The organism is Bifidobacterium sp. LH_743 (assembly GCF_056355775.1).
Genome location: NZ_JBKESZ010000012.1, coordinates 1 through 52,503, shown reverse-complemented (window position 1 = coordinate 52,503; position 52,503 = coordinate 1). Strand labels below are relative to the sequence as shown.

44 protein-coding genes, 2 tRNA genes and 1 rRNA gene are annotated in these 52,503 nt (G+C 55.4%); 21 read left to right on the top strand and 26 right to left on the bottom strand.

Annotation, left to right across the window (positions count from 1 at the left end; all coding sequences use genetic code 11):
• Positions 1-534: 534 nt before the first annotated feature.
• Entirely contained in the window at positions 535-1,749 is a 1,215-nt protein-coding gene (locus AC1ATL_RS10260) for a glutamyl-Q tRNA(Asp) synthetase (RefSeq protein ID WP_476570142.1), read from the top strand.
• A gap of 129 nt (positions 1,750-1,878) precedes the next feature.
• On the opposite strand, the gene AC1ATL_RS10255 is transcribed toward AC1ATL_RS10260, so the two are convergent.
• From AC1ATL_RS10255 to AC1ATL_RS10200, 12 genes are all read right to left on the bottom strand, one after another.
• The gene (locus tag AC1ATL_RS10255; protein WP_476570141.1) at positions 1,879-2,796 is read right to left on the bottom strand and encodes a DUF3152 domain-containing protein; all 918 of its coding nucleotides are present in this window, start codon (positions 2,794-2,796) and stop codon (positions 1,879-1,881) included.
• Between the two features lie 246 nt (positions 2,797-3,042).
• The gene (locus AC1ATL_RS10250) at positions 3,043-3,774 is read right to left on the bottom strand and encodes an MIP/aquaporin family protein (protein ID WP_432624720.1); all 732 of its coding nucleotides are present in this window, start codon (positions 3,772-3,774) and stop codon (positions 3,043-3,045) included.
• Between the two features lie 234 nt (positions 3,775-4,008).
• Positions 4,009-4,082, bottom strand: a tRNA-Lys gene (locus AC1ATL_RS10245).
• Between the two features lie 587 nt (positions 4,083-4,669).
• Positions 4,670-5,116: a 50S ribosomal protein L9 gene (rplI, locus tag AC1ATL_RS10240; RefSeq protein ID WP_026646899.1), complete on the bottom strand. Its 447-nt coding sequence runs from the start codon at positions 5,114-5,116 to the stop codon at positions 4,670-4,672.
• A 19-nt stretch (positions 5,117-5,135) separates the two neighbouring features.
• A complete protein-coding gene (gene rpsR / locus AC1ATL_RS10235; protein WP_003810112.1) occupies positions 5,136-5,384 on the bottom strand; it encodes a 30S ribosomal protein S18 in 249 nt (82 codons plus the stop codon).
• A 64-nt stretch (positions 5,385-5,448) separates the two neighbouring features.
• Entirely contained in the window at positions 5,449-6,114 is a 666-nt protein-coding gene (locus tag AC1ATL_RS10230) for a single-stranded DNA-binding protein (RefSeq protein WP_476570139.1), read from the bottom strand.
• A gap of 41 nt (positions 6,115-6,155) precedes the next feature.
• Positions 6,156-6,443: a 30S ribosomal protein S6 gene (gene rpsF / locus AC1ATL_RS10225; protein WP_003810120.1), complete on the bottom strand. Its 288-nt coding sequence runs from the start codon at positions 6,441-6,443 to the stop codon at positions 6,156-6,158.
• A 343-nt stretch (positions 6,444-6,786) separates the two neighbouring features.
• On the bottom strand, positions 6,787-7,800 hold the full coding sequence (locus AC1ATL_RS10220; RefSeq protein WP_026646897.1) for a ribose-phosphate diphosphokinase: 1,014 nt from the start codon (positions 7,798-7,800) through the stop codon (positions 6,787-6,789).
• A 78-nt stretch (positions 7,801-7,878) separates the two neighbouring features.
• The gene (locus AC1ATL_RS10215; protein WP_476570138.1) at positions 7,879-8,871 is read right to left on the bottom strand and encodes a ribokinase; all 993 of its coding nucleotides are present in this window, start codon (positions 8,869-8,871) and stop codon (positions 7,879-7,881) included.
• A gap of 265 nt (positions 8,872-9,136) precedes the next feature.
• A complete protein-coding gene (locus AC1ATL_RS10210; RefSeq protein WP_476570137.1) occupies positions 9,137-10,585 on the bottom strand; it encodes an MFS transporter in 1,449 nt (482 codons plus the stop codon).
• A 147-nt stretch (positions 10,586-10,732) separates the two neighbouring features.
• A complete protein-coding gene (locus tag AC1ATL_RS10205) occupies positions 10,733-11,689 on the bottom strand; it encodes a nucleoside hydrolase (RefSeq protein WP_476570136.1) in 957 nt (318 codons plus the stop codon).
• Positions 11,690-11,901: 212 nt separating this feature from the next.
• Positions 11,902-12,951, bottom strand: coding sequence for a LacI family DNA-binding transcriptional regulator (locus AC1ATL_RS10200; protein WP_476570135.1), 1,050 nt, complete (start codon positions 12,949-12,951; stop codon positions 11,902-11,904).
• Positions 12,952-13,149: 198 nt separating this feature from the next.
• On the opposite strand from AC1ATL_RS10200, the gene AC1ATL_RS10195 reads away from it, so the two are divergent.
• From AC1ATL_RS10195 to AC1ATL_RS10165, 7 genes are all read left to right on the top strand, one after another.
• Positions 13,150-13,470, top strand: coding sequence for a hypothetical protein (locus AC1ATL_RS10195; RefSeq protein ID WP_476570134.1), 321 nt, complete (start codon positions 13,150-13,152; stop codon positions 13,468-13,470).
• A gap of 146 nt (positions 13,471-13,616) precedes the next feature.
• Complete coding sequence (locus AC1ATL_RS10190) at positions 13,617-14,201, top strand: helix-turn-helix domain-containing protein (RefSeq protein ID WP_476570133.1); 585 nt, start codon at positions 13,617-13,619, stop codon at positions 14,199-14,201.
• The gene (locus AC1ATL_RS10185) at positions 14,198-14,569 is read left to right on the top strand and encodes a HepT-like ribonuclease domain-containing protein (protein WP_476570132.1); all 372 of its coding nucleotides are present in this window, start codon (positions 14,198-14,200) and stop codon (positions 14,567-14,569) included. Before AC1ATL_RS10190 ends, AC1ATL_RS10185 begins: the two co-directional genes overlap by 4 nt.
• A 160-nt stretch (positions 14,570-14,729) precedes the next feature.
• Entirely contained in the window at positions 14,730-14,984 is a 255-nt protein-coding gene (locus AC1ATL_RS10180; RefSeq protein ID WP_432624425.1) for a type II toxin-antitoxin system RelB/DinJ family antitoxin, read from the top strand.
• 5 nt (positions 14,985-14,989) lie between these two features.
• Positions 14,990-15,259 (top strand): Txe/YoeB family addiction module toxin, encoded by a 270-nt coding sequence (locus tag AC1ATL_RS10175; RefSeq protein ID WP_432624424.1) that lies wholly within the window; start codon positions 14,990-14,992, stop codon positions 15,257-15,259.
• A gap of 138 nt (positions 15,260-15,397) precedes the next feature.
• A complete protein-coding gene (locus AC1ATL_RS10170; protein ID WP_432624423.1) occupies positions 15,398-15,958 on the top strand; it encodes a Panacea domain-containing protein in 561 nt (186 codons plus the stop codon).
• Positions 15,955-16,278, top strand: coding sequence for a type II toxin-antitoxin system PemK/MazF family toxin (locus AC1ATL_RS10165; RefSeq protein WP_432624422.1), 324 nt, complete (start codon positions 15,955-15,957; stop codon positions 16,276-16,278). The genes AC1ATL_RS10170 and AC1ATL_RS10165 overlap by 4 nt, the downstream gene beginning before the upstream one ends.
• Before the next feature lie 11 nt (positions 16,279-16,289).
• On the opposite strand, the gene rfbB is transcribed toward AC1ATL_RS10165, so the two are convergent.
• Positions 16,290-17,312, bottom strand: a complete 1,023-nt coding sequence (gene rfbB, locus AC1ATL_RS10160; RefSeq protein ID WP_476570143.1) for a dTDP-glucose 4,6-dehydratase — start codon at positions 17,310-17,312, stop codon at positions 16,290-16,292.
• A gap of 232 nt (positions 17,313-17,544) precedes the next feature.
• Here rfbB and AC1ATL_RS10155 point away from each other — a divergent pair, with 232 nt between their 5' ends.
• Entirely contained in the window at positions 17,545-20,169 is a 2,625-nt protein-coding gene (locus tag AC1ATL_RS10155; protein ID WP_476570131.1) for an LTA synthase family protein, read from the top strand.
• 48 nt (positions 20,170-20,217) lie between these two features.
• Positions 20,218-21,462 carry a nucleotide sugar dehydrogenase gene (locus AC1ATL_RS10150; protein ID WP_476570130.1) on the top strand — a complete coding sequence of 415 codons (1,245 nt, stop codon included), beginning with the start codon at positions 20,218-20,220 and terminating at the stop codon, positions 21,460-21,462.
• A gap of 58 nt (positions 21,463-21,520) precedes the next feature.
• Here AC1ATL_RS10150 and AC1ATL_RS10145 read toward each other — a convergent pair whose 3' ends face one another.
• Positions 21,521-23,407, bottom strand: coding sequence for a DUF4422 domain-containing protein (locus AC1ATL_RS10145; protein WP_476570129.1), 1,887 nt, complete (start codon positions 23,405-23,407; stop codon positions 21,521-21,523).
• Positions 23,408-23,533: 126 nt separating this feature from the next.
• Here AC1ATL_RS10145 and AC1ATL_RS10140 point away from each other — a divergent pair, with 126 nt between their 5' ends.
• The 3 genes from AC1ATL_RS10140 (at position 23,534) to AC1ATL_RS10130 (ending at position 26,733) form a co-directional block, all read left to right on the top strand.
• The gene (locus AC1ATL_RS10140; protein WP_476570128.1) at positions 23,534-24,367 is read left to right on the top strand and encodes an ABC transporter permease; all 834 of its coding nucleotides are present in this window, start codon (positions 23,534-23,536) and stop codon (positions 24,365-24,367) included.
• A gap of 3 nt (positions 24,368-24,370) precedes the next feature.
• Positions 24,371-25,651, top strand: coding sequence for an ABC transporter ATP-binding protein (locus AC1ATL_RS10135; protein ID WP_476570127.1), 1,281 nt, complete (start codon positions 24,371-24,373; stop codon positions 25,649-25,651).
• 341 nt (positions 25,652-25,992) lie between these two features.
• Positions 25,993-26,733: a transposase gene (locus tag AC1ATL_RS10130; protein ID WP_476570126.1), complete on the top strand. Its 741-nt coding sequence runs from the start codon at positions 25,993-25,995 to the stop codon at positions 26,731-26,733.
• Here the strand turns inward: AC1ATL_RS10130 and AC1ATL_RS10125 are convergent.
• Complete coding sequence (locus AC1ATL_RS10125; protein WP_476570125.1) at positions 26,682-27,947, bottom strand: IS110 family RNA-guided transposase; 1,266 nt, start codon at positions 27,945-27,947, stop codon at positions 26,682-26,684. The genes AC1ATL_RS10130 and AC1ATL_RS10125 overlap by 52 nt on opposite strands.
• 406 nt (positions 27,948-28,353) lie before the next feature.
• Between AC1ATL_RS10125 and AC1ATL_RS10120 the strand changes: the two genes are divergently transcribed.
• Positions 28,354-29,286 carry a cell wall-binding repeat-containing protein gene (locus tag AC1ATL_RS10120; protein ID WP_476570124.1) on the top strand — a complete coding sequence of 311 codons (933 nt, stop codon included), beginning with the start codon at positions 28,354-28,356 and terminating at the stop codon, positions 29,284-29,286.
• 77 nt (positions 29,287-29,363) lie between these two features.
• On the opposite strand, the gene AC1ATL_RS10115 is transcribed toward AC1ATL_RS10120, so the two are convergent.
• A complete protein-coding gene (locus tag AC1ATL_RS10115; protein WP_476570123.1) occupies positions 29,364-31,082 on the bottom strand; it encodes a cell wall-binding repeat-containing protein in 1,719 nt (572 codons plus the stop codon).
• 102 nt (positions 31,083-31,184) lie between these two features.
• On the opposite strand from AC1ATL_RS10115, the gene AC1ATL_RS10110 reads away from it, so the two are divergent.
• Positions 31,185-32,414, top strand: coding sequence for a cell wall-binding repeat-containing protein (locus AC1ATL_RS10110; protein WP_476570122.1), 1,230 nt, complete (start codon positions 31,185-31,187; stop codon positions 32,412-32,414).
• A 36-nt stretch (positions 32,415-32,450) separates the two neighbouring features.
• On the opposite strand, the gene AC1ATL_RS10105 is transcribed toward AC1ATL_RS10110, so the two are convergent.
• The gene (locus tag AC1ATL_RS10105) at positions 32,451-33,356 is read right to left on the bottom strand and encodes a glycosyltransferase family A protein (RefSeq protein ID WP_476570121.1); all 906 of its coding nucleotides are present in this window, start codon (positions 33,354-33,356) and stop codon (positions 32,451-32,453) included.
• 120 nt (positions 33,357-33,476) lie between these two features.
• Between AC1ATL_RS10105 and AC1ATL_RS10100 the strand changes: the two genes are divergently transcribed.
• Positions 33,477-36,512 carry a DUF4422 domain-containing protein gene (locus AC1ATL_RS10100; RefSeq protein ID WP_476570120.1) on the top strand — a complete coding sequence of 1,012 codons (3,036 nt, stop codon included), beginning with the start codon at positions 33,477-33,479 and terminating at the stop codon, positions 36,510-36,512.
• Between the two features lie 82 nt (positions 36,513-36,594).
• On the opposite strand, the gene AC1ATL_RS10095 is transcribed toward AC1ATL_RS10100, so the two are convergent.
• The 3 genes from AC1ATL_RS10095 to AC1ATL_RS10085 all read right to left on the bottom strand — a co-directional run bounded on the left by AC1ATL_RS10095 (position 36,595) and on the right by AC1ATL_RS10085 (position 41,905).
• Positions 36,595-37,740, bottom strand: coding sequence for an acyltransferase (locus AC1ATL_RS10095; RefSeq protein ID WP_476570119.1), 1,146 nt, complete (start codon positions 37,738-37,740; stop codon positions 36,595-36,597).
• Positions 37,741-37,838: 98 nt separating this feature from the next.
• On the bottom strand, positions 37,839-39,608 hold the full coding sequence (locus tag AC1ATL_RS10090) for a DUF6020 family protein (protein ID WP_476570118.1): 1,770 nt from the start codon (positions 39,606-39,608) through the stop codon (positions 37,839-37,841).
• Between the two features lie 197 nt (positions 39,609-39,805).
• Positions 39,806-41,905, bottom strand: coding sequence for a cell wall-binding repeat-containing protein (locus tag AC1ATL_RS10085; protein WP_476570117.1), 2,100 nt, complete (start codon positions 41,903-41,905; stop codon positions 39,806-39,808).
• Positions 41,906-42,211: 306 nt separating this feature from the next.
• Between AC1ATL_RS10085 and AC1ATL_RS10080 the strand changes: the two genes are divergently transcribed.
• The 3 genes from AC1ATL_RS10080 to AC1ATL_RS10070 all read left to right on the top strand — a co-directional run bounded on the left by AC1ATL_RS10080 (position 42,212) and on the right by AC1ATL_RS10070 (position 45,807).
• The gene (locus AC1ATL_RS10080) at positions 42,212-42,853 is read left to right on the top strand and encodes a hydrolase (protein WP_476570116.1); all 642 of its coding nucleotides are present in this window, start codon (positions 42,212-42,214) and stop codon (positions 42,851-42,853) included.
• A 175-nt stretch (positions 42,854-43,028) separates the two neighbouring features.
• On the top strand, positions 43,029-44,699 hold the full coding sequence (locus tag AC1ATL_RS10075) for a sialate O-acetylesterase (protein ID WP_476570115.1): 1,671 nt from the start codon (positions 43,029-43,031) through the stop codon (positions 44,697-44,699).
• A gap of 223 nt (positions 44,700-44,922) precedes the next feature.
• A complete protein-coding gene (locus AC1ATL_RS10070; protein WP_476570114.1) occupies positions 44,923-45,807 on the top strand; it encodes a conjugal transfer protein in 885 nt (294 codons plus the stop codon).
• A 174-nt stretch (positions 45,808-45,981) separates the two neighbouring features.
• Here AC1ATL_RS10070 and AC1ATL_RS10065 read toward each other — a convergent pair whose 3' ends face one another.
• The gene (locus tag AC1ATL_RS10065) at positions 45,982-46,542 is read right to left on the bottom strand and encodes a hypothetical protein (protein WP_476570113.1); all 561 of its coding nucleotides are present in this window, start codon (positions 46,540-46,542) and stop codon (positions 45,982-45,984) included.
• 241 nt (positions 46,543-46,783) lie between these two features.
• Positions 46,784-46,933 (bottom strand): hypothetical protein, encoded by a 150-nt coding sequence (locus AC1ATL_RS10060; protein WP_476570112.1) that lies wholly within the window; start codon positions 46,931-46,933, stop codon positions 46,784-46,786.
• 323 nt (positions 46,934-47,256) lie between these two features.
• Between AC1ATL_RS10060 and AC1ATL_RS10055 the strand changes: the two genes are divergently transcribed.
• Positions 47,257-48,201, top strand: coding sequence for an isoaspartyl peptidase/L-asparaginase family protein (locus AC1ATL_RS10055; RefSeq protein ID WP_476570111.1), 945 nt, complete (start codon positions 47,257-47,259; stop codon positions 48,199-48,201).
• A 120-nt stretch (positions 48,202-48,321) separates the two neighbouring features.
• Here the strand turns inward: AC1ATL_RS10055 and AC1ATL_RS10050 are convergent, their stop codons facing one another.
• Positions 48,322-49,965: a peptide ABC transporter substrate-binding protein gene (locus AC1ATL_RS10050; protein ID WP_432624615.1), complete on the bottom strand. Its 1,644-nt coding sequence runs from the start codon at positions 49,963-49,965 to the stop codon at positions 48,322-48,324.
• 384 nt (positions 49,966-50,349) lie between these two features.
• Positions 50,350-50,437 (bottom strand) — tRNA-Ser (locus AC1ATL_RS10045).
• A gap of 183 nt (positions 50,438-50,620) precedes the next feature.
• On the opposite strand from AC1ATL_RS10045, the gene AC1ATL_RS10040 reads away from it, so the two are divergent.
• Complete coding sequence (locus AC1ATL_RS10040) at positions 50,621-51,046, top strand: GNAT family N-acetyltransferase (RefSeq protein WP_432624616.1); 426 nt, start codon at positions 50,621-50,623, stop codon at positions 51,044-51,046.
• Between the two features lie 60 nt (positions 51,047-51,106).
• Here AC1ATL_RS10040 and AC1ATL_RS10035 read toward each other — a convergent pair whose 3' ends face one another.
• Together AC1ATL_RS10035 and rrf are read right to left on the bottom strand one after the other, a co-directional pair.
• Complete coding sequence (locus AC1ATL_RS10035) at positions 51,107-52,069, bottom strand: L-lactate dehydrogenase (RefSeq protein WP_432624617.1); 963 nt, start codon at positions 52,067-52,069, stop codon at positions 51,107-51,109.
• 296 nt (positions 52,070-52,365) lie between these two features.
• Positions 52,366-52,482: ribosomal RNA gene (gene rrf / locus AC1ATL_RS10030) — 5S ribosomal RNA — on the bottom strand.
• Positions 52,483-52,503: the final 21 nt, after the last annotated feature.

Sequence of the window (52,503 nt, the reverse complement as noted above, 5' to 3'; positions counted from 1 at the left end):
CAGTGCCTCGCGCCGGAACCCGTCGTCGTAGTGTTTCCTTCGATCCTCGCGCATACGAAAGAACCGCACCTCCGATCATTGAATCTGAATTTCTTCAGTCCAACAATCGGGGTGCGGTTCATTTTTGTAATCCCCTTTTATTATCCATTCCCCACTGTTTCCGCGGGTTCCGGATCTGCCTAATTGTTTGCCGGTCTGCCCCGGCACATACCACCTTATACACACCCCAGTCAAAACACGACCCCCACTACCGCCATCCACAAAAGCTTTCCACGGATTGTGAGACATATCACATAGACACATCCGATACAAGGCCGCATAGTAAACCGCACGGCAAGCCGAAAATGGCTGAAAACAACCGAAAACGGCCGAAATCTGCCGATTTTCCAAAGCATATCCATCGACGCTCCACCATGCAGGTACAGTTGCATATATCACGAACGTCAATAGCACCGGCTTATGCGCGGAATACGAACGGCGTACCGGCGTAAGACCAACGCAAGACCGACGCCGCCAGACAGAAAGGGAGCCATCATGCCAGGCCGCTTCGCCCCGACCCCATCCGGACGCATGCACATCGGCAATATCTACGCGATGCTCGGCGCATGGCTATCCGCGCGCAGCCGCGGCGACGGCATGCTGCTGCGCATCGAGGACATCGACGAACCGCGCGTCGTGCCCGGAGCGGCCGAATTGATGATGGACGATCTGCGATGGCTCGGCTTGGACTGGGACGGCGATCCCGTGTACCAATCGGCACGGCACGACCTGTACGAAGAGGCCCTGCGATGCTTGGAACGCATGACGGTCAACGACATATATGGTTCCACGGAATCGCGCGATTCCACGGCTGCACGCGATTCCGCAGATACTTGCGATCGCACGGATACACACGATTCCGCCGACGGCCCACACCACGCTTCTCCCGATCCAACGGAAAACAACACCGCTTCCGCCGCGATTCCGCTGATATACCCCTGCTTCTGCTCGCGCGCCGACATCCGCGCAGCCTCCGCACCGCAGGAAGGCGACCATTTCATGGTCTACCCAGGCACCTGCCGCCGCATCATCGCCAGCAATCCCGACACCGTGCGGCAACGCTTGGAAAACGGCGACCGTCATTCACTGCGAATCGCCATGCCCGAGAAAGCAAACCACCACTCCACCATCCGCTTCGACGACGAAGTGTTCGCACGGCAGGAATTCAACCTGCCACAAGACATCGGCGACACCATCGTGCGCCGCGCCGACGGACTGTTCTCCTACCAACTGGTGGTGGTCGTGGACGACCTCGACATGGGCGTCGACGACATCGTGCGCGGCCGCGACCTGCTCCGGTCGAACGCACTGCAAATCGCCATACGCAAAGCGCTCATCGCGGCGGGATTCCAATCGCACACAACACAGACAGCGGCAGCACAGACGGCAACGGCAACGCAATCGCCGTATTCCCCGGAAAACCCGCATTACGCGCATCTGCCGCTCATCGACAACGCCGAAGGCAGGCGGCTCGCCAAACGCGAGCGCTCGCTGGATATGGGCGTGCTGCGCGCGCACGGCGTCTCGCCGGAACAGGTCGTCGGCTATTGCGCATGGCTGCTTGGCTTGCAGGGAGACCGGGTACATACCGCGCCACGGCCGATGAGCGCGGCTGAGGCGCTGCAGGAGTTCGATTGGGGCAAGGTGCGCGCCGACACGGCCGACCGCAGTATCAGCCAAGACGATTTCGACGCGTATTTCGGTTTGTGAGAACGCCTTTCGCCGGTATGGCCAGTTGACCCGCCGTCACGGTCGGCCAATCCGTCGTATGGTCAGTATGGCCGGTATGGTCAGTATGGTCAGTCGCTCCGCGGAACGGTCAGTTAATCCGCTGTGCGGTCAGTCGATCCACAATTCCGAATCGAGCGGATATTCGTTGACCTTGCAGCCGTCCAGATGCATGGACTGCTCCTGCATCAGCGGTGCCAACTGCCCCTCGCCCGCACAAGTGGTCTCATTGTCGATATGCCCCAGGCGATGTCCGACCTCATGATTGATCACCATGACGCGATACCGGGCCAGATTGCCGCCGGCATCCAGCCATGATTGGACGGAGCCCTTCCAACGGTCGTCGTTGATGATCACGTTCTGATCGACCCTGCAGCTGTATTCCACCGAGCACGACGGGGAGAAGGACGGCATCTGGGACGCCTGAGACAGCACCAGATCGAAATCGCAGTTGCCGTCGGTGGAACGTTCGAACACCGCGCCCGCACGCGGCCAGCCATGCTCATCGTTGAGGATGCGGAACGCAGCGTTGGCAAAATCGTCGACCGATCCGACATCGCCCTTGGTCGCGACGCAATAATGGTAATGGACAACCGGATTACCGCTGTTCTGCGCGACCTTCTGCGCCTGGTCGAGGATTCTGTTCCTGTCTTCGTCGCTCAGTACCGCCGATTGCGCGCGCAACGCCTTGTCCACGGCGCTCTCTTCCTGCGTCTTTCCTTCGGACGATTGCTTTCCGGATGTTTGCCTTTCAGCCGTCGCACGATGTGCTTTTCCGGACGACTTTCCACCATCGCCCTTCGTGCTTGCCGTCGATTTTTCCGCCTGTGCCGTCGTCTGCGTGCGCGACGACATACGTACCGACACCGCATGCACGCTACACGACGTCATCATCGCCACGACAAGGAACAAGACCAGCACCATCGCCGTGACGCGGCGGATACGAAGCGCCTCGAGCCGTTCACGACGGCTCATTTTGGCGTAGGCTCTTGGATCGAGCGCGCGAACAATACGACGAATCCGCTTCAAATCGACCCCTTCATATACGGCAACCTCTCTCTTGGCAAGAGTAGCAATGTCAGCCAACATACGGCGGGCGTTTATCCGCGGGGGAACGCCACAGTCCGGCCTAATCTGGCGTGAATCTAGCGTAAATCCGGCACAGCTGGCACAATTCCGCTACAGTCCGCCGCAGTCCCGCCACAATCCGCCACATACGCAAAAGACCCGGGGCTTCCGAAGAAAACCACGGGTCTTTGGATTAAAAGACGCCGATCAGGCGAACAGCACCTTGAACAGGAACGCGCCGACGATGGCGCCGAGGATCGGAGCCACGACCGGGATCCAAGCCTCGCCCCAGCGGGAGTCGCCCTTGTTCGGGATCGGCAGGATGGCGTGCAGCAGGCGCGGCATCAGGTCGCGGGCCGGGTTCAGGCCAGGGCCGGTCGGGCCGCCCATGGAGGTCACGAGGCCCCACACGATGAAGCCGACGACGATGGAGGCGGCGGCGAGGTCGGCCTTGCCCCACGGCAGGGACAGGCAGCACAGCGCGCCGAGCACCAGCATGAAAGTGCCGAAGAACTCGTTGAGGAAGTAGTTGACGCGGTCGTTGTGCGCGTCGGTGGTGCAGAAGGTGCCGAGGATGGCTTCAGCGTCCTCGGTGTCCTTGTAGTGCGGGTAGTAGGTGATGTACACGATGAGCTGGCCGACGAGCGCGCCGAGCAGCTGGGCGATGATGTACGGCAGGACCTCGTTCCACGGGAACAGTCCGTTGACGGCCTGGGCGATGGTCATGGCCGGGTTGATGTGGGCGCCGGAGACGCCACCGAACATGAGCACCGGGAACATGACGCCGAAACCGTAGCCCATGGCGATGTTCAGCCAGCCGGCATGGTAGCCTTTGGTGTTTTTCAGTTCCGCGTTGGCGACAGCGCCGTTGCCGAAGACCATCAGTATGGCGGTGCCGACGAATTCCGCGGCGAGTTTGGTGAAAAGTGTGTATTCCACTGCTGTTTCCTCTGTTGCTTCTTCTCTTGACGATTCTTGCGATTCGTGCGATTCGAGATGTGTTGCGATTCCGCTCTAAGCGGACAACAGCGCATTACCATACTCCCGGCACCGGAAGTCCTGCGATTACCAAGGTCGCTTCAATGGGACTGCAGGGCAGAAAACATTGGGAACATTAGAAACACGCCTGCCGGAATACAAAAAGACCCAAGCCATTGGCTTGGGTCTTGTCTGTGCCCCCTCAGGGATTCGAACCCTGGACACGCTGATTAAGAGTCAGCTGCTCTAACCAACTGAGCTAAAGGGGCGTTGGTCTTGGCGAGGTTTTTGTTCTCGCTGAGCACATGGAGTAAATATACTCAGATTCGAGAGGAACGCAACCTTCGGCGTGTCGCAATCGCAAAACCGCTATTTTCCAACGTTTTCAGCAAATTGCTGATTTCGGTAAAAATGATGCTTCCCGACGTTTCTCGGCGCGAAAATTGCCATCCATATCCAAGTAATCACAATTTCTTCACATTATTGTGTCGTCTTTACGTGTCGGGATACGGGACATGTCGAGATATGGGATGTGTCGAGATATGGGATGTGTCGGAATACGAGAGGCAACGTTCCTCCATGCACGACGAAACCCGTGCAAGACGAAACCCGCATAAGACGAAACCCGCATAAGACGAAACCCGCGTACGACGAAACCCATGCAAGACGAAAACCCACGTAAGACGAAACTCACACAAGACTGCAGGGAATGAAAGCCGCCAAAACAGGCCATCACAACAGAAAATCCCCCGCACCAATTGGTACGGGGGATTTCTGTGCTTAAGCTCAGACGTGTTTCAGCCTGAAGTCATTCGCCGTCGGCCCGAAATGGGCTCCAACGGCGAATGGGGTGAAATCACTCAGCGACAACCTTCACGAAGAAGTTGGCGGAGATTTCCGGGTGCAGAGCGACGGTTGCCGGGAAGTCACCGGTGGTCTTGATCGGCTCAACGGTGATGTTCTTCGGGTTGACCTCGACCTTGGAGGAGAGCGCGATGGCGATCTTCTCGGCGGAGATGCTGCCGAACAGCTTGCCGGACTCGGAGACCTTGGCGGCGATTTCGACGGTGGTGCCTTCGATGATTCCCTTGGCGGCAACGGCCTCCTCGCGGGTGGCGACGGCCTTGGCCAGACGAGCGCGCTTCATGGACTCGATCTGGGCGGCGGCACCCTTGGACCAGGCGAAGGCCAGGCCCTGCGGGAACAGGTAGTTGCGGGCGTAGCCGGACTTGACGGCCACGACGTCACCCGGGTGACCCAGGTGGTTGACGGACTTGGTGAGAATAACCTTAGTTTCAGCCATTGTTCAAACCTCTCTAAGATCAGCGGCCGGAAGTGGCGTACGGCAGCAGGGCCATCTCGCGGGCGTTCTTGATAGCCTTGGAGATCTCGCGCTGCTCCTGCACGGTGACGCCGGTGATACGACGGGAACGGATCTTGCCGCGATCGGAGATGAACTTGCGCAGCAGGGCGACGTCCTTGTAATCGATCTCGGTGACCTTCGCCGCCTTCAGCGGGTTCGGCTTCTTCTTAAACGGCTTGACCGGCGGCTGCGGCCTCTTGCGTGACATCTTGATGTTCTCCTTAAAATCTGGAAATTGCTGTGATTAAGCTGCTTGGTTCGTTGCGATCCGGTCAGAATTCCGGTTCGTCGCTATCCCCGCCGAATTCGGAGGAGCCTCCGAAGGACTGGGATGCGCCGAAGGAACCGAAGGACGAGTTGGAATTATCCGAGCTGCCCCATGGATCCGAGGCCGGAGCGGCCTGTGCGGGCGCGGCCGGAGCGGGATTGGCGTTCGCGGGAGCGGATGCGCCGCCCTGATAGCCGCCATTCCCCTGATATCCGGCGCCACCGGAGTAACCGGCGCCGCCCTGGTATCCGCCGTTGTTTCCGCCAAAGCCGTTGCCGCCACGATTGCCGGCATAGCCATTGGCGCTGGAAACACGGTTGACCTGGGCGGTCGCGTAGCGCAGGGACGGACCGATTTCATCGACCTGCATTTCGATGACGGTTCGCTGGGAACCGTCGTTCGCCTGGTAGGAACGCTGCTGCAGACGGCCCTGCGCGATCACACGCATGCCCTTGGACAGGCTCTGAGCGCAATGCTCGGCCATGTCTCGCCATGCGGAGCAGCGCAGGAACAGGGTCTGTCCCTCTTCGAACTGGTTCGTATTACGGTTCCAGTTGCGCGGAGTGGAGGCAATCGTGAAGCTTGCCACGGCCGCGCCGCTACCGATGGTACGGATTTCCGGATCGGATGTGAGGTTGCCCACAACGGTGATTACGGTCTCGCCTGCCATGACGTTCTACCTACCTTGCAACTTAAAAAAGCTTGGATTACTTACTTGCGAAGAATCTTCGTACGGATGACGGATTCGTTCAGGTTCAGCAGACGATCGAGTTCGTCGCTGGTGGCCGGCTCAGCGGAGTAGTTGACCACGACGTAGTTACCTTCGGTCTTGCCGGCGATTTCGTAGGCAAGCTTGCGACGGCCCCAGATGTCGATGTTCTCGACGGCACCGCCTTCCTTGGTGACAGTTTCCAGATACTGCTCGGTCAGCTTCTTCAGACCGCGCTCATCCAGCTCAGGATCAGCAATGAACATCAGTTCGTACTTATGCGCAGACATCACCCACCTCCTTCGGACTATCGGCCATGGACCTTCCATGGCAGGAGTGTGTATGCGAGCTGCCTTCAGGCATCGATATAGCCATGACGGATATATGAATACGGCTGATGGCAACTTGTACAGACTAACCCGACGCCGCGACGTATCCGAAGGGACTGGCCGGTAGCGAAAACCATACGGAAAAAGCCCCGCTTTTCGGCGGGGCTTAATCGGCAGCCGGCGCGGAACAATCGCGAAGCCGGCGCAAATCCGATAATGAACCGTACGAAATCGTGTTGGAATCGTATCGAAGTACCGAAATACCGAAATCGTACGGAAACTCGGAAACTTACGGGAACAGGAATCAGGCGTAGATGTTGCGCGGACGCATGTCCTCGGGCAGGCCGTTGAGCAGCGTGGAGACGGAACCGGATTCGAACACGGAACGAATGCCGGCCGCCAGCAGCGGAGCCACGGACAGGACGGTCATGTTCGGCAGACGCTTCTCCTCGGGCACCGGCACGGTGTCGGTGAGCACGATCTCACGGGCGCCGCAGTCGCGCAGACGTTCCACGGCCGGACCGGACAGCAGGCCATGGGTGGCGACGAGCGTCACGGACTTCGCGCCGGCGTTGTTCAACGTGCGCACGGCCTCGCAGATGGTGCCGGCGGTGTCGATCATGTCGTCCACGACCACGCAGTCGCGTCCCTTCACGTCGCCGATGATGCCATGTGCCTCGGCATGGTTCGGGCGGGTGGTGTCGCGGGTCTTGTGGATGAAGGCGAGCGGCAGTCCGCCGAGCTTCGCGGCCCACTGTTCGGACACCTTGATGCGGCCGGCGTCCGGGGACACGATGGTGGTGTTCTCCAGCGGCATGCTGTTGCGCACGTAGTCGAGCAGGATCGGCATGGCGGTCAGATGGTCGACAGGGCCGTCGAAGAAGCCCTGTTCCTGGGCGGCGTGCAGGTCGACCGTCATGATGCGGTCGGCGCCGGCGGAGCGGAACAGGTCGAACATCAGACGCGCGGTGATGGGCTCGCGGCCCTGATGCTTCTTGTCCTGACGAGAATAGCCGAGGAACGGCGCGACCACGGTGATGGAGCGGGCGGAGGCGCGCTTCATGGCGTCCACCATGATGAGCTGCTCCATGATCCACTTGTTGATCGGTTCGGTGTGGGCCTGCATCACGAAGGCGTCCGCGCCTCGCACCGGTTCGGTGTAACGCACGTACATCTCGCCGTTGGCGAAATCGTAGGCGGTGGTCTCAAGGACATCGGTTCCCAGATATTTCGCGGTTTCCTCGGCTTGCTCGGGGTACGCGCGTCCCGTCACCAAAGCCAGTTTCTTATCCGGAGTGCCTTCGAGAATCGCCGACATGCTTGCCTTCCCAATTGTTCGGTGCGTGAAATTAAGCCAAACTCCAATATAACAATGTGGGTGCCCACGCCACGCGGTTCACTCCCCGTCGGCGAAGGCCTCGCGGATCTGTGCCGCGGTGCCGTAGGACGCCTGCGCGCCATATCCGGTGGCCGCGTAGGCCGACACGTACGAGGCAAGTTCCGCGGACTGCGACAACGTCATGCCGGAGGCCAAGCCGGCCAGCACGGTACCCATGAACGAGTCGCCGCAACCGGTGGTGTCCACCGCCTTGACCCGCACCGGAGCGATGCGCCGGATGCGATGCTCCGGATCGTCCGCCGTGCCGTCGAGCACCACGGAACCGTCGCCGCCGAGCGTCACAATCGCCTGCTCGAAGCCGAATCCGCGCAACTCGTCGAACGCGTGACGCCAGTCGAACGCGTCCCAATCGTCGTCCTCCGGCTCCGCGATGCCGAGCAGCTGCGCCATCTCATGCTCGTTGACGAGCAGAATGTCGGATGCTTCAACCAGCTCCACCGGCAAGGAGGGGGTGAACGGCGAGTCGTTGAGCAGCACCTTCACGCCCGCCTCGTGGCACATGCGCGCGGCCGCGGTGACGGTTTCGATCGGACTTTCCAGGCACAGGCCCAGCACCGAGGAGCGGGTGAGCGCGTCGCGCACGGATTCCACGTAGTCCACGGTCACCTGCGCGTTGGAGCCGGGCGAATACACGATGGTGTTCTCGCCTTGCGCGTCCACGGTGATGACGGTGGTGCCGGACGGGCCGAGCACGCGGCGCACGTGTGTGGTGTTGACGCCAGCCTCGCCGAGCGCTCCGAGTAGGAAGTCGGCGTTGCGGTCCGACCCGACCGCGCCGAACATCTGCACGGTGGCGCCGATGCGTGCGGCCGCGGCAGCCTGATTGCCGGATTTTCCGCCCGGCAGCAACTGCAGCGGACCGCCGGTGATGGTCTCCCCCGGTCCCGGCAGGCGCTGCGCGGTGACGGTGTAGTCCGCATTCATGGAACCGATCACGGACACAGTGCCGTGGATGCGGTCCAACGCGGAAAGAATTTCGGTTGCGCTCATGATTGTCTTCCCTTTCTTGCGATTTCTTGCGATGCTGTACGAGATATTGCGGCCCATGTAAGGTCATGCCGGTCCCAAGCGTCGGTCTTATCGCTCCCATTCCGCGAAACCGACGCTCAGACTCACCTCACCGTCGGTTTCGCAGAGCCCAACCTGCCAAACCGACGCTCAAGAGCGACTCACCGTCGGTTTGGCAGAATGGGGGCCGCGAAACCGACGGCAGGCGTGGATATTGCGACCACCGCAGTTGTTGCGCTGAATGCGATTACTTGCTTTCCGTAGCCTTGTCGTTTTCCAGCGCGTGGTTGCCTTCGTAGATCTTCTTCCGGAAGATGAAGAACACGATCAGGCCGAGCAGCGCGGTTCCGGCCGCGATCAGCATCAGGTTGGAGTAGTTGGCCGCCACGCCAGTGGCACCGGTGATGGAATGGCCGGCGAGCGCGTTGGAACCGAGCAGGCTGCCGATGATGGCGATGCCGATGGACGGCGATACGTTCATGGCCAAATCGTTCATGCCCACGCCTCGACCGGATTCATCCTTTTCGATGGTGCCCAGCACGGTGGAGACGATCGGCGAGTACATCATGCCGCAGCCGGCGTAGAACACGCAGGCCCACACGGTCAGGACCACGAATCCGCTGTTCACGCTGAACGCGGCGCCCGTCCATCCCACGAACATCAACGTGCCGGCGGTCACCAGGCCTGCCTTGATGCCGATCTTGCCGATGATCATGCCGGAGCAGGTGCCCACGATGGCGGCGACCACGAAGGCCCACACGATGTGCAGGGAGACCTGGGTGGTGGTCATGTGGTAGATGTTCGTGCCGATGGCGTTGAAGATCGGGCTCAGCGCGTAGTTCACGAAGTAGAACACGAGGATGAGGCTGATGGCGCGCAGCCAGCGGGTGTTCTTGAAGAACGCGGGGGTGATGAACGGGTTGGAGGCCTTGTTGATGTAGAAGCCGAACGCCACGTACAGCACCACGGACACGAGCAGCATCCACCATGCCATGTAGGAGAAGAACAGGGTGAGGAACGCGGTGGCGAAGCCGAAGATCACGAATCCGAAGCCGTCTACCTTCTGGCCGTTGCCGCTCTTGGACGGCAGGGTCTTGAGCAGGATCGGCAGGAAGAGGATGGTGACGGACGGGATCAGGAACAGGTACTGCCAGGCGATGGAGCTGAGCATGCCGGCGGCGAAGACGCCGATGGATGCGGACAGCTGGTAGGCGGCGGTGAACAGTCCGAAGAAGATCACCTTGAGGTCGTTGCGCAGGTATTTGGTCGCCACCACGAGGAAGGCGGAGCCGGCCACCTGCTCGCCTGCGGTCTGCAGCACGCGTGCGAGGATGACGGTCCACAGGTTCGCCGTGAAGAAGAAGTTGGCGACGAAGCCGAACAGGGAGCCGACGAACAGGGTCACCAGGCCGACGGTGACGAGTTTGCGCAGCGACACGAAGTCGCCCAGCGAGCCGTAGATGAAGCACACGATGCCGAGCACGATGCTCGGGAACGCGGTGATGAGGGATGCCTGGTTCGGCGCGCCGACGTCGGCGCCGACCTGCTGGAACACCAGGTTGAATCCCTGCAGACACAGGGTGCCGAGCACGAAGGTGATGAGCAGCGGAATCAGAGCCCGGACTGCCATTTTGTTGCTGGTGACCGGGTCGTCGAACGGGTCCTTCGCCGTGGTCACGGCGGTTTCAGTGGTCATGATTATTCTCTTTTCGTCAATAGATGCCATCGATAAATGTCATCGATAAATGCCGTCAATGAACGCCGTTTATGAACGCCATGGATAGTTGCGGATGGTTGCCGTCGACAGTTGCGTCGAAGGTTGCCGTCGCCTGCCGCCAGAACGTCACTCGGCGCTCTTCGCCAGGTTGGTGATGCGGGTCATGAATTCGTCGAGGAATCGCGGCACGTCGACGCCGACGGCGACCTTCATGGTCTTGACGGGGTCGTTGAGCCTGTCCATGTCTCCGATGGTGCGGCCGCGGGTCGGGCCTTCCAGGTCGACCTTCATATTGATCGGCAGTGTGGTGACGAGGGTCGGGTCGACGGCCACGCCGACGGCGAGCGGGTCGTGCAGGCCGCATCCGCCCAGGTTCGGGGAGGTGGTCTCGTAGGCCTTGATGTAGAAGTCGGTCATGTCGGCGAGGAAGGTTCCCGCCTTGGTGCCCAGGTCGCGCCAGCGCTTGGTCTCCTTGTAGGTGAGGAGGGTCTGCAGGGTCACGTCGAGGCCGACCATGGTGGTCGGGGCGCCGGAGCGGAACAGGTAGTCGGCCGCCTCCGGGTCCTGGGAGATGTTGGCCTCCATGCAGGCGTTGCAGTTGCCGGGCACGGTGAGCGCGCCGCCCATGAGCACGATGCCGCCGATCTCGTCCTTGATTTCCGGCGCCTTCTTCAGGACGGCCTGGATGTTGGTCATCGGGCCGGTCGGCACGTAGATGAGGTCCTTGCCGTACGTTTTGACGGCGTCGATGATGAAGTCGACCGCGGGCTCGCTTTCCACGGAACGATTGGAGTCGGGGATGGCGACGTCGCCGATGCCGTTCTTGCCGTGGATGAAGGCCGATATCGGCAGGACGGAGAAGGAGTCGGTGGTGCTGGAATGGGGCAGGCCTTGGTAGACCTTGACTTCCGGATGGCCGAGCAGATCGGTGATGGCGAGCGCGTTGCGCACGCCCTGTTCCACGAGCACGTTGCCGTAGGTTCCGGTGATGCCGATGAGTTCGACCTCCGGACTGCCCAGCGCGTAGGAGATGGCCAGCGCGTCGTCGACGCCGGTATCGAGATCAAGAATGAGTTTCTTCATGGTTGTGCCTTTCCTCATTGACGGATCCGACGAGGGTCCGCCACCACACGGCCCATTATCGTCGGTTGTTTTACGCGAATCCGAGCACGTTCTCGATTTCGCTCACAAGTCAATGATAAAACGTTTTATCAAAAAAACAAAATCGACAGAAAGACAGCGTGTCCGTACTTTTTCCGAACGATGATTTTGCAGATTTCACGGAGGATGGACGATTACGCGCAGGCGGCCTGCACCAGTTTCGGCGTCAGCACCTTCGATTGCGGGTCGGAAAGCCACGGACGGTCCGCGCCGGCGCCGCTCCCGTCGGCCACGGCATCGATACGGCCGCCCAGCATGTCCCAGCAGGCCTTGGCGAGATCGCTCACGCTCTGCTCGACGGTGGTCATGCGCCATCCCAGGCCGAATCGCTTCAGAATATTGTCGTATCCGATGACCTGCATGTCCTCGGTGACATGCAGCCCGCGCTCCGCCATGCGCTGGCGGAAGCCGAGCGCCATCACATCGTTGCAGCAGAACACCGCGGTGGCGCCGCCGTCGATGATCTGGTCGGCCGCACGGTAGCCGCTGGCGAAACGGTAGTCGCCGGCGACGCACAACGCGGGATCAAGCCGCTCCCCCGCCTGCTCGAGCGCATCCGCGAAACCACGACGCCGGTCGGCCGCGCTCGACTCCGCCACATCGCCGGTCACGATGCCGATGCGCTTATGTCCGCCTTCCAGCAGGTACTGCGCCGCCAATCGCCCGCCGAGATAATTGTCGAAGCCGACCGCGTCGCACCAGCCGCATCGGGACAGACGGTCGATCAGCACCACCGGGCAGGTGATGCGTTCCACGTCCGCGCGCAGGTCGGCGCCGACACCGTCGGAACAGGATTCGCGCGCGGGAATCAGCAGGATGCCATCCACCCCACGCGACGACAGCCGTTGCAGCAGGTCATGTTCGGTGGCACGGGAATCGTCGGAATTCGCCACGATCAGCGAATACCCCTGCGCGGCGCACTCATCCTCCACGCATTTGGAAAGCGCCGCGAAGAACAGGTTTTCGATGTCGGGCACGATCAGCGCCACGAGCTTGGACCGTCTGGTGACCAGGCTGCGCGCATTCTGGTTGGGCACATAATTGAGCCGTTTCACGGCCTGCGCGATCGCCTCGCGTTTTTCCGTGGAGACGCGCGCCGGACGATTGTTGAGCACCAGCGACACCGTGGTCACGGAAACCCCCGCCGCCGCGGCCACATCCCTCAGCGTTGCCCTGCGCGCCATCAAAACCCCCTTAAAACGTTTGCCCTAACAGCATAAAACGTCGCTTTCCCAAGACGCGCGCGAAGACCGCGACGGGACGGCATTCGCTTCAAGCCGAATCGCACCAACCTTATTTCCATGACACTCCGCTTCGCGCACTATCTTGGGGAACGCCGCAAGACGCATAGGCGCGAAGCGGCGGAAGAGCGGAAGGAACCCATGAACAAGCGTCAGGCCCAGGCGACCGCGGCAATCGCGGCCACCGCCGTCGCCGCCACTGCAACGATCGCATTGACGGCAATGGCAATCACCATGAACGATACTCACGAAACGGCGCAGCCACCGAACGAGCAGCAGGCGGCGAACAACGAAACCCTCACCATAAGCCCCGCGGACAGGACCCTGTTCGACCGCGACCTCGAACGATCGCAGAGCCGGCGACGCAACCGCTGCCGCAACCATCAGCATGACCGCCAACGCAGCGCCAGCAGCGGAGGCCACAACCGGAACAACACCGGACAGCCCTGCGCAGACAGATGACAAGTACCGTCATCCAACATCCAGCACACAAGAACCGTCGCCCAACACCCCCAGCACAGCACACCCCGACCCAGCCGCGACAATCACGCAACAATCGCATACAGCAAAACTGCATATAGCATTTACGCTATACTAAACGCATGCGCATGATTGAGGAACTGAAGCAACGACGGCTCCAACTCAAACTGAGCCAAGACCAGGTGGCGGCAACGATGGGCACCACGCAATCGGCTCTTTCACGCGCCGAACGAGGCGGCAACCCGACACAGGATTTCCTGCAACGATACGACGACGCATTGCGCTCACTGTCGGCCAGCGGCTCCGGTGACGCCGGAGACCCCTCCGACAATGGCAACAATGACGGCAATGGCAACACGTCCGTCGAAACACGCAGCGAAGACGCGCGCAACAGCAGAGTAGAAATCGCCGCCATACGCTTCATCATCGGCAAAATCGCACGAAAATACGGTCTCAGCGAGGTATACGTATACGGTTCCACGGCGCGTGGCGAAGCCGATGCCGATTCGGACATCGACCTGCTTTACCGGCCCGAAGCAGGCAGCCACCTCAACATGATGCGCCGAGAGGCGCTGCAACGCGAATTGGAAGACGCCTTCAGACGGGAAGTATCGCTCACTTCGCTGGATTCGTTGCAGCATAACGCGCAACGCAGCCGGGCGAGCCGACGCTTCTACCGGCACATCCAGCCGGATATGATCAGGGTGGCATGATGACGCGCAGACATACCGACCAGCGGTTCCGCGACGAAACCAACCTCATCCGCCTCGTCGAGCATCTGCAACGGGCGCACGACGACGCTTCGACCGCCGACTCGGCAGAAAAGCTTGAATCCGATTACATGCGATTCAATTCCGTGGCGATGGATATGGTGCAGGCTCAGGAATCCGCACGACGGCTTTCCGACGACTTCCGCGAGACGGTTCCGCAGCTTCCATGGAATGAGCTGCGCGCCTTGCGCAACGTCATCGCGCACGAATACGACGGCATCGACGCCTTCGCCCTGTACGAGTCGGCCACGTCCGACGCCGAAGCGCTCCTCGCCAAACTGCGCCCCTACGTCGACTCCATCGAAGACTGACGTTGACGTCCACTGGCCTTGCGCACAAAGAACCGCCACCCCGCCATCATTCACCGTCATTACCTGCCGACAGATAAAACGCTCGACATAAAACACTATCCATTGTATAGTGATTATCTATACAATAGATAGTTTCACGAGTTCAAAAAGGAGCGTACTCATGGGCAGCGCAATAGTCAACGTGCGTTTGGACAGCGAAACACAGCAGGCCATGAAGGCGCTGTGCAAGGAACTGGGAATCAGCATGAGCGCCGCATTCGCCATGTTCGCAAAAACCATGGTTCGCGAGCGCCGCATCCCGTTCGAGGTCACCGCCGACCCCTTTTATTCGGCGCAGAACTTGAATCATCTGCGTCATAGCGTCGCGCAGCTTGATTCCGAAGACGCCCATCCCCATGAACTCATCGAGGAATGACGCCAATGCTCAAAACCTTCACCGACGACGCCTGGGACGATTATCTGTACTGGCAGTCCCAAGACAAGAAAACATTGAAGCGCATCAATCAGCTCATCAAAGACATCGAACGCAACGGCGCCGATCAAGGCATCGGCATGCCAGAACCACTGAAGTGGGAGTTTCAGGGATTCTGGTCACGTCGCATCGACCAGAAAAACCGACTTGTCTACCGCATCAGCCAGAACCGAACGCTCGAAATCATCGCATGCCGAACCCACTGCGGCAGCGCCTGACGTTCCAAACGAAGCCCTACCCCCATTCAGCTTTACATCAATAACGAATTTGCCTTGAAACCCGCAACGAAGTATGCTGAAATGTTTTATATCGAAATGCTTCTATACACTGCAAGCCACTACGCAGAAAGGTGAATCATGGCCTTAATGAACGTTATGGACGTAGCGGACTTCTTCATCTCCACCGCCAACGAAGGCGATCCGGAAGAAGATGACGGCATCACCAACATGAAACTCAACAAACTGCTGTTCTTCGCACAAGCGGCAAGCCTGCAACGCTTCGGCAAACCACTCTTCGACACACCCCTAGAAGCATGGAAATACGGTCCTGTCGTAAAAGACGTCTACCGAACATTCAAGGGATACCAACGAGATTCCATCACCAAAGTCGCCCAACCATTCGACTGGCAAACAATCCAGCCAGAAGTGCTGGAACTCCTATGCGACGTATATCGCACTTATGCGCGAGACTATTCGGCAACAGGCCTGATGCGCATGACGCACAAGCCAGACACCCCATGGTCGAAAGTGTATCAGCCCAACCAAAACAACGAAATCCCCTGCGAACTCATTAATGAATGGGTGAAGCGCTCGCCATTGCATATCGATAAGGATCCAACGCCCGACAATCAGGTGACGGTTGCCAAGCTCGACGCGTCCGGACATCCGCTTCTTCCCGAAGGATGGGAAGAAGATTGACTGATGTACGCCCATGGCAAATTTGGAGGGTTTGGTTTCCTTTTCGAGAGGATCCGACAAACGGGAAATATCGACCTGTTGTAATCAAGGAAATCACCGAAGACGGTTGCGTGGTGATTTATGTGACATCGCAAGTCGGCAAAACCAATTTCCCGGATTTCTTGCTTATCAATAATTGGGAAGAGGCTGGGCTTAATCGCGCATCCGCAGTCCGATACCGGAGATTACTCAAGATTCCTTTGAGCGCACTTGGCGAATACGTCGGTGAGCTTTCTCCCTATGATCGCATTGAGCTGCAGATGAAGTACCAATTCCATTGACCCACTGGCGTTCACTGGCCTTGCGCGCGGTAGCGGGCTTCGGTGGCGGCTTTGACCGGCTCCCACCAGTCGCGATGGTCCGTATACCAGTCGATCACGCCCTGCAATCCGCGTCCGAAATCCGTATGCTCCGGACGCCATCCCAATTCGGTACGCAGCTTGGTCGGATCTATGGCGTACCTGCGGTCGTGGCCCGGCCGGTCGCGCACCCAATCGAACGCATCCTCCGGCTGCCCCATCAACCGCAGTATCGTGCGCAGGACGTCGATGTTGCTCTTCTCTCCGTCGGCTCCGATCAGATACGTCTCGCCGATTCTTCCGTGCGTCAGAATCTCCCATATCGCCGACGAATGGTCGTCCACGTGAATCCAGTCGCGCACGTTCGCGCCGGTGCCGTACAGTTTCGGCCGCATGCCTTCCAGAATGGATGTGATCTGCCGTGGAATGAACTTCTCCACATGCTGGTATGGGCCGTAATTGTTGGAACAGTTGGAGATGGTGGCCCGCAGGCCGTATGTGCGCACCCACGCGCGCACCAGATGGTCGGACGCGGCTTTCGACGCGCTGTATGGACTCGACGGCCGGTATGGCGAACGCTCGGTGAAGCGAGCCGGATCGTCCAATGCGAGGTCTCCGTACACTTCGTCGGTGCTGATGTGGTGGAATCGCACGTCGTATCGGCGCGCGGCCTCCAGCAGTCGCATCGTGCCTTCCACGTTGGTGCGGATGAACGGCTCCGGATCGGCGATGGAATTGTCGTTGTGCGATTCCGCGGCGAAGTGCACGACGGCGTCGCACTTTGGCATCAGACGGTCGAGCAGCGCGCAATCGCAGATATCGCCCACCACCAGTTCGACCTGCGATTGCGGCAGTCCCGCGATGTTCTCCGGATTGCCCGCGTACGTCAGCTTGTCCAGCACAGTGACGTGCACGTCCGGATGGTTGCGCGCCACGTACCGTACGAAATTGGCGCCGATGAATCCGCATCCGCCCGTCACCAGGATGCTTTTCGGTTCGAATCCTTCGTTGTCCATCACATCATCTGTCATGTCATTCACCGTTCCAGCTTAGCGTTCGCGTACCCGTGCAATCGTGTGCATCCTCAACACCCGAAGCAGACCTGATGCGGTAGCCATCTCCGGCCCGTTCACCCTTCAGCCACTTTCCAGTCATCTTCAAGACACATACTCGTCCACACACACCGGCTAATATATAGCACGGTTTTGTACGTTCATGAACCCCCATATTTTCAAGGGGCGACTTGCCGTGAAGGAAGCGACGATGCCTTATATCCAGTCTGCCGTTCATGCCTTCGAGCCTTCATATGTCAGACGTCCCAAGCAATCGTTCATCGGAGGCACCTATCAGCCGCTCGCAAACGATGGCACGGCGGATGACCCCTCCATTTTCAGGGCACGTCACCGCGCGGAACTATACACGCAGAAAGCCCCTCTTCACATCGCAGAAACCCGCAAAAGCATCTACACGCCGGAAGAGGAATCGTCCCCGGCAAAGTACGATACGGATATTTCAGCGATTAAGGGCGCGCGGAACGATGCGTCTTCCACGAATTCCGTCGCCGCCGATACTACTTCCGTGAATTCCACCGCTTCCAACGGCGATACCGCATCACGGACCATGAGGCACGCTCGCAAGGCGACCGGCACGACGATGGCGACCGTCGGGCACGCGTTGGTCCATGCCGGCCACGCCACCGCAGAGGCGGCCAAAACCGCCGCACATGCCGTCCAGACCGCCGCAACCAGGGTACGCAGCGCATGGCGCACGTTCACCAGCTTCAAAGCGATTCAGCTCATCATCAAGTTCTTCCAACGCGCGCATGGCCTGTGGAAGAAGCGCCATCGCTTCTCCTACTCGTTCTATGCCATCATCATCACTGCACTCACCACGTTTGAGGTCGTTTTCATTCAGTGGGGTATGTATTCCGAACCTGAATACGCCAAGGGTGAAGACGTCAGCGAAACCACAAGACAAATGTCCAGCGTAGCTGGCCAGTTGACATCTTTTATCAGTCAAATTTGGTTCGACAAGAATTATATTTTCCTGCTTAATCTCATTATTCTCGCAGTTGTTTATCTCACCCTCATATTCGTGCTTAATCGCTTTTGGATAGCAACAGCCATTTTCGGTACGGTTATGACCGTCTACGCTGTAGCGAATCACATCAAAATCGAGTCTCGGAATGAGCCCATACTTCCGGCAGATCTTAATTTCATCACCGGAGGTAATACCGGACAGCTAACATCCTTCATCCCTAAAAGCAGCCAAGGACTTGTTAGCACAGCGGTAAGCGGTGTCATATGTCTCGTCGTCATTTGCATCATCATGCAGTTCGTAGATGGACGGAACGCTGTCATCCATTGTTCCTGGCGCCGCCCCTTTACCGGAATCAAAAATATTGCCGGTACCTTCACTCGTATCGCAGCCGCATGCTGCAGCATTGCGTTATGCTTCTCCTTTGTATGGGGATTCGGTAACGAAGGATATTGGTCTACAAATCTCGCAAAAAATCTTGGAGACAGCCCGCAAATTTGGAATGGCCTTGCAGATTCCACATACAATGGCCCTGTTGTAAATTTCCTCCGTCTTGCGCATACAAAAACCATGGATAAACCCGATGGATATTCGCAAGATACCATGAATAAAATCGCTCGGAAATATGCGCAACAAGCCAACCAGCTTAATCAAGCCAGAACCGAGAACATGACTGACAATACCGTCATCATGGTGCTTTCCGAAACATTCTCGGACCCGACTCGAGTGCCCGGCGTCAGCTTCTCCGAAGACCCGATGCCGAACATCCGTCAAATCAAGACACAAACGACTTCCGGCCTGATGCTCTCCCCTGGTTATGGAGGCGGTACCGCAAATATCGAATACCAGGCTCTGACTGGCCTGTCCATGGCAAATTACAGCTCCACATTATCCATTGCCTATCAGCAGTTGGTACCTTCCCTCAAGTGGGCGCCTACGCTCAATCAAATTTGGAATAAAGCCAATGGAAAAGAAGCGTCAATCGCGCTTCACGCATACAACCGCAACATGTATTTCCGTGATTTGAATTACAGGAAGTTCGGTTTCTCAAAATTCTATGCCACAGATGGTACACCGCAGCTGACAGACCTACGGCCGCTTGGCTCCGCTTGGTACGCCTCGGATAAGTCCTTCTACTCGGATGTGCTCAAGAAGGTTTCATCTTCCGATAAGAACAAGTTCTACCAAGTCGTCACTATGCAGAACCATATGCCTTATGAGGACTTTTATCCCGATAACCAATTTAAGGATGAAGATACCTCTTCAAATCTGCAGCCTGACGAAAAACAAAATATCGAAACTTATACTAAAGGGCTGAACTATACCGATCAGTCAACAGCTGACTTCTTGAATCAGCTCAACCATATCAAACGTCCAATCACCGTCATTTTCTACGGAGATCATTTACCCGGAATTTATTCCACGGCATATTCCGACAAGAATAACATTCTGGGTCTGCATGAGACCGATTATTTCATCTGGTCCAACGATGCTTCGAAATCGGCAAACACCAAACTTGACGACTCCTCCAGCGCCTACACATCGTCGAATTACTTCTCCGCGCAGTTGGCTTCACACCTCAATGCAAAAGTCAGCCCATATCTGGCTTTCTTGACGAAGATGCACGAAACCATTCCTGCAATCTCCATCCCTTCGTCGGCCGGAGGCAATGCGGATGAGCCGGTTTATCTCGATGCAACGGGCAATCGTATTAACGTCAAGCAGCTTTCCAAGAAGGCCAGGGCGATGCTCCACGATTATCAACTCATCCAATATGACATGAGCGTCGGGAAAAACTACCTCAAGGATACTGGTTTCGTCGATTTACCTGAATGATTTGCCTACAATAGCCTGAGACTATAAAAGATAAAAAGGCAGGTTTTTATGAAGATTGCGGTTGCCGGTACTGGCTACGTGGGGTTATCTGTCGCGCTACTGCTTTCCCAGCATAACGAAGTCCACGCTCTTGATATCGTCCCCGAGAAGGTCGAACTGCTGAACAACGGCAAGAGTCCGATTGCCGACCCGGTAATCACCGATTTTCTGGAGAAGAATGCTTCCGGCGAGCGCCCGCTCAATTTCCATGCCACGATTGACGCGCAGGAAGCATATACAGATGTTGATTTCGCAGTGATCGCGACACCGACGAATTACGACGAGAAAAAGAACTATTTCGACACTTCCAGCGTTGAAGCCGCAATCACCGCAGTACGTCAGCACTCACCGCACGCTTGGATCGTAATCAAGTCCACCATTCCAGTTGGCTACACGCAGCAGCTTCGCGAAAATTTAGATGATGATTGCATTCTTTTCTCCCCCGAATTCCTGCGTGAAGGTCATGCTCTATATGACAATCTGCATCCAAGCCGCATCGTAGTGGGCGCTCAGCAGGACAATGCCGAATCCGTTCAGGCAGCACAACAATTCGCTGCGCTGCTTGCCGAAGGCGCCGATCCTTCAGAAAACAACCGCACTAATAGCGACGGCAGCACCGGCATCCCCACTCTGGTGGTCGGTTCCACTGAGGCGGAAGCCATCAAACTGTTCGCCAATACATACCTGGCACTTCGCGTGGCGTATTTCAATGAACTTGACACCTATGCGGAGAGCCGAGGTCTGAACACCCGGGAGATCATCGACGGCGTATGCCTTGATCCGCGTATCGGTGACGGCTACAACAACCCCAGCTTCGGCTATGGCGGATACTGCTTGCCAAAGGACACCAAGCAGCTGCTCGCCAACTACAATCAGGTTCCGCAGAACCTCATCGAAGCCATTGTGGATGCGAATCGCACCCGCAAGGAATTCGTTGCCTCCGAGGTAATGGAACGCATCAAGGATGTGCAGAATCCGGTCATCGGCATTTATCGGCTGACCATGAAATCCGGTTCCGACAATTTCCGGCAGTCTGCCATCCAGGATGTGATGAAGCAGTTCAAAGCCAATGGTATCCCCGTGCTCATCTATGAGCCCACATTGGATAAGCCCGACTTTCAGGGCAGCGAGGTCACCCACGATCTCAATGAATTCAAGGATCGTTCATCCGTGATTGTGGCCAATCGCTGGAACGGCGATCTCAATGATGTGGATTTCAAGGTCTACACACGTGACCTGTTCCGCAGGGACTAATCTTCAGCGATCCAGCCTGTTGGCGCTTGCTTAAACTTCTAAGCAAGCGCCAGCCATATCACCGCTTGCCCTGCACCTTGCGGGCCACTACCTTCATCAGCTCGCGTTGTTTGGAACCGGTCGGAGCCAGCACGTCCACGTATTTGCGGATGGGGCTGTCCTCCGCAATCGCACGCTCATGGTGTTCCGGCGGAGCGGGACGCTCCACACCACTCATCGCCGCAATCATCTGCGCCACGAAAGGCGTTTCCTGCGCATAACTCCAGTACAACGAGGCGAAATCACACCATGGATTCTTCCATGGCTTGTCGAAGCCGGCGTAATGCACGATTTTCGAAGCCTTGCGCGACGCCATGTATGCCTTGTACACATTGGCGGGCGCGAAATCGAATACGCCATTGACACGTCCGGCACAGTTGTGCATCACATTCCACGAGTAATCCAGATACGTGACCAAGCCTTCGCATTCCACGTTCAAAATATCCTGGTCGTTGTAAATGTATCCGGGTTTGGAGGCGATTTCCAGCCATTCGTGCACGGTATGGATCTTGCGCATACGGTCGAGATTCATCACGAGCACACCGGCTTGGAAGTAGCTGTACGCATCACGCATATGCAGCTGCTTGCGCACGTATTCGGCCCGTTCGCCGTTTTTCATATTGAGATTGCCGATGAAGTCGATATCAGGCACGGCGGCGATCGCATTATCTCCAAGTTCGGTATCGAACAGTTCGGCGATGTCACCATTGACCACCAAGTCACAATCCAGATACAGCAGCTTCGAATAGAACGGCAACGCTTCCTGGATGATGAAACGGTAATACGTTTCGATGCTGATATGCGCGTTGCTGGTGGTGAGATTAAAACCAGCCAAATAACGACTCACATCGAAGAAGCGAATCACGGCATTCGGGAACCGCTCGAAAAACTGACGTATGGTTCGCTTGTTCTCGTCAGTGATATTCCGCTCCAATACGATCACGTCATATGAACGATCTTCGGAGGCGTTCTTCAGCATCGAGTAGATGGTGGTGGTGAGCATCGGCACGTAATTGTTGTCCGCGGCGAACACAACTGGCACCACGTTCTTGTATCCGGCATCAAGCGGCTTGAGGGCAGCAGCCGGTTCCGGATGAAGGAAATGCACGCACTGCAATCGCTTGACCTTCCAATGCGCGCCAGTGCGCTGCTTGTGCGCAATGAAGATGTTGAGCAACCGTTCCGAAAGATGCCCCACCGTACGCGTGGTCTGCACGTCCATTTTACTGAAATCGGTTGCCGCCGCGAACTCATCGAGCAGCGGGAACAGCCATTCGTCGTATTCGAAGAAGATGTCCTTCTTCATGATGAACATGTTGCAAAATGCCGCAGTCCGCCCATTGAGCACGGCATCAGCATCCACCTTGTAGTCAGGATGGCGCGCGCACAGAATGTCATACATGTGGCGCAGGTCCTTCAAACGCAGATGCTCGTCGGCATCCCAGTGCTGCTTGAGATTCGAGAATCCGCCGATACGGCGAACGTCGTTCAACGGTGTGGTGATGACGTCCCAACCATCCACGGCACGCACAATCGCATCATCGTTGATACCGTATTCGGCAAACGCGCGATCGTCGATATACGAATCGATAATCTCGCCGTAATCGTTCTCCTTGTGTGGAGTGTCAGTGAAATCGAAGTACCTGCGGTAGTGGCAGAAGCCGTAGTAATCGGCGTCCTCGTTTTTCCATGCCCAGTATTGCGCGGTCAGCTCGCAATAACGCGGGTTCTTCGTGGAGATGTTCTCACCCTCGTCGTCATGCAAGGTGTTTGGAAAGTGGGTCGTGGCGTTTGCCGCGCCCACCTGCACCGGAATAATGCTGCTCCCCTCGGGGAATGCGGCCTGCTTATGCGCCGACACAAAGATTTTGATATTCGGATGGTGCTGTTCCGCTGTGAGAACCATGTGAGATATTCCGCCTTACTAAGACAAACGTCCTTTCCTCAATAGAATATATGAGAGTACTGCCGAAGAAGGACGCTTCATGAGCTTTTGCGTCCAAACACTTCGCACGAGTAGGATAGGACGTTTGTGAAAAACTTTTTCGAAAGCCTCAGAAAGAGGTACCACTATGCGATGGTGGTTTTCAAGGAACTGGTGAAAACCGATTTCCAGCTACGATATCAGGGCTCGTTCCTAGGCATGGTGTGGTCCGTACTGAAGCCGTTGATGTTGTTCGCCGTGATGTACGTGGTGTTCGTGAAGTTCCTGAAGTTCTCCGATGGCACCCCGACCTTCCCGATTTCGTTGCTGTGCGGTACCTGCTTGTGGAGCTTCTTCTCCGAATCGACCAGCATGGGCATGCAGTCCATCGTCGGGCGTGGTGATCTGCTGCGCAAGGTGCATTTCCCAAATTACATCATTGTCGCTTCCACTACTATGGGATCCATGATTTCCTTGGGCATCAACCTGCTGGTGGTTATCCTGTTCGGTTTCTTTGCCCACGCGCATTACACCTGGCGCGTGCTGCTAGTGCCGTTCAGTATCCTGCAGCTGTACTGCCTTGGATTGGGCGTGGCACTGCTACTTGCTTCCCTGTTTGTATATTTCCGCGATGTGGCACATATTTGGGAAGTCGTGCTGCAGGCCATGTTCTATGCGACTCCTATCATCTACCCGATTTCCATGGTGGCGAATAATCCGGAGTTCTCCTGGGCGGCAAAATTGCTTATGCTGAATCCTTCCACTCAGGTAATCATGGATATCCGTCACAACCTGCTTTCCCCGGAATATGTGCCGACCGTGTGGACCATGGTCGATAACAAGTTGCTGTGCCTACTGCCTTACGTATTGTCCGCCGTCATCCTGTGGCTCGGCATTCACGTGTTCCGCAAGTACAGCTCCAAGTTCGCGGAGGTGCTCTGATTCATGACTGAGGTTGCAATGGCTGAAGAGAAGAACGCAGATGAGCGCCCTGTGGTGCTTAAGGTCGATCATGTGGCCAAGATGTTCCGCTTGCCCACCGAACAGGCCACTGGTCTGAAGATGGCGTTCCTGAACTGGACGAAGGGCATTAAAGGCTACACCGAACAACATGTGCTGCGTGACATCAATTTCGAGGTTCGCCAGGGCGATTTCTTCGGTATTGTCGGCCGCAATGGCTCCGGCAAGTCCACGTTGCTGAAGATCATCTCGCAGATTTACACCCCAGAGCAGGGCTCGGTCACAGTCAAAGGCAAGCTAGTCCCGTTCATTGAACTCGGCGTCGGTTTCAATCCGGAACTAACCGGCCGCGAAAACGTATATCTGAACGGTGCGTTGCTGGGCTTTACCCATGCCGAGATTGACACGATGTATGACGATATCGTGGAGTTCGCCGAGCTTGAGGACTTCATGGATCAGAAGCTCAAGAACTACTCATCCGGCATGCAGGTACGTCTCGCCTTCTCCGTGGCCATCAAGGCCCAAGGAGACATTCTGGTGCTCGACGAGGTGCTTGCCGTGGGCGATGAAGCGTTCCAGCGTAAGTGCGATAACTTCTTCGCAGAAATCAAGAAAGACCCGACCAAAACGGTCATCTTGGTCACCCATTCCATGGATGCCGTGAAGAAATACTGTAACAAGGCCATTCTCATCAAGGACGGCGAAATCGTCGCCAGTGGTGATAAGAATGATGTCGCGGATCGTTACACTCTTGAGAATCTCAAAGTGGAACATAAGGAGCATGAGAAGAACGAAGAAGAAAACGAGTATCCGCTTGGTTTGAGCGAACGGGTGCCTACGTTCAGAGTCGTTCCAGTTTCCGAGCAGATGCTGACATGCAAAGACACTTTCGAGTTCGACGTGGAATATGACCTGCGAGACAAGAAAGATATCGAATTCTACATTCCGATGTCGGTGCTTGACGTCAAACGTGGCGGTGTCCCTTACGACTGCGGTGTAGCTTTCAAAGCACATAAAACCGGTCATAACAAGGTGCATTTCGCTTTGCCACTGCGGTTGTTCAATGATGGTGATTTCAAGATTATCGCCACCATGCGCATTATTCCCGACACCACCAATCTGAAGAATTTTGAACAACTCGCATTCACCAGTGACGAAAACTCCTGCTATTTCTCCGTACGCAATCCAGGAACAGTGAATTTCGCCGGCCTTCTGAATGACGATGCGCTGCAAATCACCGAGCTAGGCACGAGTGTCTGCGATTAAACAACCATCGTCTAAAGAATCATAAATCGGGGGCAAATAGCACACAGATGCTTTGCCCCTGATTTTATTTGCATTTGAAAAATAAATGCCTATCTTTGATATGTCCTTCACTGACATGCTCCAACCGTGGCTGTCACGGTAATCAAAATGACAGCAAAACTCTCTTGAAGAAAATACCAGTTTCCTCTTTGCCAAACTTAAAAAAGATATTTCTAATATATCCAAAATAAGTAAAAATCATAAAGCGCTGTTGAATGGCATGTTTGAAAACATGAACGGACATAAAGATAACGAGGTGGTGACGTTTTCTTGGACTCCCCGACCGGGAGGAGAACCCCCTCATGGCTAAATACAGCAGGGAGCAGCGCGACAGGGCCGTGGACCTGTACATCAAATACGAGCGCTGCGCCGCCGACGTGATCCGCGAGCTCGGCTATCCCAGCAAGGTCGCGTTGCTGTCGTGGTACGCGGACCGGCTCGAGGAGGAGCGCACCGGCGTCCCCTCCAGGCGCGGCGAACGCCACAGGCGCTACAGCGACAAGCAGAAACAGGCCGCGGTGGACCATTACCTCGAATACGGCAGACGGCTCAGCCGCACCATGCGGATGCTCGGCTATCCGAAAAGCAGGGAGCTGCTCATGGCGTGGATCGACGAGCTCGCGCCCGGCCAACGCAAGCTGAGGCACGGGCCCGTGCCCGAGGAACTGAAGCGGAAGGCGGTGGTCGCGGTCGCGTCCGGACGGCTGAAATCACGCGAGGCTGCCGCCGAGCTGGGCGTGGAGGCGTCCGTCGTGAGAAACTGGAAACGGCAGATGCTCGCGAAGTCCGAGGAGGCGCCTGTGGCCGGACCCGGGAAAAGAAGGACCGTCATGGAATCCAAGGATCTATCCGTCAAGCCGACCGTGGTCCTGAACGCGTCGGACGCGGTCGGTCCGGCGGACGCGTTGGCGTCGATGGAGAAGAGACTGGCGGAGATGCAGGCGCGTCTGGACGAGCTGGACGCCGACATCGAACGTGTATTTAGATGCTCCTATACATTGTCAAGTGTTTGGGCGTGTTGTTTTGGGTCGGTGATGGAGTGAATCCATTGGATGGCCCGTTGCTCGAGTTCGGGCAGGTCTCGTTTGCCTCGTTCGATTTCGCTGATGCGGCTGGACGGCACGCACAGCGCTTCGCCAACCTGCTGTTGGGTGATGCCGTGGCCCACGCGCAGTTCGCGCAGCCTGGCGCCGCGTTCGGCCGGCGTCCCACGCCCGGTCCCACCGTTGCGTATGGCGATGAGCGCCCGGTACGCCTCGCGGGCGATGAACCGTTTGACGCAGCGGATGATCTCGAGCTTGCCCTTGCCCTCGCGGGTCTTCCTGGCGGCGTAGTCCCTGGTGGGTTGGTGGTATCGCAAGCGGACGATGGCGATGCGGTGCAACGCCACGTTACCCTGCCGGTTGCCGCCTTTATTGAGCCTGTGCCTGTTCGTCCTGCCGCTGGACGCAGGCAGCGGGCATGCGCCGCAGAGTTTGGCGAACGCGGCCTCGCTCCGGATACGTTCGGGGTTGTCGCCGGCGACGATGGCCAGGGCCGCTGCGACAACGGTGCCCGCGCAGTACATGTCAAGCAACGGTCGCGCGTGCACCTCGAGGATCGCGCGCATGCGTTCCTCCAAGAGGCCGGACTGCCGTTTGAGCGCCTTCCATGCCTTGGCGGCGGATTTCAGCGCGACCAGCGCGCTATGCTCGACCAGACCGCCGGCGGGCCTGCACTCGGCGAGCCTGTTCATGCGGGCCCCGCCCCTCAATCCCCGGTACCGTTCCCTGACGGACTCCGGGGCGGTGATGAGCAGGCCGTTGGCCGAGTTGGAAATCGCCGTCATCGCCGACACCAGTTGGGCGCGTTGGGCGTTGAGGTGGCGTAATGCCTCGACCCAACCATCAGAGCTTTTCGGCAGGCCGGCGTCATCGCCGGCCATGACGCTGCGGGCGGCGGCGATCGCGTCGATGGGATCGGACTTGCCGTCCCTGCGGCGCACGTTGCGCTTGGGACGCAGCACCTCGCGCACCTCGTATCCGGCGGCCGCGAGCCTGCGGGCCAGGGCCGCGCCGAACGAGTTCGTGCCCTCCACGCCCACGGCCGCGACCGCACCCGGCTCGGGCAGCATGCCGATCAGCCTGTCGTATCCTTCCGGGTTCGCCGTGAACGTCTCGGCGCCCAGCGTCCTTCCCCTTTCGTCGATCAATGCGATGGTGTGCGTGTCCGTGTGGGTGTCGATCCCGGCCCACACCATTCCGTTCGGCGGCGTCATCGTCGTCGTTCCTTTCCATGCGTTCGGATGCCTCCCCGGGGGCCTGCGGCGCAGACAGGACGTTGACAGGACACGCTACCATGGTTCTTGCGGGATCCGATGGGAACGGCCACGCTCCTATGAGGTCATGCATCCATGGCCCACGGGTCGGCGGCCGCGGCGGGACAAATCAAAATAAGGACAGCCCCCGAAACCGGTGGCGTCAGTCAAATCGGGGGTCACCGCCCCGGCCGTCATATACCATTATCGCCGATAAGAAACCGGCATAACCATTATCAACGAGGCTCCTTATGCTACAACTTATGTAGGAGGCTATGACGAACGCGGATGGACGCAGGTACAGATTCCGGATAAAGGGTCAGTAACTATCAGTGGACCGATTGATGAGACATCTACTTCTACATGGGTGAAACTGAATGCATATCAGACACCACAGTTAAAAAGGCTCGCTGGCGATACCCGCTATGACACCATGGCCGCAGTCGTTTCAGAGGGGAACTGGAAAACTGGTGGTACCGCGATTGTAGCTTCAGGTGATAACTATCCAGATGCATTGGCAGCTTCCGGATTAGCTGGCGTAACCAATGCTCCAATCATACTTACGGGGAAATTCTCACTTTCTTCGCAGGCCGCCAATCAGCTTCGGCAGTTGGCACCATCGCGAATTATTGTGGTAGGCGGATCAGCCGCCGTGTCAGACAACGTTCTTCACACGCTTCGCGCATATGCACAAAGCGTGAACCGTATATCCGGCGCCACACGTATAGACACATCTTTCGCGCTATATCAGAACGGCTCAGGATGGGGATCAACTGCAATTGTTGCGACAAGCGCGAATTATGCGGACGCATTATCGGTAAGTTCATACGCATACGCGGCAAAGGCCCCGGTATTCCTGTGCGACCCTGCTAACGGTCTGACCAAAAACCAAAAGACCGCACTAAAGTCATTCTCAAAAGTGCTCGTAGTCGGCGGCGAAAATGCTGTACCGTCACGCTACGTGTCTGGTTTGCCAGGCGTTGTCCGCAAATCCGGCAACACTCGTTATGACACCAGCGCGGAAATCGCCAAATGGACTATGGAAAATGGGTTAGGCATGAATGGTGCCGTCTATACGACGGGAGCGAATTTCCCCGATGCACTGGCGGCCGGACCATTGTCCGGAAAATCCAGATCCACAACTCTATTAGTCGAGAATGCAAAAAGTCCCGCCATCGCACTCTCCACAAATTACAGAGACAAGGTTAACAAGGCGTACGTGGTCGGCGGTATGAACGCCGTGAGCCAGAACACCGCGGACGCCATCGCCGACAGCCTCGGCCTCAGACACGCACAATAACGGCATAAACCGTTAAGAGGGGCTGACCTCGTGAATCACGGTCAGCCCCTCTTAACGTTGCCACAGTTTTTCTGTCTTTATGGCCGCAGCTCATCCAAGGCATCAGCAAGTCCGTTCGCAGTATTGCGAGAAACAGCATTCTCCCCGCCGACGATATAAGCATTGTCAACCTCGCCATGCTGCTTCACATACCGCTTCACGAAATTGGCGGTGCTTCCATTCGGATCCGCAAGCAGCAAAACCGCCTTATTGTGCCCGGCGAAAGGACCAGCCGCAAGCGCATCCGGGAAATTCGCGCCCGTCGCAAACACCACATTGTTCATATGAAGGTTTCCTTCTTCAGAAGCCCACTGTGCAAATGTGACGCTCGTTTCATAACGCGTTGCCCCTGCAATACGAGATACCGCAGAACCAGAGGAATTTCTAATCTGTGTCACTACCGAATCCGGAACAGCGTGTTGACCACCCACAATGAGGATTCTGTCGAACTTTCCGCTGGATAATGCCTCCAACTGTTCGGAAGACAGGCCAGAGTTAATATCTGAAAGGAAGATAGGGCTTTTGAAGGCATAGGCATACGACGAGACGGACAAAGCATCAGCAAAACCAGACGAGCCATTTCCACCGGTAACGACGATTGCCGTTTTTCCCCAATTCTTTTCGATTCGAGCATCACTGTCGTACAGTTTCAAAGCAGTGTCACTTCGAGTAGCTCCTCCGATTCTCTGCACTGTGGCGTATTGGGCTAGCGACTGTTCCACTTTCCCGGATACCGCATTCTGCCCGCCGACAATGATAATCTTTTCCGGCCTCAAACGATTAATCTGAGCCTTCGTTTGATTGCTGAGATACAAAGGATCCGTCATAAGAATCGGAGCGTCCAGCACTCCGGCGAATCCCGATGCTGCCAACGCATCTGGATAGTTCTCTCCAGAAGCAACAACTACCGTTGACGCAGACTCCGGAAAAGCAGTATCCACAATCTGCGACATGGTGTCATACCGCGTTATGCCGGACAACCGAGTCAATTTGCCAGATGCAGGTTTGCTAGGCGTAGCTGGCGTATCAGGTTTCGATGGGTCAGACGGAAGCTCCGGAGTATTCGGCATCGCGTTGTTGCCATCGTAAAGCGGAACCGTCTGTCCAGACGGACACTGCGCAAGAGACGTTTCCATAACGTTTCGTTCCGAAGAATCCACCGCTAAATGGTAATGCTGCTTAATTCCTATTTGTCTGCTGATATAGGCGCAATCATAGCCATGTCCCGGAAGCCAATGCGCAGCATCTTTGTCCGACTTAGAAGCATTTGCAGATCCCTTTACCGCGAGCAACACATATGGGTCATTCGCATAGGCTACCCGCTGATCCTTGGTCCAATAATCGGCACCACTTTCATATGCTTCCCCGACAGCAACGACATGGTCGATCTGCACCGCATTTGAAGTTCCCTGTCCACGCTGAAACGCGATTGTCTCGCCGGTATAGGGATCATTTAGGATGCCTGTTGCGACATGATGATCATTGGTATACGTGACATTCTTCATGTCACGGCTCAAAATATCGTCTCGGGTAGTTGCATTACCGCCAAGAGTATCGCTGTGAAGCCATGTGCCGAATAAATCCGTGCGCTCCGACGAGCGGTAATCATCCGTCTGTTCTGTTACAGCCAACGACTGCAACGCAGATTGCGCGTTCTCTCCTTCGTCCGCGCTTGCCGTAGCAGCACCTTGAATGAGGAAAGCGACAACTATCAGTATTCCCAAAAAGCCAGCCACACGTTTTGCACGTCGTACCATCTAAAGCCGTCCTCTCACTCATAATGGAGGATAGTCGCGCTAGAGGAATTACTCTTCTATACTTTTAGACAACTACCAATCAATGAGGAAAGGGGAAGAACCATGAGCAGGGAAATCGTCACTTGCTTCAAAAGAATCACTGCTGTGCTATCTAGTGTTTTCTTGGTCTCTGCCGCTTTTGCGGGAACGGGATTAATAGCTAATGCATCAGCCACATCAATTACCAGAATATCCGGCAACACCAGGTATGAGACCATGGAAATGGTATCACAGACAGCATTTCCCTCCACTACATCCAGAGTCGCAGTAGTAGCATCAGGAAGCAGTTTCCCTGATGCGCTTGCCGCCTCTTCCCTCGCGGGGCATCTCAATGCACCGATTCTACTTACTGATCCTAAAACGCTTTCCACCGCAACAATCAATGAACTTAATCGACTTGACGCCAATACGATTTACATCATTGGTGGCAAAAACGCGGTTTCGAGCAACACTGAAAATGAAATCCGAGCATCTCGTCCGTCAGCAACTATTACACGACTCGCAGGGAGCACTCGCTTCGATACCGCATATCAAATCTATAACGAACTCACCAAGCTCGGAGTAGAATCCAAGACCGCCATTATTTCCACCGGAGCCAACTTTGCCGATGCGCTTTCCGTGTCCCCATATTCATACATGCAATCCGCACCATTCTTCCTGAGCTCTCAGTCAGGACTTGACGAGGAATCCCTTACTGCGCTCAAGGATTTCCAATCTGCGATTATCGTCGGTGGTCAAAATGCGGTTCCTTCCTCCGTTGAGCAGCAGCTTCGATCCATAGGTGTTGCAACATCGAGAATACAGGGCGCAACCCGTTATGAAACTAGTCTGGAAATCAGCAGGTTCACGCTGAATAATCTCTCTATCAATCCTTCCAGCGTCGTATATGCCACTGGAGCCAATTTCCCGGACGCTCTTTCAGGAAGCGCACTTGCCGGTATCAATAAGACAGTACTACTGCTCGCACAAAATGAGTCGTCTCCGACAGTCGGAGCATCATCCATATTGCCGAATGTTGAATCCGTGTATGTGCTCGGCGGACAGAATGCCATCGGACCGGCAACGTTCAATGCAATTTCCAGTAGCTTTGGATTGAGCGACAGAGAATATGTCCCTCAGCCAACGCCTACACCGCAGCCCAAACCGAATGATCCGGTCTATGGCACTCATAAAGCAGGTGAATTCTGCAAAAAATCTGATCTGAATAAAACAGACCACGATGCTAGGAACGGCAAGCTAATCGTTTGCAAAGTAGCCGACGGTGACAGTAAGCCTCGTTGGCACTACGCCTGAGATATTTGTTTGAGTGGACGGTCCCGAACCGTCCACTCAAACAATCAGAGCATCTAGGCTGGAATCAGCAACGAGCTTGTCGAAATCGTCAGTCAGCACACCTTCGGCTTGCAGCTCTTCCAGAATTGTCTTCAGCACGATATTGTTTACGCCGCTTTCGGTGTTCTGATGACATAGCGCTTCCTCGCCCTGCGTGCCAGGCACATAATTCAGTAGCTGATCATCCGTAGCCGCAACCACGGGAATACCTGCTTTGACCTGCATGACTTTCAGCCACAAATCATCTGCAGTCAGGCAGGTCTTCTTGATCATCCCAGCATCAAACGTTTCTTGCGGCATCACATGCGGCGGATACAGCGTGCCTGCCCCATTCGTGGCAAAAATTCGCATGGAGGGCACGCCTACAAGCGCAGGATGGTAATGTGGCGCTTCGTAAATCCAATCCTCATAATTGGTACGGGAGCCGTCTTTGTTGAACATAATCAAATGCGTACGCACAGCAGCAATCGCATGGGGATGAGCTTCGTGCGCTGCAAGCAAATCGCCGATCATTGTATTGCGATATAGCAAATCATCATCAGTGGTGATGACGTAATCATCAGGAAATTCTTGCAAAGCCCAAAAATATTTCTTATGCGGCTTCAGATCATCATCAACCCAGCGTACCTCAACGTCATGCCACAACACATCACGCAAACTCTGAGGCAAATCGGCCTCACGATTCGGGAAATCCGATTTACAGAGCCATAACACGATCTTGTCAGGCAATACTTTCTGCGCAAGCAATGAACGAATCGCCAAGTGCACAGTATTGATGCGTGCGGGATATGAGGTCATAGAAACGATAATCCGCGGATGCCGATGCTTCACCGCACGCAAGACATGCGTACCGGCACGACGCAACTTGTTCTTCTTAATCCGAAACCAGTCCGCAGACAGCACAATCCTCTCCTCACGTTTGTTTCGCACTTGTCACATATTAGCCTGACGTATGCTTTTCAGAGTCGAACAGTACACTGTTACCAGCGAGCGAATAGGACCGCGGCCAGTAAGGAAGAGTCAATGCCTAAGATTTCAATCGTCATTCCCGCATACAATGTCGGTGATTACTTGCAGGAATGTCTTGATTCAGTACGGAATCAGACTTTCTCCGATATCGAAGCGATTGTCGTGAACGATGCGAGCCCCGATAATGTTGGGGAGATCGCAGCACGGGCAGCCGCTCAGGATCCGCGCATCCGAATCGTCACCAACAACCCGAATATGGGCACCCACCGCACTCGTATGGCCGGTGTGGAAAACGCTTCAGGAGAATACACCTTCTTCCTGGATGGCGACGACGCACTCAAGCCGGACATGTGCGAACAGCTTGCCGCGGAAATCGACAAGCATCCTGTGGATGTGCTGCATTACGGCCTTACCGTTGTCGCCGCCAACGAGCTGCTGGAGAACGAGCGCCAGGCCTTTGAAACCTTCAACAACACTCCTACGCCCGATTCCACCGGAGAAGATATTGTCCGCGATATTTTCGATGAAACTCGCGGTTACAAGGTCGATTGGCGCGTAACCCAGCGTTTGTACAAGACTTCCATGCTTAAGGAAGCGTTTAACGCCATGACCCGCGACCGCTTGGGTCGTTCCCAGGACGGCTACGAGTGCTTCGTGGTTTCGGCATTCGCCAACAGCTACCATTCCTTCAAGGAATGCCGGGGATACGTGTACTACTACGGCCGTGGCATCAGCGGTACCAATATGATCGACGCTGCGAAGTATGCCCGTTATTGCGGCCATTTCAAGGCGGATTTCGATGCAGCCTACGAGTTTGCCGATGCGCAGCACTCCGATATGCTTCATGATTGCGCACAGGGTTTCCAGCGCAAGGCGACCGAGATCCTTGCCAATGATTGGAAGGTCAGAGTTCCGGAAGCGGAGAAGGCCGAAGCCGCCAAGCAAATGGAAGCTGTGTTCGGTCCGGCCATCACGGGACGTGAACTGTACCGTTTCGTACGCGATGATGCCTATGCGCTGCTTTCCGAAAACCAGCTCCTTCCGAAGGACGCTGATCTGAACAACTGGTTCGGCATAGCCAACGACATCAGTGTGTCTACCGATCAAGTATCCGCAGACACCATAAGATTCCATGAGATGAAGCGGATCGCCACTTCCCATATGACCGAACTCGTCGAGAAAACCAGCAATACCGAAGCGTTCCAAAACTACGACAAGCAGAGCATCCGTATCTTCGTCACCACTCACAAAAACGTTGACACCTTTGACAGTGCCATCATGCAGCCGGTGCAGGTCGGACCGAAGAACGAGCGTTTCCCCTGGGCATTCCACGATGACGAAGGCGAGAACATCGCCGATCTCAATCCGCGTTACTGCGAACTGACCACGCAATACTGGGTTTGGAAGAACATCGACGCCGACTACTACGGTTTCTGCCATTACCGCCGTTACTTCGACTTCTCGGACACTCCGCACGAGGAAAATCCCTATGGCGAAATCATGGACGACTACATCGATGCCGCTACGGCAAAGAAGTACGGACTGAATGACGAGAATATCGCCAAAGTGGTGAAGCAGTACGACGTCATCACCACACCGTTCGGCAATCTCGAAGAGATCATTGATAAGCACGGCACTCCGCGTGCGCTGTGGGAAGCCGCTCCCCTGCTGCATGACGATGATCTGAAGCGTTGCTATCAGATCCTGTGCAGCATGTACCCCGACTACAAGCAGGACGCACAGGCGTTCTTTAACGGCAACAAGGCCTGCTTCTGCAACATGTTCATCATGAAGAAGGAGATCTTCTTCGACTATTGTGAATGGATGTTCCCCATCCTTGAGGCGTTCGACAAGAACACCGACTACAGCACCTACAGCAAGGAAGCCCTGCGTACGCCGGGTCATCTGTCCGAACGTCTGCTCAACATCTACCTGCTGCATCACAAGCGCATTGGCTCCAAGTGGCGGTTCAAGGAATTGCAGTGCGTCCACTTCACCCATCCGGAGCCGGCGGAAACCCTGCAGCCGCTGGAGGTTTACGACAAGCCAATCGTTCCGGTGGTATTCGCGGCAGACAACAATTATGTGCCGCAACTTACCACCACCATCTATTCGGCCATGAAGAACGCTTCACCGGATCGGTACTACGACGTGACCGTATTGCAACGCGACATCGACTGGCATAACCAGCAGCGCATGCATGACTTCTTCAGCCGGTTCACGAATATGAACCTGCGCTTCGCCAACGTGGAGCGTCTTATGTCCGGGTATGAACTTTCCACGAACAACGAGCACATCAGCGTGGAAACCTACTACCGTTTCCTCATTCAGCAGGCGTTACCGTTCTATGACAAGGTCCTGTATCTCGATTCCGACATCATCATTCCCGGCGACATCGCCAAGCTCTATGACACGGATCTGGGCGATACGCTGCTCGCCGCGATCCATGACATCGATTTCCTGGGCAACCTCAACGTCAAGCATGGCAAGCGCATGGGGTATGCCAAGAACATCCTCAAGATGAGGAACCCATACGACTACTTCCAGGCCGGCGTATTGGTGCTCAACACCAAGGCCATGCGCGAGCAGTACACCATCAAGCAGTGGCTCACCTATGCCTCGAACACGGCTTATATCTATAACGATCAGGATGTGCTGAACATCTGCTGCGAAGGCAAGGTGACGTATCTGCCTTGGGAGTGGAATGTCGTCCACGACTGTGGCGGACGTGTGGGCAATCTGTTCGTTCAGGCACCGAACGACATCTACGATGCATACATGCGATCCCGTAGCAATCCGCAGATCATCCACTATGCCGGCTACCAGAAGCCGTGGGTGGATCCGGATTGCGATTATGCGCCCGTGTACTGGGATTACGCACGCGATACGCCGTTCTACGAGGCTTTGCTCAAGCGTGTGGTCAAGGCCAATGAACCGAAGATCCCTGAAGGGGTATTCCGTCCGAAGCATGAGCGCGCGGTCGGAGAGGATAATCCGATTCGCAAGATTGTGGACCCATTGATGCCTATTGGTTCCAAACGTCGTGACGCGGTAAAAGCCATCGCACGTACTGTTCGCGGCAGGCACTGAACCGTCGATTCCATAGAAAATAGGGCCAGAATCCTAGGCTACCCACCGGATTCTGGCCCTACGCATAGAAAATTGCAATGCCCTATAGGGCGAAAAGCCTGTTGATATAAGGTATTTTGCGCAATATCACTGAAGCCGCTAAACAACATGCAAAAACGCAGCAGCATAACAGCACATTCAATGCCGTGACTGCAATATTATTGAGCGATCCCATGAACTGGAAGCAAGGCAAATTCTGCAAGCGACTCAACCCAATTAATCCAGCCATATGAAGCATGTAAACACCAAAAGTATTCATCCCTGTCACTTTAAAGAAACGAGCCCAAAAGCCAGTGATATTAGCTTGTCCCAAAACCAGCATGATTAATACTGTCTCGATAAAGGTCGGTAAAAGCCAATACCCATTTTCAACAACTAGAGACGAGCCATCTGCGGCATGCTGATAACGCTGAATAAGGAAAAGGGAAATGTAGCAGATAAAGATGACGATGCATGCAGTACGCGTGGAAATTTTAGATAGCAATGAATACACACCCGAATCCTCACAGTCTTCCACTCTATCGTTCTTTTTTCTTTGTTGCAGATAGCGGCCAAGCATGCCGCCAACAACGACATAAAGCAGAACATATCCGTAGTATCCAAAAATATACAGTTCATCTAAAGGATCTACGATTGATGCCAATTCACTATGCGTGGCGGTCCCCACCATCTGCAGAACAAGCCTCACCGTATCTTTTCCAACAGTAAAGAAGAATAATACTGCAGTAAAAACATGCAATGTGGTTTTTTTCTCGGCGTCGAATGCCATCTTCACCAACGGTAAAACAAGATATACAGCCACCAAAGCATGCATAAACCAGAAATAACCCGTTAAATAATCGCCGAATTCTTTGGCGCCAAGAACGAATCTCAGTAGATCCACCGGACTGACAGAGTGCGAACCGTCAATAAATACGCAAAAAGCCGCGGCTATCAACTTCCAGATAATCACTATAACGATGATGTGGAAAACTTTATGGTAATGCTTCTTTTCATCCATTGGCCGGTTGAGCAATAGCGCGCCATTCACCATAAAAAACAACGGAACACATACCACGCATAACACCGTGACCGCGGTACCTACCAGCATGGATGAATAGTATTTCGTGTAATACGCATAATGAAGCATTACGACGAGGAACATCGCCATCGTTTTGATGACATCATAACCGACAATTCTTTTTTTCATTTCCGACTCAATCTTAGGGGCAGGCGCTATTGAATAGCGGCCATCTATATTACATTTATTCTTTCAACAGCCGTCTTTTTGTCTCAGTACGATACGTCTTATTTATCAGAGACATATTGTGCTTCTAGCCCAGAAGACTCAGATGCACAGTCCCCCTTTACCGAATCACAGCTTTGAAAAATATCTTTTTTTGCGCTTAACATACCAAGCATTAACGGTGTCATGATAATCATCGGAAGAACATAGCGTATGCCTTCAATGGTTACCGTTGCCGGCGAAATCCACAAGAAAAGGAATGTTGCGATATATGGCATCAAGCAAATCCAACCTTTACCGCGGAATCTTCTGAACCACTCATATACAACGAACAAAAACATCCAAGTTGACCATATGGCGCGAGAAAAAACAAGATTTAAAACTGGGAGATGTTCGAACTTATTCAACTTGTTCTGGACAATGGTCACCCTATTAATGTCACCACGCTCTATGAGACCCATTTCCTTGGAATACGCAACGCTCGTATGATCACTGCCGGTTAAGAAAACAGGCAATGTCAAATCCTCGGGATTCTGCTTACTCCCCAAGGTGGGAATACCTAACCATCCCTCCTGCAAAGCCACATAGGCTTCAACATATGTAAGAGGATGCTCCACTAAACCGCGCGACCACGCCTTCGCATATCTTGCAAGATACTGGTCCTTCCTGGAATCCCATGTGTAACCCTTGACTCCATCAGCCGCCCACCATTGGTATTTATCGGCAACATCATTCCCCAATATCTTGTGAATGACATCTATATCTTCGGGATTCATCTCATTCCCATGTCGCTTCACCTCCAATGCTGACTGTTGGAATGGAACGGCAAGCATTTCTTGTTTGCCGCCTTCTTGAATGTGGAACATAGGGAAAACGACTTTGGGAACCAATACGACCATGACAAGCAGCTCAATCAATAGTGCAGCGCCGACCCGAAGACGATATCGGCGAAGTACCACAAACAGCAAAGCAATACAGCAAATAAGCACTATGTACAAGCCGGTTTTTTTAGTCAGAGCTGTCAACACAGACAATAAAAGGAATAACGCGAATAACAGCGGGCTCTTGAGACAGGCTCCTTTGCTTCGCACAATCTGAACATACAGCACCGCATACCAGACGAATAACGGCATGAATACCGTATCCTTGACAAGGCTTATAGAGAAGCAGGGAATTACAGGGAAGAGCGAAAAAAATATCAGCTGCACACAGCAAAAGCGCCAGCTCGCTCCGATACGCCGGCAATACAAAACAACTGTTGCCAGTGAGAGGGCAGCTGCCAACGCCAGAACGATGGAGCATAGGAATAATCCTAAATCCACCGATCCAAGCGCTTTACCTAATTGTGCGAAGATACCAAAAAATAAAGTATCAGATACTGGATGATGATTGGACCAAAAACTACCGTCGGAAAAAATATTTGGTTTATGGAACCATTGCATGAGCTGTTCGCCGGTATCAAACCATATTATCCCTGGATATGTCAGCCAAATATATGGAATCCAACACAATATAATGACCGTAGTTATCAAAAATAATTGCTTATAATTCCACGAGAAGGAACAACATTTTCGTACTGCAGCCACCCACCCAGTAGTCTTATTCCTATCTTTTGCACACCATACGAGAAAACGTTCTCCAATAAGCACAAAAGCAACAAACAACAGCGCAATCAATGCAGTGAACCATACGCACCGGGTCGAAAACACCATATGACCATGGACACGAATAGCGTCGACAACCGCCGCTGCGAATCCGCATAATATTGCCAGTATTACCAGCAACACATGGTTTATAGATAAAACACGTGTAATCGATTTTCCTTTGCGCAATATTCAATAATCCTTATCTGCGTTGACGACAGTGTATGCCGCCATATTGGCACTGTACTACGAAGATAAAACACGCCGATTTATACGCATAAATCACCTCTTCATATAATTCTGATGCCAATATCTCTGTCATCCAAATCGATTATTTAGAATGAGGCAACATCCTTATCAATCGCGCAAATGCGCCATTTTTACAGTCATTGCATACCAAGATTGTCCGCTATACGATTTGCGGCTGCTTGACTTACAGCGCTTGTTCCTCCTACAATCCACGCTTTAGTCGCTTTACCACGGAACTTTGCCGAATATGCCACGGTTGGACTATTGGGACTATCCACCAAAAGAAGTACGTTCCCATTACGGCCAGCCAATGGGCCCGCAGCCAAGGCATCAGGAAAGTTCGAGCCCGAAGCATACGCGACAGCATCTTCATGAAGACCGTTGGATAATCCCCAATCAGCCATCGCCATACTCGTTTCATAACGCGTTTTACCGGACTCACGAACCACATTTGACAAATCCTGAATGAAACGGGATGGAACCGCATTCTCGCCGCCTACAACCAGTACACGTCCAAAATTTTTTAACGTCAATTTTTGTTCGCCGGTCAACCCTGTAGCCGGATCACACAAGAATACTGGCGCCTTCTCGGCGTATGCGTATGGGCTCACTGACAGAGCGTCAGGATAACTTGATCCAGACACCACAATTGCAGTAGACCCCCAAGAAATACCGCCATTTTGATATAAGGCAAAAGATGTATCCGTACGTGTTGCGCCTGCTATACGATTCACGTTTGAACAAATACTCCGCAATGAGTCCAATACATTGGACGATATCACTGACGATCCACCCACCACGATAATTTTAGATGGTTTCAATGAACGGATTCGCTCAGCAGCTTGAGAGGACAGTCCATCGCCATCCGTCAGCACGATTGGCGCGCCGTATACACCCGCCAAACCAGAGGCAGACAAGGCATCCGGATAATTCTCCCCCGATGCCACAATCACTGTTCCTTCAGCATTCCAAGCACCTTCCGAAACGACAGCCGACATCGTATCGTAACGCGTGGCGCCAGCTAGACGCTTCATTGCCGTATAAGTCTTGACCCCGAAGGCATTCAGGTCGACGGAGCCGCTGATACCGTCGATCTGACCACTTTCGGTATATTGCCAACCACGGTCGTTGGTGCCGAATGCCGTGTATTCCATCTGAGGGCCATACTGCGCCACCCAGCGCGTCTTCGCATGGATGTTCGCGTTGTTCAACGGCCCCTGCAGATAGCTGGTATACGAGTACACACCAAGGTTTGTATAGCCGGCGGACTGCATCACGCCATACCAGGCATTGACCATGCCGTTGTACACGTTCGGATCGGTCGGAGGCGTATGACCGGTCCACGTCCACCTCTCAAGGTCGTAATATACGGGGTATTTCAGGTCGTTCGGGCTCACGCCAAGCTGGCGGAGCTTGGACACCACATCATTGGCTTCCTGCCTTGAACCGCTCGCATCCTCCGCGTACGAGTACCAGTAGATGCCGAACGGAACGCCCAGGCGCTTGCATTCGTTGATGTTGCGCTTGGCTTTGGCGTCGGCATCGTTGCCCCACCCATAGCCCAGGCGGATGATGGCACCTTCCACGCCGTCGGCTTTAGCTTTGGCCCAGTCGATATCCCCCTGCCATGAAGAGACGTCGATCACACCTTTGGCCTGCTGGACGAACAGGTTGTTTTTGTAGTCGAAGAAGGCTTTCGTATTGTTGTAGGTTCCCCAATGCGCGCCGTAATCGTTGCCTTCGAATTTGGCGAGTCTCACGGTGGCTCCGTTCTTTGAAGACGATTGCTCTGCGGATTGCCCCGCAGATTGTTTCACAGGTTGTTCCACGGCGTCTTTCACGTCCGACGCACTCACCGGAATGAACGATTCGCCATCCGTCTTGGCCAGCGGGTCAGGCTGCTGATCCCGGGTGCCGACCAACGCCTTGTCCGTCACGGTCTTGCCGGTCTCGATATCCCGCACCTCGCCTTCAGGAGTGACCGCAAGCTTTTCCGAGACCACGGTGGAATCGTCCGGAATCCGTCCACTCACCGTATCCGGCAATGCCGCATTCGGATTATCCGGCATGCCGTCACCGGCATTCTGCGCATCCTCCGCAGCGGTAGTGAAGGAACGCGGCGAGCCGTCAATCGCAATATCCTGCATCGCGTAAGCCGGAACCGTGGCCACGGACAGCGTCAACGCAACCGCGGAAACGACAGTGGAAATCCTCAACAAATTTTTCGGCGATAGCATCGTCAGCCTCTCTTATGAATCCGCACCGTATACTTTGGCACGGAATCGCGCACTTATGGTGTGAGTATACCCGTAAGGCAACACCATTCCCCGGTTCTACCGGACGCTGATCCGATTCCGACATTTCCAGCACAACATGGTCCGGACGTCGAACAACATGAGGCGCGAGGAATCGGGGGACGCAACGAGTATCATATGCCGTGTATTGTCATTGGGAGACAAATGTTCGGAAGACCAAATGATTGCCCGTCAATCCGTCGCCAATGAATGATACGGAGAACGGCAATACGATTTCTGGAGGGGTGTATGGCACGGCACGGCAGTCATTCGAATGGGAACAAGCCCCTTCATCAGCCAGTCGATGACCATAAAGCCGGCAACCGAGCCAAAGATGGCGGCCAAGCATCCGCCAAACGCGTGGTCACCGGCCGCCCGTCCGCCAGCCAAGCAAAAACCGGAGACCCATTCCGCGACGCGGTGGAACAAGGCATCCAAGACGGCATCGAACGCGTCAACAAACACACGAAAAACGTCCTCACATATTCCATCGCCGCAGTTGCCGCAATCGTGGTGATATGCGTCATCGTCTTCGGCGTCATGAGCGTTCAAACTTCGCAGAAAATGCGCGAAATGAACGAAATCAACACCTGCAGAAACGCCGTCACGGCCTTGAACGCATCCTATTCCAACGCCTTCCAGCTGAAAGGCAAAGTCGTGGACGCGTTCTCCAGCATGGATTCCTCCTACGATCTGGAAAAGCTCAGCAAGGTATACAACGAGGAAGTCAAGGCACCGGCTTCCTTCGACTGCAAGGTCGAACCGTCTGCGACCGCGAAAAAGGCGAAAACCGCACGCGCGGCATACGACAAGCAGGCCAAGAAATTCAAGCAGGCTTTGAAGCAATACGGCACCAAACAGGACGAGGATCAATCCACCGAAAAGGAATAATCGCAACGTCGTCTTCAAACGACATCCAGCCGAAAATGCCTTTCATCCGCATGCCCCGCACCGCTTGAACAACGGTCACGCCAATCGGCAAAGCTTCCCGTCAGTGTAGGCTCTTCTGTGCATGGTTCCATATCCGAACGAATGTCTTGAATGAATACCTGACCGAGGAGCTGGAATGTTGAACGCAAAACGACTGTTTCACGTGGCACTTGCCGTTGCCGTGACCGTGGCGGTGATCGTCGCAGCCATCATCGGCTGCGGGCCCAAGTGGGGCGATGGCTCGGCACACGAATCGGAGAACGGTCAATCGTCAACCGTCGCCGAAGCGGACGCCGCATCCGCCGTTTCCGTCAACCTCCCCTCCTACTACATGGAGAACATGGTGTTCCAGCGCAATCAGCCGATTGTGGTCAAAGGCACCGTCGCATCCAAGCAGGATGGCAAACTGGTCAAAGCGTCGAAGCTGACCGCGACGCTCGCCCAAGGCAGGAAGTCCGCGAGCGCCACCGCACGGATCGGCAAAGAAGGATCGTTCACCTGCACTTTGAAGGCGCAGAAGGCGAGTCTCAAACCATATTCCCTGCAATTGCGGTATGCCGGTGAAACGGTGGCCGAGCTGACGAACGTGTATGTGGGCGACGTGTTCGTTGCTGCGGGCCAGTCGAATATGGAGCTGAATCATGCGCAGTATTACGAGGGGACCGGTAATGCCTACAATTTCGGCAATGGTTTGGTGTCGCAAACCGATTTGCCGAAGCCGCTCGTTGATAAGCATGTGAGTTTTGTGGTTGCCTCCCATACCATCGGAACCGATGATTTCCCGCTCAGCAATGTCAATGCGAACGCCGACGCATGGTTGAATGCCGATACCGAGAACTCCCAGCATCTGAGCTATCTGGCCCAGCAGTTCGCCATGCAGTTGCGGACGAAGCATCCGAACGTGCCGATTGGCATCATCCAGACTGCTTGGGGTGGCACGCGCATTACAAGGCATGTGCGCGGAGGCGACATCTACGAGAACCATATCGCGCCTTTGCAGGGATTCCATGTGGCGGGCGTGCTGTGGTATCAGGGTTGCGATGACTCCGCGAATTCCGCCACGGCCATGCAGTATGAATCGCAGATGACGGCGCTTATCAACCAGTATCGTTCCGTGTTCGGGCGTAGCGATCTGCCGTTCCTATATGTGCAGCTCGCACGTTGGCCGGGCTACCAGTACACGCAGAATGTGCGCGAGGCGCAGCGGACCGCGCTCGACAATGCGAATCTGAGGAATGCGTCGAATGTTGCGATGACGGTTTCGCTGGATACGGACAAGGGCACGTCCGCATTAATCCATCCGCTCGGCAAGGATATTCTGGGCGCGCGCATGGCCGCGCAGTATCTTGCGATGGAGGATGGTTCGAAAGGCAGCGCCGACGTGCCCAACGGACCGCTTTTCGAAAGCGCGCGGCATACCTCGGACGGCTTGATCACGCTTTCCTTCAAAAAGGGTACGGCGAACGGTTTGAAGGCCATGCAACCGAATTACACGAAGAGCGCAGGTGCGAAAGCTCCTGACTATACGAAGAAATCCGGAGCGACCCCGCTTGACGGCATCAGCAATATCGCCACTCCCACCACATTGGATTTGCAGGGATTCGAGGTCGCCGACCATTCCGGACAATGGACGCCCGTCGACGCCACCATCGAGGGCGACCAGGTGGAGCTCTCCGCAGTTGACGGCACAAGCCTTGGCGGCATGACCCAGGTACGCTACCTGTTCAGTGGCAACCCGAAGTGCGCGAGCATGCTGTACAACAAGCTCAATCTTCCGGCAAGCCCGTTCATCGCCATCGTCGAATAACGGCTGGCCGGTCCCTTCCCCGGCGAATCGCGAAAACTAGACAAACCGCTTCCTCCCACCGGTTTATTCATGCGCCGCGCCCTCCTACTATGGCATACGGAATATGACATGTACGGAACGCGACGTACGGAACGCACGGAACGCGACGTATGAGACGAATACGAGTATGCGAAACGTACGGGCGCGCACGAATGCGGTGTACGCGAGCAAGAGAGGAATCGCTATGAGGAAAAGCATCGCAGCTGCAGCGGCAGCGGGAATTCTGACCATTGGAATGGTCGCATTGCCGTCCATGGCTTCGGCCGATGAGATTGCACCGTCCACGGACGGACTGGCGTCCGGGACCACCATCAGCGAGCGCATCGACGACAATATGGGCATCTGCGGCAACGACAAGGCATGCAGCGCCATCGACCACGTGCACCAGACGAATCAGCAGATCAAGTCGGATATCGACACCACCAAGGAGCACGTCAAGCAGCTGCATCAGAACGCGCATGAGGATGCCGACGCGATTCGCCATTACAACGAGCAGGCTTGGAAGAATTACGTGCAGGACCGCGAGGATGTGAAGAACGCGCTCGACGCGGCGGCCAAGCGCGCGCAGGAACGTCACGACACCCTGCATCAGGATATTCAGGACAACCAGGCGCATCTGGATCAGCTGCACGCCGATGCGAAGGAAACCCATGACGAGCTCAAGACGCAGCATGATGCGTTCGTGGCCAGCAGTCATCAGTGGCATCAATCGTTCATCGCGGCGCTGAGGGAGGCGAACGCGAAGGCTGGCCAGAACGGTTCCACCGCCACTGGCTCCACCTCCGGCTCCTTCAATACCGCTTCCGGCTCCAACGGCACCGTGCAGACGATTGCCGACAATGGCACGGCAAACGGCAACGGTTCTTCTGCTGCTACCTCTTCGACGACCAGCGCTTCCGGCAGCCAGACCGCCGCGTCCACGGGCGCGCTGACCAAGTCGGAATACGGACAGCTCGCGCAGACCGGCATCGGCATCTCCCTTGCCTGCGCCGCGATTCTGCTGTTCGCCGGCCTCGCCTACGCTGTGAGGATGCTCGCGCAGTACAAGCGCGAAACCAGCGAAAAGTGAGCGAAACCAAAACTAGTTAAAAGCTCATAAAACAAAAACGGCCTTGTGCTTCCAAGGCCGTTTTTTCATGTGCCGATGCTTCGTACTTCGACACGGCTTTGAACCATTAGGCCAATGCGACGTGTCAGCCCACGTATCAACACGCGATTCAGCTCATATACTTCAGCTCACATTTCAATCCACGTAATGCGGGGCGCTGCTGGCGATTCGAGGTGTCGGCGCATCACCGTTTCCCGTCGTCGCATTGCCAGCAATACCGTCCATATTCCCCGCATCGCCGCCATTTCTGCGCAGCGACCCCGCGGACAGTGAGCGAATGGATCGTCTGAGTTGCGCATGCTTCTCCTGCGAAGTGGATTGGATGGCGGGAAAAGCGCCCGCCACCGGGCGGATACGGCCGGTCGCGGTCGGAATGAAGCTCGGCGGCAGAATCTGCGTCGAATCGTCGTTTTCGGACGATGCGGAATATTCAGATGGTTCGGAGTATTCAGACGATTCGGAGTATTCAGACGATTCGGACGATTTATAGGATTCACGAGATTCACGGGCAACGCGATCATTGGCGGCATCGCCCGTTGCCGGATGTTCCGCGGATTCTCCTTCTTTGTGAATCGCTTCCGTCCGCTCGTTTTCCTGCGAAGTGCTACGACGTCGGGCAAGCGTGGCCAGAGAATCGCGGGTGATTGTGTCATGTGAATCATCCTGCTGGATTCCAGGAGCCATCGAATCACCCATCGCCGCGCTTCCCTTTCTCGCTCTAAACGTCACGATTTCGAGCGTAGCGCACATTCACAGCAAGAACACGCTCAACCTAACGATATACGCAACTCCCCCACCGATGAAATATGACAAAAGCCGCCACGGGACGCAGCCGGCATACGCAATACCCGTCCACGCCCCGTTTCACGCCGCTTAATGGTCAAAATCTTCATCAAAAAATCGTATGACGTTCACTTTCGGTCACAAAGCGATGCCATCACTGCGCATTCCGCGCATCGTTGCCGGACTCGAAGCGGTCGAGCACGCCGGTCTTGGCGAGAGCCTTCTGCACGAACCACATCAACGCGCCGCCGAACACGGCTCCGGAAATCACACAGCAGACAGTGAAGACCGCGCCCTGCGTCATGGTCCAACCGGCCTTGGTAAGCCAATCGTAGCCGCCATCGCACAAACCGGTCAGTGCGCCGGCATTATCCGGTATACGTTCATACGGTCGAAGCGATTGCTTCCTCTCAGCCTTACGGCCCCCGTGTCCGTTAGCCGATACTACACGGAATCCCCCACTCCATACAACAATCATTCGTATACGACCGGAAAGCGTCGAACGATTACGCGGCAAATTATGCCGAAGTATGCCAAATTACTGCACTGTAGGACCATCTCAGCACGCCGACAGCGTATGATATCTGCGGACACACGAAACAACTCACGATAACTGGAGTAGCAGAGATGCCGACAAGTGAACATACGTTGCCTCAATCAACAGTCCGGATCGCCCAGGCCGAACCAGACGGAATTCTTCTGGTGATTCATGCCGGGGCGGGTGATCGAGGTAAGAAAGATACGCCGGAACGCCGCGCGCAGGTGGAAAAGGATCTGAACAAGGCGCTCGAAGCTGGTTATGCCCTCTTGGAGCAGGGCGCTCCGTCCGAAGACGCCGTGTGCGCGGCCATCCGCGTCATGGAAGACGCTCCTGAGTTCAATGCCGGCCGTGGCGCGGCATTGACCAGCGAAGGCATCGTATCCATGGATTCCTGCCTGATGACCGGTGTGGATGGCGAGGTCGGTTCAGCATGCGGCCTGACCACATCCAAGAATCCAATCAACGTGGCACGCGCCATCAAGGAAAAAACCAAGCACGTCATGTTCGCCAAGCCCAGCGACGCCCTGCTCAAGGAATGGGGCATCGAGCTGTGCGACAGCGCGTATTTCATCACACCGAACCGTCAGGAATCCCTGCGGGAGGCGCAGTCCAACGGTGACGAGTGGGAAAAGCACGGTACCATCGGCGCCGTAGCCCGCGACGCTTCCGGCAATATCGCGGCTGGCACTTCCACCGGCGGCATTACGAACCAGATGCCGGGCCGCGTCGGCGATTCGCCGCTGCCGGGATGCGGCACCTATGCGAACAACGATTCCGTAGCGATCTCCTGCACCGGCATTGGCGAAGCGTTCGTCAAAGAGGTCGCTGCACACCAAGTCTCCGATCGTGTGCTGTATGCCAAGGAGGAGCCTGTCGCTGCCGCAAAGGCCGCGTTGGATGGCGTGGCCCGCCATCATGGTGACGGCGGTATGATCATCGTTCCGGCGCATGGCGACGGTGCGATGGTGTTCAACAGCGAGATGATGAACTGTGGTTGGAAGTCACCGAAGGGCAGCTACGTGCAGAACTGAACCGACGCAGCGGACCAGCCACTGAAACGGCTGGGGCCCAAGTCCATGTGGACTTGGGCCCCAGCCGAATTTTTTTGGGATTTCCAATGCCGTATTACTCCGGTATTGGGAATTCCCGTATCACTTGGTGATGGTGTTGTAGGTAGGCAGGTTGGTGTAGTCGAACGACACGTTCTTCACATTCGTGGCGGACACGGCCGCGACATTGTCATACCACAGCGGAATCACAGGAAGATCCTTGGCAAGGACTTCCTGGGCTTCGGTGAAATCGTCCGTACGCTTCTGCACATCAGTCTGCGCGAGCGCGGCGTTCAAGAGATTGTCGAATTCCTCGCTCTTGTAATCGCCATCGTTTGAGCCATGGCCGTCGGCGGAGCTGGAAGCATACAACGGGTTGAGGTAATCCTCAGCCGACGGATAGTCCAGCATCCATCCGGAACGGAACGCGGTGGTGATGGAACGGTCCGTCACCCGCTTGCGCACATCGCTGAAGGTTGCGTAAGGATCGCCCGCGGCATCGATGCCAAGCGTGTTCTTGATTTGGTTGCAGACCGCGTCGACCCATTCCTTGTGGCCGCCATCGGCATTATAGGCGATACGGAAATTGCCGGACCAAGGCTTGATGGCATTGGCCTTCTCCCACAGTTCCTTGGCCTTGTCGGCGTTGTATTTCAGATTGTCGCCGTTTTTCAGGTTCTTGGCGTATTCAGGAACCAGCGGTGACGTGAAATCAGTGGTCGCGGTCTTCGTATCGTCGTAGACCTTCTTAACAATCTGATCACGGTTGATGGCCATGGAAATGGCCTGGCGACGCAGATGACCTTCCTCGTCATCGCCAAAGTGCTCAAGTCGTTCAGGAATGACGAACGCCTCGAATGTGGAACCAGCCTGGCTGTATGCGATCACGCCGGAATCCTTTCGGAAGGTCTTCACAGCGGACTGCGGGACCTCGTCCAGCACGTCAAGGTTGCTGGACAGCACATCGGAGTATGCGGAATCCTCATCCGTGTACACACGGTATTCAATACCATTGTTGGCCACCTTGCGGCTGCCCTTGTAATCCTTGTTCGGAACGATGATGATGTTCTTGTTGTGCGCCCATGATTTGAACTTGTACGGGCCATTGCCGATTGGGGCCTGCCCGAACTTCTTGATGTCCTGGAACGCCACACTCGGCAGAGGGAAGTAGGACTGGTGGGCCAGCTTTGTCGGGAATACCGAATCCGGCTTGTTCAGCTCAACGACCAAGGTGTAATCATCCGGGGTGGAAAGGCCCGAAAGCGTAGCCTTGGGGTCGACGTTCGAGTCCTGCAGCTCGTCGTAACCTTTGATGGTGGAGAAGCGGCTTGCAGTCTTCTGCGCGTTCTTCACGTTCGCAGCAAAGCTCCATGCGTCGGCGAAGGATTTCGCGGTCACAGCCTCACCATTGGTGAATTTCCATCCCTTTTTCAGCTTGATGGTGTACTTGGTGGCATCATCGTTCGGAGTGATGCTTTCAGCGACTTCAAGATGCTGCTTGCCTTTGGCGTCAAAGCTGACCAGGCCTTCAAACAGATAGCGAATGACTTTGCCGCCGCCCATTTCATTGGTATCGGTCGGAATCAGTCCGTTCTGCGGTTCGCTGTTGTTCACGGAAATCAGCGAGGCGCTTCCACTGTCGGAAGAAGCATTGCCATCAGACGACGAGCCACAGGCAGCCACCGACAGCAGCATGGTTCCCGCCGCCGCCAATGCGATCAGACGGCGCGATACGCCATTCTTCATTGTTCTCTCCTTCACATTAGTCTTCCCACCAATTCATATCGGCACGAAGCAAGTAGAGGCGATTATAGGAATCTTCTGCGGCCTAGGCGCATACCCATATCTGAATCTGAGACAAAAGTTCCGGTAGAAGGCATTGTTTCTTAACACTTTTCCGCAGCACATCGAATGGTCATCGATTATTAGGAGCAACTCCGTTGAATGAAGAGTGATACATCTGTCTGACCTGCCGCACCTATCACTCTATATGTCACTGATATCAGTGCTTCAAAGGTCTCCGAAGGCCGTTATAGGGAAAAAACTCAGCAGTTCGAAAGATCTGAAATCGTTGGAAATATGCCGTTTTGGCAAAAGAAAAGGGCTTTCAGATTGCTCCGAAAACCCTGCTGGCGGAGAATACGAGATTCGAACTCGTGAGGCTGTTACACCAACACGCTTTCCAAGCGTGCGCCATAGACCACTAGGCGAATTCTCCAATTATTCAACGCCCCCCGGTGTCTATCCGTGAAACGCAACTTGATTAGAATACAACAGATTCTCCAGAAGACAAAGTCGGCGTGTCGCAACATCAGGCCGATCCAACACGCACCGCTATATTCAATGCGCGCCGATAGAATGAACCCGGAATAGGCACGATTCTCGGGGAAAATCAATCGTTATGATCAGAGCACTGCGCACGTCGGACATGGACAGAGTCGCCAGCATATGGCTGGAAGCGAACCTGCAGGCGCATTCCTTCATCCCAGCGGAATACTGGAAGAACAATCTTGAATACGTGCGGGAAGCGCTCCCGCTGGCAGAAGTCCACGTGTATGAAGATGCCCAAGGCGTGCAGGGATTCATAGGCTTGAACGGCGGCCATATCGAAGGTCTTTTCGTCGCCGCAGAAATGCGGTCACACGGCATCGGCAGACAGCTCATGGACCATGCGAAACGCGAAAGGGACACGCTTACATTGGAAGCGTACCGGAAGAACGTCGGCGCGGTGCGCTTCTACCAGCGTGAAGGCTTCACGATCCAAGACGAAGACCTGGACGAGTTCACCGGCGAAATGGAGTACACGATGCAATGGCGGCGTCGATAGGCCGAAAAGTCACAAAAGCTCCGCCACACATCTGAGGAAGCGCCCGGAATCACCCGCCGTTCACAGTCGGTCGGCGATCATCGCGCAATGCTCGCGGACGATGCGCGCGCTGTCGTGGAAACGCGCCATCTCATCGTCGGTCAAATGCAAATCCACGAAATCACCGACGCCATCGCCGTCCAATGCCACAGGCAAGCTCAGGAACACGTCATGCTCGTCGTACGAATACTGTCCGTCGATGAGCGTGGATACCGGCATCACACGGCGTTCGTCCCACAAAATGGTTTTCACGATTGCCGAAACCGTTGCTGCGATTCCGTAGTTGGTGCCACCTTTGAGCGCTTTGATTTCCATGCCGCGCCGGCGGGTGGCCTCCTCGATGCCGTCCAGCGTCACGTCCGGGTATTTCGCTGCGTTGTCGGACAGATACCGCGCGAACGGCTTTCCAACGATGTTGACCGTCGACCATGGGATGAACTGTGAATCTCCATGCTCGCCGATGACGTAGCCGCCGACCGTCCTCGGATCAAGACGGGTTCGTTCCGCGATAATCGTTTTCATGCGCGCTGTGTCGAGCGCGGTTCCGGTGCCGATTACTTGTCGGCTGGGCAGACCGGTGCGTTTCCATGCAAACCAGGCAAGTACGTCGACTGGGTTGGACACCATGATGAGCATGCCGTCGAATCCCGATGCCATCACGGATTTGAGAATCGGATCGACGATGTCGATGTCAGCACCGAGTTCGCTCAGACGGGATTGCCCGGGAATCGGATGCGCTCCGGCTGTGATGATGACGATATCGGCGCCGGCGCAATCGTTCCAGTCCCCCACACGAATCTTCGTATACCGGCTGAAGAATTCCTCACCGTCGGCAAGGTCCATCACCTCTCCCTGTGCCCGTTGAGGAGTGCGATTGATAAGCACGACCTCATTGCACAAGCCGTTGGCCACAATCGTCGACACGACGGTCATGCCGACATGGCCTGTGCCGATCACCACCACACGGCTTCGACGCACATCCATGGAAAAATCCCCTTCCTTCTCTGTCGTCCGTCCCGCACGGCACACATTTCGGAGCATCCGGCCAAGACTTCCATTGCATGATATGCCGTCATTAAATATTGGGAAAATTACGATTCCATATTCGGAAGGCCAAGGTAAGGAACAAAGGGTGGAATAACAAAATACGAAAATAAAAAGAAGGAATTCCCCGGGAGCCAGCATGCGGTCCGGCCGGAAGAACCGGAAGCAAAAAGCAATGGGGATAAAAAAATGGGGTTCCCGGAGCGAAAGCTCCACGGGAACCCCATCGACGTTTATAGCGGCGGCGTGCTACTCTCCCACACCCTCTCGAGTGCAGTACCATCGCCGCGCCTGGCCTTAGCTACCGGGTTCGGAATGGGACCGGGCGTCTCACCAGGGCTATGACCACCGCAAAACCATGGTCAACGGCAAGG

Coding starts and splice junctions, on each gene's coding strand:
- AC1ATL_RS10085 (WP_476570117.1), bottom strand. CDS start 41,905: ATGCTATCGCCGAAAAATTTGTTGAGGATTTCCACTGTCGTTTCCGCG.
- AC1ATL_RS10125 (WP_476570125.1), bottom strand. CDS start 27,947: ATGACGCCGCCGAACGGAATGGTGTGGGCCGGGATCGACACCCACACG.
- AC1ATL_RS10205 (WP_476570136.1), bottom strand. CDS start 11,689: ATGAAGAAACTCATTCTTGATCTCGATACCGGCGTCGACGACGCGCTG.
- AC1ATL_RS10075 (WP_476570115.1), top strand. CDS start 43,029: ATGTTGAACGCAAAACGACTGTTTCACGTGGCACTTGCCGTTGCCGTG.
- AC1ATL_RS10135 (WP_476570127.1), top strand. CDS start 24,371: ATGACTGAGGTTGCAATGGCTGAAGAGAAGAACGCAGATGAGCGCCCT.
- AC1ATL_RS10115 (WP_476570123.1), bottom strand. CDS start 31,082: ATGGTACGACGTGCAAAACGTGTGGCTGGCTTTTTGGGAATACTGATA.
- AC1ATL_RS10230 (WP_476570139.1), bottom strand. CDS start 6,114: ATGGCAGGCGAGACCGTAATCACCGTTGTGGGCAACCTCACATCCGAT.
- rfbB (WP_476570143.1), bottom strand. CDS start 17,312: ATGGACAACGAAGGATTCGAACCGAAAAGCATCCTGGTGACGGGCGGA.
- AC1ATL_RS10145 (WP_476570129.1), bottom strand. CDS start 23,407: ATGGTTCTCACAGCGGAACAGCACCATCCGAATATCAAAATCTTTGTG.
- AC1ATL_RS10195 (WP_476570134.1), top strand. CDS start 13,150: ATGAACAAGCGTCAGGCCCAGGCGACCGCGGCAATCGCGGCCACCGCC.
- AC1ATL_RS10055 (WP_476570111.1), top strand. CDS start 47,257: ATGCCGACAAGTGAACATACGTTGCCTCAATCAACAGTCCGGATCGCC.
- AC1ATL_RS10035 (WP_432624617.1), bottom strand. CDS start 52,069: ATGGATGTGCGTCGAAGCCGTGTGGTGGTGATCGGCACAGGCCATGTC.
- AC1ATL_RS10100 (WP_476570120.1), top strand. CDS start 33,477: ATGCCTAAGATTTCAATCGTCATTCCCGCATACAATGTCGGTGATTAC.
- AC1ATL_RS10260 (WP_476570142.1), top strand. CDS start 535: ATGCCAGGCCGCTTCGCCCCGACCCCATCCGGACGCATGCACATCGGC.
- AC1ATL_RS10060 (WP_476570112.1), bottom strand. CDS start 46,933: ATGACGCAGGGCGCGGTCTTCACTGTCTGCTGTGTGATTTCCGGAGCC.
- AC1ATL_RS10110 (WP_476570122.1), top strand. CDS start 31,185: ATGAGCAGGGAAATCGTCACTTGCTTCAAAAGAATCACTGCTGTGCTA.
- AC1ATL_RS10070 (WP_476570114.1), top strand. CDS start 44,923: ATGAGGAAAAGCATCGCAGCTGCAGCGGCAGCGGGAATTCTGACCATT.
- AC1ATL_RS10150 (WP_476570130.1), top strand. CDS start 20,218: ATGAAGATTGCGGTTGCCGGTACTGGCTACGTGGGGTTATCTGTCGCG.
- AC1ATL_RS10050 (WP_432624615.1), bottom strand. CDS start 49,965: ATGAAGAATGGCGTATCGCGCCGTCTGATCGCATTGGCGGCGGCGGGA.
- AC1ATL_RS10095 (WP_476570119.1), bottom strand. CDS start 37,740: ATGAAAAAAAGAATTGTCGGTTATGATGTCATCAAAACGATGGCGATG.
- AC1ATL_RS10200 (WP_476570135.1), bottom strand. CDS start 12,951: ATGGCGCGCAGGGCAACGCTGAGGGATGTGGCCGCGGCGGCGGGGGTT.
- AC1ATL_RS10220 (WP_026646897.1), bottom strand. CDS start 7,800: ATGTCGGCGATTCTCGAAGGCACTCCGGATAAGAAACTGGCTTTGGTG.
- AC1ATL_RS10175 (WP_432624424.1), top strand. CDS start 14,990: ATGCTCAAAACCTTCACCGACGACGCCTGGGACGATTATCTGTACTGG.
- AC1ATL_RS10065 (WP_476570113.1), bottom strand. CDS start 46,542: ATGGGTGATTCGATGGCTCCTGGAATCCAGCAGGATGATTCACATGAC.
- AC1ATL_RS10130 (WP_476570126.1), top strand. CDS start 25,993: ATGGCTAAATACAGCAGGGAGCAGCGCGACAGGGCCGTGGACCTGTAC.
- AC1ATL_RS10040 (WP_432624616.1), top strand. CDS start 50,621: ATGATCAGAGCACTGCGCACGTCGGACATGGACAGAGTCGCCAGCATA.
- rpsF (WP_003810120.1), bottom strand. CDS start 6,443: ATGTCTGCGCATAAGTACGAACTGATGTTCATTGCTGATCCTGAGCTG.
- AC1ATL_RS10180 (WP_432624425.1), top strand. CDS start 14,730: ATGGGCAGCGCAATAGTCAACGTGCGTTTGGACAGCGAAACACAGCAG.
- AC1ATL_RS10190 (WP_476570133.1), top strand. CDS start 13,617: ATGATTGAGGAACTGAAGCAACGACGGCTCCAACTCAAACTGAGCCAA.
- AC1ATL_RS10210 (WP_476570137.1), bottom strand. CDS start 10,585: ATGACCACTGAAACCGCCGTGACCACGGCGAAGGACCCGTTCGACGAC.
- AC1ATL_RS10215 (WP_476570138.1), bottom strand. CDS start 8,871: ATGAGCGCAACCGAAATTCTTTCCGCGTTGGACCGCATCCACGGCACT.
- AC1ATL_RS10185 (WP_476570132.1), top strand. CDS start 14,198: ATGATGACGCGCAGACATACCGACCAGCGGTTCCGCGACGAAACCAAC.
- rpsR (WP_003810112.1), bottom strand. CDS start 5,384: ATGTCACGCAAGAGGCCGCAGCCGCCGGTCAAGCCGTTTAAGAAGAAG.
- AC1ATL_RS10080 (WP_476570116.1), top strand. CDS start 42,212: ATGGCACGGCACGGCAGTCATTCGAATGGGAACAAGCCCCTTCATCAG.
- rplI (WP_026646899.1), bottom strand. CDS start 5,116: ATGGCTGAAACTAAGGTTATTCTCACCAAGTCCGTCAACCACCTGGGT.
- AC1ATL_RS10170 (WP_432624423.1), top strand. CDS start 15,398: ATGGCCTTAATGAACGTTATGGACGTAGCGGACTTCTTCATCTCCACC.